A 54231-nucleotide genomic window follows, 5' to 3' on the forward strand; every position below is an offset into this window, starting at 1 on the left:
GTTGGTGATGACGCCCTCGAACGGCTTCTTGGTGTCGTAGGAGCGGACCCCGTCCTCGTAGGAGAACTTGATCTCGTCCTCGCCGGAGCCGTAGAGGATCGCGTCTTTCGTCTTCTTCGGCAGATCCTTCCACTTGGTGTCGAGCGTGAACTTGTAGTGCTTGCCGAGCGCGGTCAGCGTCTGCACGTAATAGGGCGACGACGACTTGGCCCAGGGCGCGATCGCGCCCTTGCGCAGCGTCAGGTCCTTTTCGGGGATGACGAGGTCCTCGTCGACATGCTGCTCGACGCCGAGGCCGCCGCAGGCCGGGCAGGCGCCATAGGGATTGTTGAACGAGAACAGGCGCGGCTCGATCTCGGGGATGGTGAAGCCGGAGACCGGGCAGGCGAACTTTTCCGAGAACAGGATCCGTTCGGGGCCGCTCTTGTCGTGGATCTTCGCAGTCTTCTTTTTCTCTTTCTCTTCCGCAGGCGCGGCCGCCGGCGCGTCGGCGAACTCGACCACGGCGAGGCCCTCGGCGAGCTTCAGCGCGGTCTCGAAGCTTTCGGCGAGGCGCTGGCCGATATCGGCGCGCACCACGATGCGGTCGACGACGACGTCGATGTCGTGCGGGAACTTCTTGTCCAGCGTCGGCGCTTCCGCGAGCTCATGGAAGGTGCCGTCGATCTTGACGCGCTGGAAGCCTTTCTTGAGCCATTCGGCAAGCTCCTTCCGGTACTCGCCCTTGCGGCCGCGCACGACCGGCGCGAGCAGATAGAGGCGGGTCCCTTCGGGCAGCGCCAGCACGCGGTCGACCATCTGCGAGACGGTCTGGCTCTCGATCGGCAGGCCCGTGGCCGGCGAATAGGGCACGCCGACGCGGGCCCAGAGCAGGCGCATGTAGTCGTAGATCTCGGTGACGGTGCCGACGGTGGAGCGCGGGTTCTTCGACGTCGTCTTCTGCTCGATCGATATCGCCGGCGAAAGGCCATCGATCTGGTCGACGTCGGGCTTCTGCATCATCTCCAGGAACTGGCGCGCATAGGCCGACAGCGATTCGACGTAGCGGCGCTGGCCCTCGGCATAGATGGTGTCGAAGGCGAGCGAGGATTTGCCGGAACCGGAGAGGCCGGTGAACACCACCAGCTTGTCGCGGGGGATCTCGACGTCGATGTTCTTGAGGTTGTGCTCGCGCGCGCCACGGATCGAAATTGCGCGAAGGCTGGAGCCCGCGTTCTGTTGTTGGCGCTTCGCCTTGATCACTTCGTCCATCCCGCTGGTCCTTAAGGAATCCAAAGACGCGCGATCGCGCCAATGTTGAAGGCGCGCTTCGCCCGGAACCGGGAACGGCGCCGATGGGTATGGCAGCGAACGTAGGAAGAACGGCGGCGGATTTCCAGTGCGACTTGCGAATCGTCAACGGATTGTTGGCGCGCTGGCGGCATCTGGCAGCAGGCGGGCGCGGAACTGCGCTGGAGCGTGGTGCCAAACAAAAAGGCCGGCGCGAGGCCGGCCTTTCGTGACGATGTGGCGTCCCTTACGGAGATCAGTACCTGGCGACCACCGGGCCGCCAAAGGTGTAGTTGAGGCGCACCGTACCCATGTCGACGTCCTGCTTGATCCGGTCGATGCGGTCATTGACGCCGAGGATCGTGAACGAGTTGTTGCGCTTGCCCATGAACAGATGGTCGTACTCGATCGCCACGGACCAGTTCGGTGCGAAACCGAATTCGATGCCGGTGCCGACCGCGCCGCCCCAGCGCGTCTCGCTCGCGCTGTCGAGCACCACGCCGCCCACCAGGCCGTTGTACTAGGCGTGGGTGACGGCCGCGCCGCCCTTGACGTACCAGAGCACGTTGTTCCAGGCATAGCCGACCTGGCCGGTGAACAGGCCAAGCGCGTCGATCTTGGTCTCGTTGACCAGCGGCGCAAGAAACAGGCTCGTATTCGAGCCCTTCAGGTTAGCCCAGTCGCCTTGGGCTTCGAGACCGAACACCCAGTTCGCCGACTGCCAGCGATAGCCGATCTGGCCACCAACCACGCCGCCGGTCGCGTTGTGACAGCCTTCAGCCGTGTCCGGACCCGGCACGCCGAAGATATTGTTGACGTCCCAACAATTCCGGCTCGAGGCGCCGCCGCCGTTGATGCCAAGGTAGAAGCCGCTCCAATTGTACACCGCGATTGGAGCGACCGGAGCCTTGGTGTAGGGGCGGGCCGCCAAATCGGCCGCCGAGGCAGGTGCCAACGCGCTGAGTGCGAATAAACTGGCCGAAGCCAGCAGAAGCTTCTTCATACCCGTTCCCCAGTTCCGTTTTCTCTCTTGCCTTCCGGAATCGGAAGGGCAGCGGACCCCAATGACCCAACTGATGTCACATACACCATTGAAGCTAAAGGTTGTGTCACCCGGCGGCCACATCCATCGGAAAACGCGAGCAGACGGACGGCTGCAACAAAAAGAAAGGCCGGCACGAGGCCGGCCTTTCGTAACGCAGGAGCGTCGGAGACGAAGCTCAGTACTTCGCGACGATCGGGCCGCCGAAGTGATAGTTCACGCCGACCTGCACGGTGTGGAAGTTGATCGTGCCGGACGCCAGCGGTGCGCCAAGGTTGGAGAAGTAGTCTTCGCTGCCGAAGCTGCGATAGAGGTACTCGCCCTTGACCGACCACTGCGGAGCAAAGAACGCCTCGACGCCGGCGCCGACGGTCCAGCCGGAGTGCCACTTGCTGTCGGAGACGCTCACGCCGAGCGCGCTGAGGGTGACCTTGTTGTCGATCCAGGCGTAACCACCGGTGCCGTACAGCAGGACGTTGTTGACGGCCCAGCCGATGCGGCCGCGCACGGTGCCCATGGCGTCGGTCTTCGAGCTCAGCGTGGCGGTGGCGACGCCGAAGCCGGGGACGACGGTCGAGCCGGTGACCGAAGCGCTGACGTCAGCCCAGGCGCCGTCGGCCTCGAGACCGAACACGACGTTGCCGGTCTGCCAGTTGTAGCCGGCGGTACCGCCGACGAAGCCGCCGTTCATCTTCGGATCGGTCGAGGACTCTTCCCAAGCGCCGCCGCCGACGACACCGAGATAGAAGCCGGTCCAGTTGTAAACAGCGGCCGGAGCGATCGGAGCCTTGGTGTAAGGGCGAGCCGCGAGGTCGGCGGCCGAGGCCGGAGCAGCAAGAGCGAACAAACAGGCCGAAGCCAACAAAACCTTCTTCATCTTCAACTAAATCCCAGTCCCAGTTTCTGTTGTTCCCTTCCATGACAGGAAGGGCAGCGGACTCAACGGCCCAACTGAGGCTGTGCTTACACCACCGAAGCCGCAAGTTGTGTCTCCGAAAAGCCACAACGACGCAAAAGGTAATGGTTATTGACCCGTTGCCCCCGGGGGGAGGGCAGGTCGGGCCCAAAACTGAAAGGCCGGCGCGAGGCCGGCCTTTGATCTCCAACAATATCAGCGAGATATCAGTACCTTGCGATCGACGGGCCGCCCCAGCGATAGTTCAACCGGATGAGACCGATATCGACGTCCTGGCCGATGCGATTTGAGGCAGTGAAAGCACCGAGCGGAGCAGCGACGAAATTGCCGGATCCGGTGAAGTCGATTGTGCGGTGGCCGAGGAAGATGTGATCGTACTCGAAGCCGACCGACCAGTTCGGCGCGAATCCGAACTCGACGCCCACGCCCACCGTGCCGCCCCAACGGGTCTCGTTGGCCCGGTCGAACTCGAGGCCGGTCGCCACATCATAGGTCCGATAGCGATCGCCGACGACGGCGGCGCCGCCCTTTACGTAGAGCAATACGTTGTTCCAGGCGTAACCGATCTGCCCGGTGATCAAACCGAAAGAGTCGATCTTGGACTGGTTGCGAAGGCCGGACACCGCGCTGATGTTGTCGCCGGTAAAGTCGGCCCAGTTGCCCTGGCCCTCGAAACCGAACACCCAGTTCGACGACTGCCAGCGGTAGCCGATCTGGCCACCGACGGTGCCGCCGGTCGCATTGTGACAGCCCTCGCCGACCAGAACGCCGGTCGCCGGGGTCACGAAGTCCCAGCACTTGTGGCTTGTGCCGCCACCGCCGTTGATGCCGATGTAGAAGCCGCTCCAGTCGTAAATGGCGGCAATCGGCGCTGGAGCCTTGGTGTAGGGACGGGCGGCAAGATCGGCCGCGCTTGCGGGGGCCGCCAGCCCCAACGCCATTGCACTAATTGCACCAAAAAGAATCTTATTCATTGCAGTCTCCCCAGTTTCGCCCGCTTCTCGAAGTCCCCGAAGCGGGCTGATCAGGCGCGACGCCCATATGAAGGCAACGATAGCCCAAGGAAAGGGCAAAGTCCGTCGCCGAAATGCCACACTCGCTCACCGATCGAAGTAGTTGCAACTTGATGAATGTTAAGCGGTTTTCCTCCTTTTCGGGAACCCGGAGAAGTTCCATATGGGTTCCGCGCCATCGGCGTGTGACCAATATCTGTTCAGTGCTTTTGGCGCGAAGAACAAATCTGGAACATGGCCGGGCGGGATGCTATATGTGGGGATAACCCCGGGGGTGGCGGGCTGATCGGTGTCCGCAAGCGTATAGGGTCGCGTCAACGGGGCGCAGAGGAACGCGGGCAGCGGGATTCGCCCTTTTGAAATTCAGTGGCATTCGGAGTGGAGAGCGGCGATGGCGGGAAGCGTCAACAAGGTCATTCTGGTTGGAAATCTCGGCAAGGATCCTGAAATCCGCCGCACCCAGGACGGGCGGCCGATCGCGAATTTGAGCATTGCCACCTCCGAGACATGGCGTGACAAGGCGACCGGCGAGCGCAAGGAGAAGACCGAGTGGCACCGCGTCGTGATCTTCAATGAAGGGCTGTGCAAGGTTGCCGAACAGTATCTGAAGAAGGGCGCGAAGGTTTACATCGAGGGCGCGCTGCAGACCCGCAAATGGACCGACCAAAGCGGCGTCGAGAAGTACTCGACCGAGGTCGTGCTCCAGGGCTTCAACTCGACGCTGACGATGCTCGATGGCCGCGGTGGCGGCGGAGGAGGCGGCAGCTTCGGCGACGAGCCGGGCGGCGATTTCGGCTCCTCCGGTCCCGTCAGCAGCGCACCGCGCCGTCCCGTCGCCGCCGGCGGCGGCCGCAACAGCGACATGGACGACGATATCCCGTTCTGAGGACGAGGTCCTCTACGGGGTGGAAGGAGACGGCGCGGGGCGGGACAGGAAGCGGCCCGCGCGGCTCTCGAGCATCCGGATCAAGACGGGATCCATGAATTCATAGTCGTCTGGAATGTCGAGGCAGATGACCCGCTTGCCATTGAGGCTGGCGCGGAATTTCCGGTTCAGCTTGTTCCGGTGGGTCTTCTCCATCACGAAGATGATGTCGGCCCATTCGACCTGTTCGGTCGACAGCACAACATCCGCGTCGTTCGAGAGGCCAGCCGAGTCGGCCTCGATGCCTGGCCAGGTCGAAAAGACTTGCTCGGCAGTCGGACTGCGGAGGCGATTGGCGCTGCAGACGAAGAGGACGTTGGTCACTTTGACCGCTCCAGGGGAGTGACCGGATTATTCCGATCGAGCAGGGCTAGTCTAGATACACGCCTTTTGGTAGACGGCTCAGTCTTCGACATCTTCGGGCGATGGCCGGGAGGGCGCTTCTCTCGCCGGGTTACTGGCTCGCGTAGAGCGACAGGATTTCCAACCAATGGTCGGGTCAAGCTCGGGTTTCCGGGCTTGCTTCATGTGTTGCCTCAGGTCTTTGACGGGCTTCGATGTGAATGATATTAACTTTATGTTAATGATATTCACATGGCCCGTTCGCGCCGGCGGACGACAGGATGCACCCTATGAGCTTGGCGCCGCTGCTTGAGGCTGCCCCTGCGATCCCGCTGCATGCCTTCGCCGCCATGGCGGCGTTCATCCTCGGGATCGTTCAGCTCGCAGCTCCCAAAGGCAGGCTGCCCCACCGGGCGCTGGGCTGGGTCTGGGTCGTGCTGATGCTCGTCGTGGCGCTCAGCTCGTTCTGGATCCACCAGATCCGCCTGCTCGGTCCGTGGGGCCCGATCCATCTGCTCTCGATCTTCGCGCTGGCGATGCTCGTCGTGGGCGTGATGGCCGCGCGAACCCACAATGTTCGCCGCCACAAGATCACGATGGTTTCGATCTTCTTCGGCGCGCTGGCGATTGCCGGGCTGTTCACCCTCATGCCCGGGCGGATCATGCATGCGGTGATTTTCGGGCCGTAGCGAGGGGTGGAACCGGGGTCTCCGGCGCGATGCTGCCGGTGCCCGGAACGGGGCGCGGGAACAACCGCCGGTCAACCCGGTAAGTCCATGAAAAAACGAAGGGAAAAAGCGCTTCGCGAAAGCCCTCAAGGGTGGTTATCGGGGGGGCGATGCGCTATATGATTCCCAGACAAAATCTCACCGGATTCCCCTTTGGCTGACGACGACAACAAGCCCGGCGACCAGCCGGCGCAACCCTCGGACATTCGCCCCGTCTCCATCTTCGAGGAGATGAAGAAGTCGTATCTCGACTACGCCATGAGCGTGATCGTGGCGCGCGCGCTGCCCGATGCCCGGGACGGCCTGAAGCCGGTGCACCGCCGCATCCTGTTCTCGATGAACGAGCAGGGGCACACGCCCGACAAGAAGTACGTCAAGTCCGCCCGCGTGGTCGGCGACGTCATCGGTAAGTATCACCCCCACGGCGACCAGTCGATCTACGACGCCATGGTCCGCATGGCGCAGGACTTCTCGATGCGCGTGCCGCTGATCGACGGCCAGGGCAATTTCGGTTCGGTCGACGGCGATCCTCCGGCGGCCTATCGTTACACCGAGGCGCGCCTGACCAAGGCGGCGCTGGCCCTGCTGGCCGACATCGACAAGGACACCGTCGACTTCCAGCCGAACTACGACAACAACGAGACCGAGCCGTCGGTCTTGCCGGCGAAGTTCCCGAACCTGCTCGTCAACGGCGCGGGCGGCATCGCGGTCGGCATGGCCACCAACATCCCGCCGCACAATCTCGGCGAGGTCATCGACGCCTGCGTCGCGCTGATCGACAATCCTGCGCTCACCATTGACGAACTCATCAACATCGTGCCGGGACCTGATTTCCCCACCGGCGGCGTCATTCTCGGACGTGCGGGCATCCGCGCCGCCTATCACCTCGGACGCGGCTCGATCGTCATGCGCGGCAAGGTCGCGATCGAGACCATCCGCAAGGAGCGCGAGGCGCTCATCATCACCGAGATTCCCTACCAGGTGAACAAGGCGACGATGGTCGAGCGCATCGCCGAGCTGGTGAAGGAAAAGAAGATCGAGGGCATCGGCGACCTGCGCGATGAATCCGACCGCGAAGGTTACCGCGTCGTCATCGAGTTGAAGCGCGACGCCGTGCCGGATGTGGTGCTGAACCAGCTGTATCGATTCACGCCGCTGCAGACGAGCTTCGGCGTCAACATGGTGGCGCTCGACAGCGGCCGTCCGCGGATCATGCATCTGAAGGACTTGCTGGCGATCTTCGTCGACTTCCGTGAGCGGGTCGTCACGCGGCGCACCAAGTACCTGCTCGCCAAGGCGCGCGATCGGGCGCATATCCTGGTCGGTCTCGCGATCGCGGTCGCCAATATCGACGAGATGATCCGCGTCATCCGGAGCTCGCCCGACCCGACCACCGCCCGCGACACCCTGATGTCGCGCGACTGGCCGGCCCGGGACGTCGAGGACATGCTGACGCTGATCGACGATCCGCGTCACCGCATGAGTGCGGATGGCACGATCCGGCTGTCGATGGAACAAGCGAGAGCTATTCTCGATCTGCGCCTTCAGCGCCTCACCGCACTCGGCCGTGACGAAATCCGCGACGAGCTCGACAAGCTCGCCAGCGAGATCGCCGATTATCTCGACATCCTGCGCTCGCGCGAGCGCGTGCTTGATATCATCAAGACCGAGCTTGCCGAGGTGAAGGCGGAGTTCGCCACGCCACGCCGCACCGTGATCATGGAGCAGGAAGGCGAGGTCGAGGACGAGGACCTGATCCAGCGCGAGGACATGGTCGTCACCGTCTCCCACGCCGGCTACGTCAAGCGCGTGCCGCTGTCGGCCTACCGCGCGCAGCGCCGCGGCGGCAAGGGCCGTTCCGGCATGCAGACCCGCGACGAGGATTTTGTCAGCCGGCTCTTTGTCGCCTCGACCCATACTCCGGTGCTGTTCTTCTCCTCGCGCGGCCAGGTCTACAAGGAAAAGGTCTGGCGGCTGCCGATGGCCGCGCCGAACGCGCGCGGCAAGGCGATGATCAACATCCTGCCGCTGGAGCAGGGCGAGCGCATCACCACCATCATGCCGCTGCCGGAGGATGAATCGACCTGGGGCAATCTCGACGTGATGTTCGCCACCACCGGCGGTAACGTCCGGCGCAACAAGCTGTCCGATTTCGTCGACGTCCGCCGCTCCGGCATCATCGCGATGAAGCTCGACGACAACGAGGCGATCGTCGACGTGCAGATCTGCACCGAGCGCGACGACGTGCTCCTGACGGCTGCCGGCGGCCAGTGCATCCGCTTCCCCGTCACCGACGTGCGTGTGTTCACCGGACGAACCTCGATGGGCGTGCGTGGAATCGCGCTTGCCGAGGGCGACAAGGTGATCTCGCTGGCGATCCTGCGCCATGTCGAGACCGCGTCCGACGAGCGCTCGGCGTACCTGAAGATGCGCCGAGCGGTGGCCGGCGAAGCCGCAGCGGAAGAGGTTCCGGCCGATGCCGAGGCCGAGGAGACGTCCGGCAGCTTCCAGCTCTCCCAGGAGCGTTATGCCGAGATGTCGGCGCAGGAGCAGGTCGTGCTGACCGTCTCCGTCAACGGCTACGGCAAGCGGACCTCGTCCTACGAGTACCGCACCACCGGCCGCGGCGGCAAAGGCATCGTCGCCATGAGCGTCAACAACCGCAACGGCAACCTCGTGGCTTCCTTCCCGGTGGAGGATGCCGACCAGATCATGCTGGTTACCGACAAGGGCCAGCTGATCCGTTGCCCGGTCGAAGGCATCCGCATCGCCGGCCGCTCGACCCAGGGCGTGATTGTGTTCGACACCGCCGAGGACGAGCATGTGGTGTCGGTCGAGCACATCACGGAAGAGGCGGAAAGCGGGAACGGGGCGAACGGGGAGTAACGTTCAGCCCGGTAGCCCGGACTGCGCGGCGCTGGATCCGGGCTGCGAACCGCTTAGCTGACACGAAATCGTCAGACCCCGACTACGGGGTCCGATCGGCAGTCACGAGGCGCGCCTCGCGGACATTGGTCTTCGTGCCGGCAGTGCGCAGGCAGGAGGCCTCGAAGTTCGGCCAGGCCTGCTGCGAGCAGTCCTTTCCAATGTTGCGGATGTCGAGCCGGTCGCTCTTGGCCAGTGGCTGCGGCACGCTGGCTTCGACGGTAGGGGCAAAGCCGGGCAGGAGGGTGAGGCCCGCGGCAACACATGCAGAGAGTGCGATCGCTGAAAGGGTCTTGATCATTGACGGTCCCCTGTGATGCGGCCGCTCACGCCCGGTGTGCGGCCCGTCATTCGTTGACCGGATTAGTAACCATGGCCAGTTTCCGGACGTCTTCGCCGATGCGGGAAATGGTTTCGTTCTCGGTCCGTTTTGTTTCGTGGCTGCCCGGGGACGAAACAAACCAGCCTTTGCCGAGACGTCCGGCGAGACAATTCCGGGCGACGTGCCTGGAAGCGGGCAAGGAACCTGCCCGGCTTGCCGGGCCGGGCCGGGCGCGGTAGGAGGGAGCCATGCCGCGCATCGCCTTCTATCCCGGTTCCTTCGATCCCATCACCAACGGCCACCTGGACGTGGTCCGGCACAGCGCTTCGCTGTGCGACAGGCTTGTGGTCGCGATCGGGGTGCATCCGGGCAAGAAGCCGCTGTTCTCGACCGAGGAGCGGCTGAAGATGCTCCGTGACGTCTGCGGGCCCGTGGCAGCCCAGGCTGGCTGCGTGCTCGAGGCTGTGACCTTCGACGATCTGTCGGTCACCTCGGCGCGCAAGCACGGTGCGACGATCATGATCCGGGGCCTCCGCGACGGCACCGACCTCGATTACGAGATGCAGCTCGCCGGCATGAACGAGGCGATGGCGCCCGAGGTGCATACGGTCTTCCTGCCGGCCTCTCCCATGGTCCGCCCGATCACCGCCACTTTGGTGCGCCAGATCGCCGGCATGGGCGGGGATGTCTCGGCCTTCGTCCCGCCGCAGGTCGCGGCACAGCTCAAGGCCAAATTCGCCGGATAACGGCCCGCTTCCTTTCTCATCCTGACCGGAGTTGTCATGCTACGAATTCTCGCAGTTCTTGCCGCGGTTCTGTTCGCGGTGCCGGCGGTGGCGCAGCAATTGCCGGCGAACCTCGACAAGGCCAACGCCATCGTCATCGACAGCACCAAGGGCCGCATCGTCATAAAGCTCAGGACCGACATCGCGCCGCAGCATGCCGAGCGCATCAAGCAGCTCGCGCGCGAGGGTTTCTACAACAACGTGCCGTTCCACCGCGTCATGGACGGCTTCATGGCGCAGACGGGCGACGGCCAGAATTTCAACGGCACCGGCGGCTCGAAATACCCGAACCTGAAGCAGGAATTCTCCAAGGTGCATTTCGCCCGCGGCATCGTAGGCATGGCCCGCCGCGGCGACAGCGTCGACAGCGCCAACTCGCAGTTCTTCATCATGTTCGCCGATGGCGGCAGCCTCGATGGCCAGTACACCGTGATCGGTGAGGTCGTGCAGGGCATGGACGTCGTCGACAAGCTGAAGAAGGCGCCCCCGGGCTCGCCAGGCGGCTCCGTCACCGATCCCGACAAGATGGTGAAGGTTCAGGTCGCCTCCGACATCAAATAGGAGCGACCATGGCGCGCCGCGGTGGCAAGCTGCTGCTGGTTGCCGCGATGCTGCTGCTCGGCGTCTCCAGCGCGGCCGCGGAGGACGCGCAGGTCAACACCATCCAGGACATTTTCCGGCACTTGCTGACCTGCTGGAGACCGCCGTCGCCGGCCAAGGCCCGCCCACTCGACATCACCGTCGTGGTGAGCTTTAACCGGGCCGGAAACATCCTGGGCCATCCGAGGATTACCTATGAATCCGCGGAGGCCTCCGACAATGACCGGCTGCAATACCGGATCGCGGTGATGGAGGCGTTGCAACGCTGCACGCCGATGCCATTTACCGAGGCAATGGCCGGCGCCGCCGCGGGACGTCCGTTCGCGATCCTGTTCCGCAATCGGAAGACTTCACCCCCAACACAAGAGAGACGAGCATGAGCGTCACCGAAAACACCCTGATCCTCGAGACCACGCAGGGCCCCGTCACCATCGAGATGCGGCCAGATCTCGCGCCCGGCCACGTCGCGCGCATCAAGGAGCTCGTGCGCGAGGGCTTCTATGACGGCATCGTGTTCCACCGCGTGATCGAGGGCTTCATGGCGCAGACCGGCTGCCCGCACGGCACCGGCACCGGCGGCTCCGGCAAGAAGCTGAAGGCCGAGTTCAACAAGGAGCCGCACGTGCGCGGCACCGCCTCGATGGCGCGCGCCGCCAACCCCGATTCCGGCGACAGCCAGTTCTTCATCTGCTTCGACGACGCCCGCTTCCTCGACAACCAGTACACGGTCTGGGGCAAGGTCACCGAGGGCATGGAGAACGTCGACAAGATCAAGCGCGGCGAGCCGGTGCAGAACCCCGACAAGATCGTCAAGGCGCGGATGGCCGTGGACAACGAATAAGTACGCGACCCTCATCCTGAGGAGCGCGGAACGCGCGTCTCGAAGGATGAAGGGCCCCGCTGCTGCAGTTCGGCCTTCATGGTTCGAGACGGTGCGACGCGCCTCCTCACCATGAGGGTTTGACTGTGTGGCGCCGAGCCTGACATGCGCACTGATCTCTTCGATTTCGACCTGCCCGCCGAGCGCATTGCCTTGCGCCCGGCGAGCCCGCGCGACTCCGCCAAGATGCTGGTGGTGGAGAACGGCGCGTTGCGTGACCAGACCGTCGCCGACCTGCCGCAATGGCTGAGGCCTGGCGACCAGCTCGTCGTCAACGATACCAAGGTGATCGCGGCGCAATTGAAGGGCCGCCGCATCGGCCGCGAGACCGAGCCGAAGATCGAGGCGACGCTGATCAAGCGGCTCGACGGCTCGCGCTGGCAGGCGCTGGTGAAGCCGGCGAAGAAGCTCGCAGCCGGCGACCGCATCCGTTTCGGCAATGAGGGCAAGGTGTGCCTGCTCGGCCATCTCGACGCCGAGGTCGAGGCCAAGGGCACCGAGGGCGAGGTGACGCTGTCGTTCTCGTTTCATGGCCCGGCGCTCGACCAGGCGATCGCCGATCTCGGCAGCCCGCCGCTGCCGCCCTACATCGCTTCCAAACGCACGCCTGACGACCAGGATCTTGCCGACTACCAGACGATGTTCGCGGCGAACGAAGGTGCCGTCGCTGCGCCCACCGCCGGGCTGCATTTCACGCCGGCGCTGGAGCAGGCGCTGCGCGCGCGCGGCATCGGCATCAACCGCGTCACGCTGCATGTCGGGGCAGGGACGTTCCTGCCGGTGAAGGTGGATGACACCGAAGCCCACAAGATGCACACCGAGTGGGGCACGATCTCGGCCGAGACGGCGGATCGCCTCAACGCGGCGCGAAAAAATGGCGGCCGCATCATCGCCGTCGGCACCACGTCATTGCGCCTGCTCGAGAGCGCGGTGCGCGAGGACGGCACGATCCAGCCGTTCGCGGCGGAGACCTCGATCTTCATCACGCCCGGCTATCGCTTCCGCGCCGTCGATATTCTGATGACGAATTTTCATCTGCCGAAGTCGACGCTGTTCATGCTGGTGTCGGCCTTCTCCGGGCTCGCGACGATGAAGCAGGCCTATGCGCACGCGATCGCGCAGGGCTATCGGTTCTATTCGTATGGCGATGCGTGCCTGTTGTTTCGGGCAGTGCGGTAGGGTCGGCAAAGCGAAGCGTGCCCACCATCCTTCTTGAGTACGGAACGGAAGTGGTGGGCACGGCGCTTGCGCGCCTTTGCCCACCCTACAGGACCTCCTACGCGATCACCCGCTGCGGCAAGAGCTCCGCGATCTGCACCGCATTCAGCGCCGCGCCCTTGAGCAGCTGATCGGCCGCCACGAACATCGAGATCGAATGCCCGGAGGGGTCGCTGAGGTCCTTGCGGATGCGGCCGACCAGGACGTCGTCCTGGCCCGAGGCGTCGATCGGCATCGGGAAGTAGTTCCGGGCGCGATCGTCGACGACCTTCACGCCTGGCGCCTGCGCCATGATGGCGCGGACTTGGTCCTCGGTGATCGGCCTCTCGCATTCGAAGGTGATGGCCTCGCAATGTGCGCGCAGCACCGGCACGCGGACGCAGGTCACGCCGACTGCGATGGTGTCGTCCTCGAAGATCTTGCGGGTTTCCTTGATGACCTTGGTCTCTTCGTCGTTGTAGCCGGTGTCGGGATCGACGGCGGTGTTGTGGTTGAAGAGATTGAAGGCGTAGGGGTGCGGCATCACCCTGGGCGTATAAACCTGCCCGTTGAGGTTGGCGCGGGTGGATTCGACGAGTTCCTCCATCGCGGCGGCACCTGCGCCGGAGGCTGCCTGGTAGGTCGAGATGATGACGCGCTTGATGCGGTTCTGCTGGTGGATCGGCCACAGCGGCACCAGTGCGGTGATCGCGGCGCAGTTGGGGTTGGCGATGATGCCCTTGTGGTCGCGGATACGGCTGGCGTTGATCTCGGGGATCACCAGCGGCACGTTCGGGTCCATGCGGAAGGCGGAGGAGTTGTCGACCACCACCGCGCCGGCCTTGACCGCGATCGGCGCGAACTTCCTGGAGATGCCGCCGCCGGCGGAGAACAGGGCGATGTCGATGCCCTCGAAGGCGCGTTCGGTCAGCTCCTCGATGACGACGTTCTGGCCGCGGAACGACACCGTCTTGCCGGCCGAGCGGGCACTGGCGAGCGCCTTGAGCCTGCCGACGCGAAAGCCGCGCTTGTCCATGGTGGCGATGAATTCGGCGCCCACCGCGCCGGTGACGCCGACAATCGCGACGACGGGATCGTTACTCACTTTGTCCTCCATTGCTTTTGAAATCCAGACAACAAAAAAGCCCCGGACCATCGAGGGCGGGGCTTCGGTAGAGCTGATGCGTTTTCGTCGACGACTACGCGCGCACGCCTCCCCGGGCCCCTGAGGCCGTGGTGGTTTTGGTCGTGCGTTTGGTGGTCGTGAACATGGCGGCGACTTATGCGGGAGAGTCTTGCGGCCGTCAATGACTTTTCGCCCCGGTCAGTACCGGGGGAAATCTGTCGCTATCGGGCTCGGGCGCCCGGCGGCTCCAGGATGACCTCCTTGAGGTCGTCGCCGCTGATCACGACTATCGCAAAATTGAGCCGGCCGCGTTCGCGCACGAGGCCGCCACTGATGGCCTTGCCCGAGGCTGCGCGCTCGGCGACGCGCACGGCATCGGCAAGGCGGTGCCTGATCGCACCGAGCGCTGCGAGGTTGCTGCGATCCTCGTTGTCGAGCTCGGTGAGGGGCAGGGCGGCCTCGCCACCGACGAGCTCGCCGGTCGCGGCATTGATGGTGTGGCGCCAGATCCGGTCGTTGTGCAGGGTCTTCACCCGGTAGACCGGGACGCCTGAAGCGCCGTCGAAACTCACGTCGGCGGTGGTGGCGCCGGCATGGCGGGCTTCCGCGATCGCCATGGCCTGGCTGATCGTGATCGACGAGCTGCGGAAGCGTTCGATCTCGCGGGTGACTGCCTGGCGGTCTGCTTCGGCATCACCATCTGTGTCGTTGTGGAGCGCGGTCGGCGTGTCCGCGGTTACGATCGCCCGCGACGGCGCGGCGAGGAGCAGCGCGGGCAAGGCGATCGCAAGCAGTTGCAAGGTCCGTCGTCTGGCTGTCGTCATGCTCGAAACCTTCGGCCTGCGAGTGTGCCGGATGAACGTAAAGAATTCGCGGCCGGCCCTGGGCAAGGCCGGCCGCGGAACGCCACGGCAGGCTGTACCTGCCGTGACGATCGAAGCGGTCCGGACCTCTTTGGGGCTGGTGAAAAAGCGGCCCGTACCAACTTATAACGAAACAATACCGTATCGTTTTGTTTTGGTCAATGCCGTTGCGACGGCCCCTCTGGGGAAAGAGCGTGAGTTCACGGAATCGTCAGCGGGAGGAACGGCGGCGCGCCGGGCTCTTTGCGGCGTCCCGGACCCGGTCGGCAGGACCCAGGGCACCGGCAAGGAACAGTTTGATCGCGATGCGCATGCGCTTCTCGGCCGATTTCGGCTCGAGCGCCGTTCCGAACGTTGCCATGCGGTGGGTGTGTCCGACGACGACATCGAGGAACACCTCGGCTGCGATGGTGGTGTCTTCGACATCGAGCGCCCCTTGCGCCACCAGATGATCGAAGAAGCGCGCGGTGGTGGCTACGGCCTTGAGCCAGCCTTCCTCCTTGCCGAGCTTGGCGACGTCAGGGAAGTTGATGGCCTGCGACGTCATCATGCGGCTGAAGGCGACGGCATCGGGACCGCAGGTGAATGAGAGCATCTCGCGCCCGATCTCGACCAGCCGCTGCTCGACCGAGATGTCGGCGGCGCTGCTCAGCTGGGTCTCTGCCGCGGCCGACAGCGGCGCGAGCCAGCGCGCGATCTCTCGCCTCAGTACGGCCGCGAACAGCCCGCGCTTGTCGCCATAGCGCGAATAGACCGTGGGCTTGCTCACCCGGGCCGCTTCCGCGACCGCGTCGAGCGAGGTCGCATCGAAGCCGCGGTCAAGGAACAGGCGGGTGGCGACTTCAATCAGCCGCTGATCGCGCTCGATCGCAGCGGTTTTCGTCGGCCGGCCGCCGCGGGATTTCGGGATCTCGCGCCGTGGTGCTGCCGGTTTTGTCCTGGTCGCAGTCAATCCCATGCCCAATGATTCCTGCGCGTTTCTGACAGTCGTCTTTGCTCTATAACGCGCAGCAGCCGGGGCGTCATCGCGAATCTGGCCGAATTGGCCGTATCGTCAACGGTCTCGACACGGCCTCGTTCCGTCACGCGGATTCACGGAAGCGTCGATGTCCAGGCCTGGCCGGATGCAGCCTTCTCGTATCCGTACTGATATAGCGCCCGCATATAGGTGGTATCGAACCCTTCGGACGGCGGGGCGGGGTAGTCGCGCGCGATGTAGGAGAGATGGAAGCCCAGTCGGTTGCGCTTGGCGAAATCGTATGTCGAGAAGATGATCGAGCGCGTCTGCGATTGGGTGATTGCCGACAGGCTGCGTGAGGCAACGTCGATGGTGCCGTTGGAGACGAGCTCGAAGTTGCGCTCGATCTTCTTGTTGACGAGGATGTAGATGTCCATCCTCGCACTGCCCGGCATGCGGCCGCTCTGGAACAGCAGGGCTTCCGGCAATGTCAGCACCGGGGCCGTCACGCCGCCGTCGACGTGCATCTCCTGAAACTTGCGGCCCTGGCCTTCGGCATCGATCATGATCGGCGGAAACACCAGGGGAATGCTGGCCGAGGCCGCCATCACGTCGCGAAACAGCTTCAGGGCCTCGGGCGTTCCGACCGCGGCGATCTTGCCCATGTCCCAGATCGCAGTGCGCTGGGTATCGAGGTCGGTCGTCACAACCAGCAACGTCCGGCCCTTGGCATGCTCGCGCGCGACCTGGGCCATGATCTCGGGTCCGACATAGCGCGCGACCAGCTCGCGCAGCCGCGTGTTGCCGAACAGGCCGGATCCGAACAGCACGCGCATGATGCTGGGATCGTTCAGGAGGCTCTCCGCGATGCCGCTGGTGTAGACCTCCTTCAGCGTGTCGTCATATTGCGGGCCGAGGAACGCAAACGGCGCGATCAGGCCGCCGGTGCTGACGCCCGAGACGACGGTGAAGGTGGGGCGGGTTCGGGCCGCGGTCCAGCCGTTGAGCACGCCGACGCCATAGGCGCCGTCAGCACCGCCGCCGGACAGCGCCAGATAGGATCGCGTCGCGGTGCTGTTGGCCTTCTCGAAGCTGAATTTCGTGACGGGATCGTCGGCGTAGCGCCGGAGGCCGTCGATATCGAGCACGCGCGACGTGCTGGCTTCAGCGGCCGTATAGGGCGTGCGGGGCAGGGAGGTGCAGGCGCCGAGCGCCAGGCTGCACACCAGGACCAGCGATCCGGTCAGGCGGACAATTGTCTGCCCGATCCGGTCACACGAGGAGACGGATGCGTCGGTCGAATATGAAGGGGTGGGCATTGTCGGTGGCCGGCGATCACGCATGTACGACCGCCGGCAAATTCGCCGCGGCATCCCGTCCAGTCCCCACGATAAAACTACACGGTATCGTTTTGTTTGGCAAGGGCGGAGGGCGCTGATCCCTCGGGCGAATTGCTGTCCCGGTCTGGAGCACAAATCGGCGGGAGCCCGGTCTGGCGGGTTGATCGGCCAGCCCCGACACGCAATAAGCACCGCCATGAATCCGCACAATGATCTTCCCAATCACTTTGAAGTGCTCGCCGCCGATGGGGCCGCGCGCACCGGGCGGCTGACCACGCCGCATGGCGTTGTGCGGACGCCGGCCTTCATGCCGGTCGGCACCGCCGGTGCCATGAAGGGGATGCATTGGCGCGAGGTGCGCGATGCCGGCGCCGACATCGTGCTGGGCAACACCTACCACCTGATGCTGCGTCCGAGCGCCGAGCGGATCGCCGCGCTCGGTGGATTGCAGCGGTTCACCGGCTGGAATGGACCGATGCTGACGGATTCCGGCGGCTTCCAGGTGATGTCGCTGGCGGATTTGCGCAAGGTCAGCGAGAACGCCGTCACCTTCCGCTCGCATATCGACGGCGCCAAGGTCGAACTGTCGCCGGAGCGCTCGATCGAGGTGCAGCGTTTGCTCGGCTCCGACATCGCCATGCAGATGGACGAATGCGTGCGGCTTCCGGCCGAGCGCGCCGACATCGAGCGCGCGATGCAATTGTCGCTGCGCTGGGCCGAGAGAAGCAAGCGCGCCTTCGAGAGCGCCCCCGACGGTTACATGCTGTTCGGTATCGTGCAGGGCGGCGACATCCCCCAACTGCGTCACGCGAGCGCCGAAGGTCTCGTTGCGATCGGCTTCCATGGCTATGCGATCGGCGGTCTTGCGGTTGGCGAACCGCAGGCAGTGATGCTGGCGATGATCGACGAGACCGCACCATTGCTGCCGAGAGAACGCCCGCGCTACCTGATGGGCGTCGGCACGCCGGACGACATCCTCGAAGCCGTGAAGCGCGGCATCGACATGTTCGATTGCGTGATGCCGACGCGCAATGGCCGGCATGGCGTCGCCTTCACGCGCTTCGGCCAGGTGAATCTGCGCAATGCGCGCCACGCCGACGATCCACGTCCGCTCGACGAAGAGAGCTCATGGCCTGCGGCGCGCAACTACGCGCGTGCCTATCTGCACCATCTCGTCAAGGCGGGCGAGACGCTGGGCGCGATGCTGCTGTCCGAGATCAATATCGCTTACTACCAGTTCCTGATGCAGGGCATCAGAGGCGCGATCGCGCAGGGAAATTTCGACGAGTTCTATCAGCGCACGCGCGAGGACTGGGCGAGGGGCGACATCGCCCCGCGCTAGATCAGTTGCAAGTCAAGTTCAGTTGCAAGTGAAGCGTTGCTTCAGGGCGTGCTTGGTCACGAAGCCATAGCCGCAATTTTCGCAGGTCCAGAGATAAGTGATCACTCGGTCCGAGACGTAGGCGGATGCTTCGGCGGCGACCATGGAGTCGGCGCAGACAGGACAGGTGGGCAACTCGCTGCAACGCGGATCGCGGTTCAGCGTGACGGTCGACGACAACACTTCAGCAACTGCTGGCATCGTGGTGACCTCCCTGCTTGAGATGTGAGCCTAACATAAGCAGAAGCGGTTGACGAGGTCGCAACACAAATGCGTAGGTTTTCTGATTTTATTTTACCGCTCACGTGATTTTGCGATGCAGCGTATTTAACATGTGCCGCATTGTCGCTTGCGTGTCGCCACAAGCTGTCTGTAACTGCGCATGGTCGCTATGGCAGTGCAGATCGTGCCACAGGGAGTTCATCATGGACGCATCTTCCGATACGGGTGCAGCGCACCAAGCCGGCCGCGGCCGGATCTATGACTCGATCGTCGACGCCTTCGGCAACACGCCCATCGTGCGCTTGCGCCGGCTGCCTGGCATGCACGGCGTAAACGCGACCATTTTGGCAAAACTTGAATATTTCAATCCTGCAGCAAGCGTGAAGGACCGCATCGGCGCGGCCATGATCATCGCGATGGAGAAGGCGGGCATCGTCAAGCCCGACACCGTGCTGATCGAGCCGACCTCCGGCAATACCGGTATTGCGCTTGCATTCGTGGCGGCTTCGCGCGGCTACCGGCTCAAGCTGGTGATGCCGGAGTCGATGTCGATCGAGCGGCGCAAGATGCTGGCTTTTCTCGGCGCCGAACTGGTGCTGACGCCGGCGGCGCAAGGCATGAAGGGGGCGATCGCCGCCGCCGAGGAGCTGGTGAAGACGACGCCGAACTCGGTGATGCCGCAGCAGTTCAAGAACCTCGCTAATCCCGAGGTGCACCGCCGCACCACCGCGGAGGAAATCTGGAACGACACCGGCGGCAACATCGATTTCTTCGTGGCCGGCGTCGGCACCGGCGGAACGATCACCGGCGTCGGCCAGGTGCTCAAGCCACGCAAGGCCTCGCTGCGGGTGGTTGCGGTCGAACCGGAGGAGAGCCCGGTGCTGTCCGGCGGACAGCACACGCCGCACAAGATCCAGGGGATCGGCGCCGGCTTTGTTCCTGACATCCTCGACCGTTCCGTGATCGACGAGATCGTGAAGATCAACTCGACGACCGCGATCGAGACCTCGCGCGCGCTGGCCCGGCACGAAGGCATCCCGGGCGGTATCTCCTCGGGCGCGGCGATCGCGGCCGCGCTGCAGATCGGCAAGCGTCCGGAAGCGGCGGGAAAAACCATCCTGGCGATCGTGCCGTCTTTCTCCGAGCGCTATCTCTCGACGGCGCTGTTCGAAGGAATCTAGCAGATGGCGGATCAACCGAGGCGACCGCGCACGCTTGGCGATGCCAGGACCGAAGCGGAGGCGGCATTCAAGAAGGTGACCGCCAAGGTCGCCGCGGCGCCGCCGAAACAAAGCGCCGTTCCCGGCATCAAGGAGCAGGTCACCCTGCGCATCGACCAGGATGTGCTGGAGTTCTTTCAGGAGGGCGGTCCCGGCTGGCAGGACCGCATCAACGAGGCGCTGCGGAAAGCTGCGGGGAAGTAGGCACCAACTCGACACCACTGCGAGGACGACCAAAGAAAAAAGCCCGGCGTGAGCCGGGCTTTTGTGTTGTCGATCTCGCCTCGGCTCAGCGGCGGAACATGCCGCCCATCATGCCGCCGACGACACCGCCGACGAAGGCCGCACCTGCGGCGTCGCCGGGGCTGCTGCGTGGTTGCGGAGCCGGCGCGCCGCTGGGAGGCGGAGCGCTGGCGCGCCGGGCCGGCTTCTGGCTGGTGTCGCTGGCGGTCGCCGGGGCAGCGACGATCTCCGCGAGCAGGGCCTTGTGCTGGTTCTTGTTGAGATAACCCGACGAGGGATAGCCGCGCGCGGTCTGCCAGCGCTTGAGCACGGACCGCGTCTCGTCGTTGAATATGCCGGTCTGCTTGGTGTCGAACCCTAGTGCCGTCAGTCGACGCTGCACGTCGCGGCGCTTGTTCTTGTCGAGGCCGATCTGGTCCTCGGTGACCTGCGTGGCCTCGTCGGTGAAGGTTGCGGGATCGACGCCGGCGTTGAGCGTGCGGGTCGCGGTCGAGGCACCGCTCTTGATCGCCGCGAGGCGCGCCAGCGCCAGCGCCTTGAACTGGCCGTTCGGGTAGGCGGTGAGATAGGCGTTGAGCTCTTCGGGCTTGTTGGACTCCTTGACCGAGCGCCAGTATTCGAGCTCGACACCATCCCCGGCCGCCGCCGGCACGATACCGGCCGCGGTCGGCGCCGCATTGGCGACCTGGGTCGTCGGCGCCTGGTTGAGATAGACGGAGCCCGTCAGGTTGGTGTGGCCCCAGGGCAGCTGGCCTTTGCGGGTCTCTTCATTGACCTGGGCGCGCACCGACGTCATCGCCTGCTGGATCTCGACGCCGGGCTTGGTGATGTTGTCGATCAGCGCGCGGGTGAACGGGCTGTTGTTGCCCTCCTGGCCGTCGAGCGCGGTCTGGCCTGGGCCGGTGGCGAACGCGATCAGGGTGCCTTCGCCGGACTTCATCTCGGCGAGACCGCTCTGGACGTTGACGCTGCGGGTCGCCGCGTTCGACTTGATCTTGGCGGCGAACGGATTGTCGCGGCAGGCATCGAGGAAGACGAGCTTGACCTTGGCATCGCCCATGGTCTGCTCGAGCGTCAGGTCGATGTTGATGGCGGCCCCTAGCTTGACGTCCATCTCCGATTTGATGTCGGCATCGACCGGGAGAAGATAGTTGGTGCCGCTGACGGCGATGCCGTGGCCGGCATAATAGAACAGCGCGATGTCGGAGCCCTGCGCCTTGCGGCCGAAATCGAGCAGCTTCTCCGTCATCTGGTCGCGGCTGAGATTGGAGCCTTCGATGACCTCGAAGCCGACATTGCGCAGCGTGGCTGCCATCGCCTTGGCGTCGATCGGCGGGTTCGGCAATTGCGCGACATTCTTGTAGGAGCCGTTGCCGACGACGAAGGCGACGCGGCGGTCAGCCTTGGCGGCACTGACCGACAACGCCATGCACATGAGCGAAGCGAGGAGGGTGAGATAGCGCATTCTGAAATCCCCAGAATCGAATTGCAGGCAGCAACAAATTGGCAACGAACCTACACGAAGTGCCCGACTCCGCGCCACCAAAACGGCAGTCCGCTGCGTTCAACCCGCTGCTGTGTGGCCGAATGTGCACGGTGGAATCGTTTCCCAACGTGATCCAAATCACACGGCCACTTGGATTTGTCGCGTCAGGCGAAACGAGGTTCACTGCGCGCCGGCGGGAACCGGCGAGACGGGCTTCAGATTGAGGAGATTGCCGAAAAGGATCAATGCCGCGCCGACCACCGTCCAGGCGTCGAGCCGCTCGGAATACAGCAGCCAGCCCGCCGCTGCGGTCAACGGAACCCGCAGGAAGTCCATCGGGACCACGATCGTCGCGTCGGCGTAGCGCATCGCGCTGGCGAGGCAATAGTGTGAAAATGTGCCGCAGACGGCGATCACGCCGACCCAGGCCCAGACATGTGTCGATGGCCAGGTCCAGACGAACAATGTCGGAACGAAGCCTGCGGCCGATTGCACCACCAGCATCCAGAACAGGATCGAGAGCGCGCTTTCGGTGCGGGTCAACGATTTGACCAGCGCCATCGACACGCCAAATCCCATGGCGGCGCCGAGCGCGATGAGCTGGCCCGGATTGATCTCCCCGGTCGCGGGCCGGACGATGACGATCACCCCGACGAGTCCGAGCACGATGGCGGCGATCTTCCATGGCGTCATCCGCTCGGACAGGAAGCTTGCCGCGAGGATCGCCGTCCAGATCGGCATTGTGAACTCGATCGCCACCACCTGGCCGATCGGAATCAGCGTCAGCGCGAAGAACCAGCCTAGCTGGGCGACATAGTGCACCAGGTTGCGCCCGACATGCTGCGGCAGGCGCGATGTCTTGAGCACCTTCAAGCCGCCGGCGCGGTAGATGATCGGCGAGAGCAACACGAAGCCGACCAGCGACCTCACTTCCATGATCTGAAAAACATTGAGTTCGCGCGTCGTCTCGCGTCCGGCAACCGCCATGACCAGCATCAGCGACAGCCAGCCGGCCATCCACAGTGCAGCCATCGTTCTGGACGGTGTCGCGCTCATTGGGGCAGGATGCCGGAGGAAGGAAACACGAAGGGACGGCCGGTATCGGCGACGTCGCCAGCGTTTGCAACGGCCAAATCAGCGGATGCAGCGATGCAGGGTGCGTGGTAGGCATCTCCGGACAACGAGAAGATCGGGAGAGCGTCGCTCATGCATATCTTGCAGCCGGCCGAGTGGAAAAAACCGCGCGGCTTTTCACATGGGGTCGTGGTCGAGGGGCCAGGGCGCTGGGTGGTTCTGGCCGGCCAGACCGGCGGCGATGAGGCCGGCAATTACGCGCCCGACATGGCAGCGCAGGTCGCGACTGCGCTGAAACGGATCATCAAGCTCCTGGGCGAGGCCGGCGCCGGCCCCGAGCACATCGTCCGCCTGACCTGGTACCTGACCAGCCGCAACGAGTATGAGGCGGCTGGTGCTGGCATCGGTGCGGCCTGGAAGGAAACGCTCGGACGAAATTTCCCGCCCTCGACGCTGCTCTATATCGGCGGCCTCGTGGACGACCGCGCCAAGGTCGAGATCGAGGTCACGGCGTTCGTGCCGGGCGCATAAAAAAGACCCGGCGAGACCGCCGGGCCGATTGTGATAATTGTGGTCCGCCTTAGCGCGACATCGAGATGTTGGCGCCGCGGAACTGGCTGTCCGCGCGTATCGCGACGGTCTGCTTGTTGCCGTGCGTCCTCAGCGCGATGTTGGCGTTGAAGCCGGCGGCAGAAGCGACCACCTCGAAGTTTCCGCCGCCACCGCGGCCCTGGAGCGAGCCCGAGATGTTGCGGCTGGCCTCGCTCCAGCTTCCCGTAATGGCATTTCCCGCCGACTGAACGTTGGCGGAGAGAATGAACTTGTAGGCGTCGCTGGCGCAGGTCAGCGTCATTTCCATTGTGGGGCCGACCGGTGCGTATTTGGCCCGGCAACGGATGCGTTCCGTCGATCCGTCATCGAGGCTGACCGTGCCGCCGCCGCTCCAGCTTCCCGCCATCGGAGCGAATGGACCGGATTGCGCCTTGCTTTGGGAATTGGCGGCTGCGGCCGTAAACAAAACGGCGGCCGCAACCAACAGCCGCCGATTCCGGGCACGAACCTGCGTTGGTTTATTGGCGCGATGCTTCCCAGCGCCCGCTGCAAGGTATGCCTGCTGATGCTCCATTCCACTTCCCCGATCCGGCGTTGCCGTTGAGTTGACCGTTCGCATATGCACCATTGATCGAAACTTTCACAAGTCCCTCGCGGCCGATGGTGCCGGAAACGTTAGCGCCGGGCGCGGTGATCTTGCCATCGGCAACCGTCAGCATGGAACTCGCGGTCGGCTCGCACGAGCCGCTCTTGGTCACGATCGTGACGTGCCAATTGCCGTCATAGGGGCTCTGGGCGAAAGCGGGGGCGGCGAGGGTGCCTGCGAAAACTGAAGCGGCACAGAACACCGCAATGCGACCAAAACGCATAAATCCCATCCTTGAATTTGTCTGATATGCTGACGCTTATTCGGACGAAATGTGACGGAAATTTGTTGCGACGCCAAATCGAAAATTGTTCCTGTTGGTACAATGGTTTATTTGAGATTCCGACTCCGATTTTCGAAGCAGAATCAACGCGGGCTCACATTAAGGGTAAACGTCAGGACAGACTCGGCGCGGAGGTCGCGAACTGTTCGTCCTGGACCTTGGCAGGCAGCGCCTTGTGGACCTTGGCGTAGTCGATCACATCGGCCAGCAGCTTGAGCCCGAGCGGCGCCAGCGCGCGCTCCCAAAGCTCCCGTGCGGTCTCGCCCTTCTTGACAAAGCACCAGTCCTGGGCGGCGATGGCGCCAGCATCCATGCGGTCGGCGAGATGATAGATCGTGCCGCCGGCAATCGGATCGCCTTCCTTGATGGTCCATTCCACGGCAGCCTTGCCGCGATGGCGCGGCAGCAGCGAGGGGTGATATCCGATCCCGCCGAGCTTGGCGGCGGCAAGCGCGTCCTTGCCGATCCGGGCGTGGCTGTGGGCCGTGATGATCAGATCGGTGTCGGGGGCGATCTCGGCAGCCACCACGAGCTTCGGATTGGCCTGGACCACGACCTCGATTCCGGCGGCCCTCGCCGTCGCGGCGAGGCGATCCTCGGCATCGGCTACCACGACCCGGACGACCGAGACGCTATGCTCCCGGAGCATGTTCAGGGTGGTCACGCCGAAATGGCGGGAGCCGACGAGGGTAATGCGCATGGGTATCCGATCCGTTTCGCAACTGCGTCATTCCCCGATAACACGTCAGCACGCCCTGTCACCACCCGCGCAATGTTTGCGTGGGTTATCAACAATGCGCCGGGCGCCAGCCGCCGGCGAACCTATTTCTGCGTCACGGACAGCGTTGCCGCGCCGCCACGGTCGGACGATAAGCGACCGCCAAGGGGTTCCTGTGTCTCGTTTTTAACAGAGATGCCCCCGATTGGCTGGTAACATGCACCGACCGGGGCTGGCGACATTTCAACCCGCATTCATTTTCGAACCCGGCTTTGGCCGCTGGCGTGATCGCCGGCGGCCTTTTCTCGTGCCACGCATCACGAAATCATCCGACGGTAACACGATCTCAACCAGCTTGGCGTATCGACGAAGCCGTCGCGGATTTGTATTGCGTACCGCGACACCGAAAACGCCCCCCCGGCGTGGGCGCGCCGCCGGGCCTTTTCACGGGACAGATTTCATGCCGAGCGCAATCGAGCAGATCGTCGACGCCTATGTGCGTCTGAAGAACCGCCGCGGACTCGACGAGCTGATGATGCACAGGCAGCGGCTCGCGGTCGATCTGAAGAGCAGGTCTGGCTATGATTTCAGCCTGCCGATCGGCCAGATCGACGAGGAGATCGCGATCATCGAGGCGGGGCTCAGCCGGCTCAAGGCGGAGAACTCCACGGCGACCTAGAGGTCTGCGGCGCGCCGGGCATGTCTGCGCGCTGACGAATGGCGGGTCTAAAATTTCTGTAGCTCAGTCGCGACGGCCGCCGTCGATGACCGTGAACAGCGGCCGCGCCGGGGTCGGCTCGACCAGCAGCTCCTCCACCAGCGCGGTTGCCGCGTCGACATATTTGCGCGTCGGCTTGTCGAGCGGGCGCCTGGCCTCGTCGTCGAGCGCGACCTTCGCGGCCTCGACCAGCTTGCGCATGCGTGCCGCATGGTCGTCGCCGGCCGTCAGCGTCGCGCGCGCCAGCGAGCGCAGCACGAACAGCTCGCCCTCGAGGCGGAGCAGACGGTCGTTGAGCCTGGTCAGGACGGCGTTGAGGTCGGCCATGATTGGGGTTTGGCGCGGAGGATCCATCCTGATCTAGCGGCGACCGGTGAACGGACTGCAAACGGCGGCAGTGCAATTGGGCAGATCCTGCGACGCCGCGGACGGCTTACCAGCCGACGCCCGCCCAGCGCCTCCCGAACACCGGCGGTCTCGTCTTCACGGCCTGCCAGCCGAAGAAATGATGCTTGCCGGACCACGTGTGCACGACGCCGCTACAGATGCCGCACTTGAAACTGCCGGTATGGGCCTCGCTGTGCTCCTCCCTGGTCGCGGTGTAGTTCATGCCGCAACCCGCACAGGTGAACTCTTCAATCGTCCAGATGCTGTTGGCCATTGCACAGAATGCGTTTCGGTGACCTCGATCCACGATAGCCGCCAGCGTTTGCAGCGGCGTAAACCGGCGCGGCGAAATCCGGTTAACGGGCGTTAGCCAAGCCGGGCTGGGGCGCGGGCCGGGATGGTGCGTCATCGTCGCGCAATGCCGGATGGCCCGATGGGGGCCTGATCGAGGCGCGGTCAGTTCCAGTCGTCTTGACGCCGGATGCGTTGCTGGCAATAACGGCCGGTCCGTGCAAGCGCCGGAAGTTGCGTTCATGCCGCAAGGAAAGCCGTGCCCGTGAAAAGTCTCCGTCAGCTGCTGACGGGAGAGGACGTCATCCAGCTCGTGATCCGGCTTGGCCTGCTCGCCCTGCTGATCATCTGGACCTTCCTGATCATCCGCCCGTTCGTGCCGATCCTGGCCTGGAGCGGCGTGCTCGCGGTCGCGTTCTATCCGGCGTTCAGCTGGGTCGCCAAGATCCTCGGCGGCCGGCCCAAGACTGCAGCAGCGATCCTGACCCTGATCACGCTCGGCATCGTCATTGGTCCGGCCACCTGGCTCGGCATCAGCGCGGTGGACGGCGTGCGCGAGCTGGCGCATCAGCTCGGCACCGGCGACCTTGCGCTCCAGTCGGCGCCGGAGCAGCTCAAATCGTGGCCCCTCGTCGGGCCCTGGCTCTACGAGCTCTGGGACCAGGCCTACAACAACGTCCGGGCGGTGGTGCGCGAGGTGGCGCCGTATCTCCAGCCGCTGGCAGGCCCGCTGCTCTCGCTCGCCGGAGATGCCGGTGTCGGCACGCTCCAGTTTCTGGTCTCGGTGTTCGTGGCCGGATTCCTGTTTCCGCACGGGCCGAGGCTGGTCGCGGCCGGCCGCGGCTTCCTGTTTCGCATCGTGCCCGAGCAGACCGAGCATTTCCTGGGGCTTGCGGGTGCGACCATTCGCGCCGTGGCGCAGGGCGTGATCGGCGTCGCGATCGTGCAGGCGCTGCTCGCCGGCATCGGCTTCAAGCTCGCCGAGGTGCCCAGTGCGGGCCTTCTCGCCTTCATCGTGCTGCTGCTCTCAATCGTGCAGATCGGTGCCTTCCTCGTGCTGCTGCCGGTGATCATCTGGATCTGGACCGCCAAGGACGTCACCACGGCGTTGCTGCTCACCGTGTTTTTCGTCCTCGTCGGCTTCATCGACACCATGCTGAAGCCGCTCGTCATGGGGCGGGGACTGACCACTCCGACCATCGTGATCTTCGTCGGCGTGATCGGCGGCACGCTGGCCCACGGCATCGTCGGACTGTTCATCGGGCCGATCATCCTATCGGTGGCCTGGGAGATCATGATGGCCTGGATCAGGACCGAGGATCAGGCGGAGGCGGGCGAGGGCTGATCTCGCGGCCCCGAACGTGCATTCCTCCGGCCGTGCCGCGCCAGGATCCGATGGCTCGTGGCCTGTGATCAAAGCATGCCGCGAACTTGTCTGTTCGACTAGACAAGTTACGATTGGGTCGATTCTGTTTTTGATGACGGCAGCAATGGCGAAATCTTCCAAGCTGGTTGCCGCCAGGCGCGGCAAGGTATTGTTGGTCAGGCGCCGGTCGGATGGCCTCTGGATGTTTCCGGGCGGCCGCAAGCGTCCGCGCGAGTCGGAGAAGGACTGCCTGCGGCGGGAGATCAAGGAGGAGCTTCCAAAGCTGAAGCTCGGCAGGATCACCCTCTGGAAGGAAGTGAAGACGAGGAACAAGCGCTCGGGCCGCAAGATGAATGACGCGATCTTCATCGCCAAGTCCGCCAAGGGCAGGCTGGCGATCGGCGACAAGAAGGAGATCGACCGCGCCGCCTGGCAGAAGCCCCGCGGCATCCGCCTGACGCCGACCTCGCGCTACATCCGCGACCGCCTGTTTCCGCGAAAGCGGCGGCGGAGCTGAGCTGGTCCTCTCACCCTGCGCGGCAAATGACCGCGGACCTTTGCGCGCATCGCGCCAAGGCGCCGGTTGGAACGGACAGCCGTTATTGCTTGGCCGCCATCGCTTCCAGGCAATGGTTGAGAAAGGCGGTGCGATCCCTGGGCAGCACCTTCTCGAGATCGGCCTTCAGCGCGCATTCACGCTGGCGCAACTGCTCGGCGCGGCGCTTCTCGGCTGCCTCGCGGTACTCGGGAGCAACCTTGTTGGGATCGACCAGCGTCTGTGCGTGGGCGGCCGTCGCAAGCAGTGCGATGGCGCCGATGAAAATGAATGACCTCAAATGAGCCTCCGTAAAAGCGGGCATCCTAACGCGTGGCGCGTGCGCGCTCAAACCGAGAGATGAGGTACTCCGTTCCGGCATGATTGGACCCCGGAGGTTGGGCGTGGATCATTGGAACGACTCTGCGTAGCGTGCGTCGAATCTAGGCTCACGGCCCATCCCCAAGCCCCAACGCCCCCCGGGCCGCGAGAAAACCTTAAAGGTTGGCGATCTCAGGGCCTCTCGCGCTGAGGTCGTTTGCTCGACGCAGAGCATGTGAACCAGTTCACAAGCGCGCGGCGAAACCGCTGCTATGAAGACGTCATTGCTTAACCTATTGATGTTGACCGAAACGCCCCAGTGTGGCTCCAAGCGCTGGGGCTTTTTCGTGGCTGCATGCGCACACGACGTCTTCGATCGTCGCAATGCTTGCATCGAGCGATGCCGATCGCGGGCCGCATGAGTTCCGCGCTGCAGGCCTAGCAAAACAGCCAGATTGTCGGGATCGCGGCGCCGCCCTTGAACGTTGCGACGAGGGGTGCGTTCGCGGGGCAAATCCCATATGCATGGCGGCGAGTTGCCGATTCGAGATGAGGGCGGCTCGCATTCTGTTGGCTACAACGCAAGACCAGAAACGGGTTCAAGTGAGGCTTTCGAAAAAGACGAGGGTGGCCAAGAAGGCGCCGAAGAAGAGCAAAGGATCGCAGCGCGCCACGATCTCGTCTTCGTCGCCCCTCGGCATGATGGCTCTTCACCTGCTTGCACAATGGAAGCAGTCCGGACGCAGCGGGATCGTCTTCCTTGCCGAGAGCGAGAACAGGGCGGAGCGGCTGGGCAGCGTCATTCACGCGCTCGACCCGTCCTGCGAGGTGCTGGTGTTTCCGCGATTGAACACCTTGCCGTTCGACCAGCTCGAGCCTTCGCACGAGCTCGCGGGGCGCAGAGCCTCGGTGCTGAGCCGCCTCGCAAAATCCAGGAAGCCGTTGTTTCTCGTGTCGACCGCGGAAGCGGTGATGGAGCGCCTGCCGCCGCCGGCGAGCCTGTCGCGCCTGAGCCTGAGCCTGAAAGTGGGCGGTCCGTTCTCGGAGCGGGACCTCGAGACCCGCCTCCAGGCCCTCGGATACGATCTCGACGACGAGCCGGACTATCCGGGCGGCGCGCTGTTCCACGGGCAGACCTTCGAGATATTTCCCGCGGGCGCGCTGGGGCCGTTCCGGATCGAGCATTCGGAGCGCGCGATCAGGCGGATCGTGGCCTTCGACCCGAACGAGCACAGGATCATCTTCGAGACCAAAGAGCTGCTCGTCGATCCCATGTCGGAGCGGCTCGGCCTTGCCGGCAAACGCGGCAAGCGCGCGAGCCTGTTCGATTATTGTGGGGGCGCCAAATGGATCGCGGACGCCGGCGTCCCGTTGCATGCCGACGCCTGGCTGGACACGATCGAGGAGGCCGCAGGCCGATCGGAGCGGGAGCGTGAATATCTCGCACGGCGCGACTGGAAGCAGCTCTCCAAGAGCATGAAGGTGCTGCCGCGGACTGCGCCCTTCCAGCACGTCCCGGAGTTTTCGAAGCTGACGTCCTCCAGGAAGGCGCTGCGTGGCTTCATCGAGGAGACACGCCGGGCCGGATCGCGACTGATGCTCGTCGCCGCGCACGAGGACGATCTGCGCGTGATGGAGCGGATGAGCGGCGTCAAGGCGGAGCGCTGCGACGACTGGGACGAGGCGGCGCGCGGGCGGGGCGGCGAGGCGACGCTGCTGGCCGATCTCGATGCCGGCTTCGTCGTGCCGGGGAAGAAGCCTCTGGTCGTGGTGACGGCGTCGGACGTGCTCGGCAGCCGCGCGCATCATCCGCAACCGATGGCGCGCGCCTGGAGTGCGGCCTTCGACCACGCCGATGTGCCCGAGCAGGGCACGGTGGTCGTCCACCTCCAGCGCGGCCTTGCCGTGCTCGACGGCTTGCAGACCGTCAACACCGGTGGCGGCGCCATGCGCGAGATGATCCGCCTGAAGTTCGCAGGCGACAATGCGGTTCTGGTGCCGCCGGCCGATCTCGCCTTGATGTGGCCTTACGCGACCGAGCTCGGCAAGCTCGCGCTCGACAAGGCCGATGGCAGCACATGGTGGGCCCGCCGCGGTGAGGCCGAGCGCGAGATCCAGGCCGCGGGCAAGGTGCTGGCCAAGCACATCAGCCAGCGCCGGCGGCGGCGCGCAGAAAAGCTGGTGCCGCCGGGATCGGCCTACGAGAAGTTCGTTGCGCGCTTCCCTTACTTCACGACGATCGACCAGGCCCAGGCCATCAGCGACGTGCTGGACGATCTTGCATCCGGTCATCCCATGGACCGGGTGATCTGCGGCGACGTCGGCTTTGGCAAGACCGAGGTGGCGCTTCGCGCGGCGGCCGCGGTGGTGCTGTCGGGCAAGCAGGTGGCGGTCGCGGTGCCGACGACGGTGCTGGCGAGGCAGCACGTCGCGACGTTCCAGAAGCGCTTTGCGCCGTTCGGCATCGAGGTGGGAAACCTGTCGCGGGCAACGTCCGGCGCGCAGCTGCGGGAGACCCGGGAGGGCCTGCGCAGCGGCCGGATCAAGGTCGTGATCGGCACGCAGGCGCTCACCGGCAAGGACGTCAAATTCGACGATCTCGGCCTCGTCATCATCGACGAGGAGCAGCATTTCGGCGCAGCCGAGAAGACCAGGCTCGCCGGCCTCGCCAAGAACGTCCACGTGCTGATGATGAGCGCGACGCCGATCCCGCGGACGCTCGCCGCCGGGCTTGCCGGCTTCCGCGACCTCAGCGTGATCGCCTCGCCGCCGGTGCACCGGCTGCCGGTCGCAACCCGGATTGCGCCGCTGTCCGATGCCGCCATCGCCTCCGCGCTGCTGCGCGAGCAGCGCCGCCACGGGCAGAGTTTCCTGATCTGTCCACGCATCCACGATCTCGATCCGATGCTGGCGCGGGTGCAGGCGGTGGCGCCGGACCTGCGCATCGTCTGTCTGCACGGCAAGCTGCCCGCCGACGAGATCGACGACCGGATGATGAGCTTCGTCGAGGGCGGTGCCGACGTCCTGCTCGCGACCAACATCGTCGAGAGCGGCCTCGACATTCCCCGCGCCAACACCATCGTGGTGTGCTGGCCGGAAAAGTTCGGCCTTGCCCAGCTGCACCAGCTGCGCGGACGCGTCGGCCGCAGCGGCATCCGCGCCTTCGCCCATCTCTTGACCGAGACGGAGTCGGGACAATCCGAGAAGCGGCTGGCCGTGCTCGAGGAGTTCAGCCGGCCGGGCGCCGGCTTCGCCATCAGCGAGCGCGACCTCGATCTCAGGGGCGCGGGCGATTTGTTCTCGGAGCAGCAGTCCGGCCACGTCCAGGTGTTCGGGCCCGTGCTCTACAGCCACCTCCTGAAGATGGCCTCGGAGAAGGCCGACGAGGAGCGCGCCGCGGTGTGGGTGCCCGACCTGAACCTGCCGGTCGGGGACATGCTGCCCGAGACCTATGTGCAGTCCGAGCCCGTGCGGCTCGAGCTCTATGCGCGCGCCGCAAGATGCAATGGCGAGGACGACCTCGAAGACCTCGAAGAGGAGACCTCCCGCCGCTTCGGACCCTTGCCCAAGGTGGCGCGCGATTTCTTCGCCGCAGCCAGGCTCAGGATCGAGTGCAAGCGCAGAGGCATCATCCGCCTCGACGTCGGTCCCGAGGCTGTGGCTGCGACGTTCCTGCCGGGGCGCTTGCGCAAATCGAGAGGCAAGTCGCTGCAACGCGACGGCGATCGGGTGGTCCATCACAGTGCGACGCGCGATGCGCCGTTCGAGCGGGTCGAGGCGCTGTTCGAGGTGCTCGACGAGGGGTGAGCTGTAAAAAAACGCGAAAACAACCCCATGCACAGTAGCCAAGTGCTTCTGCGGCAACGCTTTCCGCATCAGGCGCCAAAATCCCGTTTGACCTGTCGGGCAAAACAGTGGCATGATGCCAAATTCGGAAAATCCGTCGGGAGGAGGTCGACGCTGCGGGGCGCGTGCTCGGCGCTCCAGGGCGAGTGCGCAGCGCACAGATCCGTAATCGGCCGGGGGCGTCGGGCCCGCCAGCCGGCCAGGCCGCTAACGTGGAATTAATCCGAAAAGCCCACAATTTTAGACAGTTGGAGATGGGTGCTGCGTACAGGAGCCGTCACGAGGACGTTCCGGCGACGGCGTCCTGTTGCTCGCTCATTGGGGTCAACGCAGATGACCACGTCCCTGGAAACGCCAAGCTTCGCCGAAGAACTCGACGCGGTGGCCCTTGCAGCCGCCGCAGCCGCGCACGATCCCGCGGCCCCGGAAGCTCCAGTGCCGCACACGCGGCCCGGCCGGAAAACGGTGCTGCTCCTGGCGGTGTGTGCGCTGGCCATCAACGGCGCGGCGGCCGTCTATACGTCGCCGTCCGGCTTGCCGTCGCTGAATGTCGGCAGCCTGGCCGAGCTGCTTCCGCGCCAGGACGCACCCGCGCCGAAACCGGATCCGGTCGTCGCTGCCCTGAAGGACATTCAATCCGCCCAGCAGCAGCACACGGCTTCGCTGCAGGCGAACAACCACGCCTTGCAGCAGAATGCGGCCCTGCTGCAGCAGGATTCACTGGTGCTGCTCTCCCTGCGGCAGAGCATCACGGACGAACGGGTCGATGTGAAGAAGATATCCTCGCAGCTGTCCACGCTGATCGCGAAGGTCGACTCGCTGCAAAACGTGATGATGTCGGACGTCACGTCCTCGATCCGGCGCGCGAACGCTCGCTATGGATTGTCCGCAGCGATGCGCAAACGGCTGGTCCGGCCGTCGAAGCCGGCAGGGCCTGTTTCGGTGGGAGGAGCTCCGCTGACCGTGCCGGCTGCAGCCCCGGAGAGCTGAAGACAGGTCAACGATCGTCCGACCCGCCGGTTCACAGCAAGCATTCTGTGAGGACCGCGGTCTCAATCAGTTGGGCCCGCAGCATTTCTTGTATTTCTTGCCTGAGCCGCATGGGCACGGTTCGTTGCGACCGACCTTTGTCCCCCGGGGCAGTGAAGGCCGTTGGGCCGATATCCTGAATCGGCTGGTAGTTGGCAAGACGCCATTCGTTGAGGATGACGACCCAGTCGGCGATCTTGTCAGGTGCTGCGGTCAGGATGGGATCGTCGAGCTCAACCTCCTTGTCTCCCCGGGCGATCTCGGCGAGCAGCAGCATTCCGCTCATCGCCGCCGCCGTATCAGCATCGGCGTCGAGCAGCTCTTTCCAGGCTGCCGGGCGTAGCGCGACGGCCTTCTCGAAGCCCCCGATCCAAAGCTCCCAGAGCACGTCGTCATTACGGGTGTCGACGCAGAACAACAGACCGTAGCGCGCGGGGCGTTCCATCAGCGTGCGCGCGACGTTTTTGTAGTGCTCCATGACGAGCCTGAGAACCCGATTGGCATGATCACGATTCTCGAAGACCGCGCCTGGTCTGCGCTGTCCTCATGCCAGAGGACAGGGAGCCAATCGCTGGGCATGATCAGCTCCGGGCAGGTCAGCAAGCCGGCGATGAAGCCATCAAGCTCATCGAGCAGCATGGTGCCCTCGCCGAGGGCGAGCAGTTCTTCGTCAAACTGCTTGCTCCTGAAACGAGACTCGACCAGCGGGATCAACAAGCTCCTTGGCCTTCTTGAGGGCGGCGGCGAGTGACAGCTGCTTGAGGCTGACGCCGCCCGCCGTGTCGAAACCGTTGATTTCAAACATGCCGCTCCTCCGATTTTAGTGAATCATACACGTTTCTGGCGGGTTGTCAGCGGGCTTTTGGGGGCTCGCTTGGAACGGTCCAGACGTGCTTCTCAGGAATTCGTGACTTGTTCCAGCGATGTCCGCACCCCAGTTAGATAATGTGCGATCAGATGTGCGGAGGACAAAATGCGCGGATTATTGGTGATGTTCCTCGCGGTGGCTTCGCTGAGCCAGGCCCACGCAGAGGCGAAGGTGAACGCTCAGGATGCCTCGTGCAGCTATACGCTGGCGACTGGGGATACGTACCAGATACCAGCGGGCCAGAATCTTTGCTGGCGCGTCCCACCGCCCTCTTACAAGGAGTATACGCTCCTGCGTTGTGATCCACCGTTTCAGGAGCTCAGCCGGGTCCAACATGGCGATGGACGCTGCAACAAGTATGAGGAACGCCAGTAACTGGTGCTGGATGCGCGCCTTCGATGGCGGCTCTCACCGCGAGGCCTCACTTCAAGGCGTGGTCGATCTTGTGCCCCAGGTGCCCGGTGTCGTGATCGCGACGCAGCTGGCTCAGCGACGTCTCGTTCAGCTGGGCCAGGACCTCGCTGAGTTGCGCCGCATCGGGATAGCCGGCCGCAAAACCCTTTCCGTAGATCTTGCGCAATGTGCCGACCAGCGTGTTGCCGTGCTTCTTGCTGATCTGGCCATCCTTGTCCCGATGGCGGCCATCCAGGCCCGGTTCCTTCATGTGTCTCTCCCGTGCGGCGTCTGAAGCGCCTGGAGAGAGCGTGCGCCCAAACGAGTCGACTGGCAATGGGAGCGCGCGTCACCGATTGCCGGTGCCGGCGCAAGAGCCCACGCTTGTCTCGCCTGCTTGTGAAGGCGCGGTCGATTGTGGTGAACCGATAGGAGCAACACATAGGGACCGGTTGCTCGATTGGAGCCGATGCGATGCGCTCTCTTTTCGCCTTGTGTTTCATGGGTCTGTCGCTCGTGCTGTGCACCGCCGCAGACGCAGCAACGGTGCATCGCCCTCGCGCACGCCCTCTTGCGGTGGACCGGCCACGCACGAATGCGACGCCACCTGCGCGCTTCGCGGTCCCCGGCTGGAGTGACGAAGCAACACGGCGCTGGCTCGACAATGCCTCGTCGAATGTCGGCCGCGGCGGATAGCGGCGACGGGCGCGGGCGATCGCTCGGAACTAAAGCATGATCCGGAAAAGTGCGCAGCGGTTTTCCCTCGCGACAAACGCGGGACGCGTTTGCGCGGAGATCATGCTTGAACAACAACCTCAAGCGCGATGACGATTCATCCTGATCGCAGCGCGCTTTAGGCGGCCTGCTCCTCAAACGAGGTGTAGACGCGGCCGCCGGGATCGACGACCCGAACGTCCCAGCATCCGTCCTGAACAAGCTCCTTGGCCTTCTTGAGGGCGGCGGCGAGTGACGGCCGCTTGAGTTTGACGATGCCCGCCGTGTCGAAACCGTTGATTTCAAACATGCTGTCCCTCCGGTTTTGGAGAAGCGTACACGTTTCCGGCGGGGTGTCTTCCGATTTTTGGGGTGGGAGGGCTTTGGGAACAGCAGCCAAGTGCCAAGCAGGAGCGGTAAGCGCGATAGTTGCGTGCACTGTCACCGCAACTGAACGCGTTCGGATGATGACATCAGTGCAGCTTGCAGAGGCGCAGAGCCCTCGCTGTGCGGCATCGATCGCATCGGGGACGAGGGATTTTCCTTTGGGAGACGAGAGGTCGGACGGCCAGCCTCATCTCGCCCGGCACTCCCGGCGCTCTGATCCGCAATTGAATCGGCAGCCGGGAGCATTTGGGGGCTGGAACCCGAGCGGTGCCACATTCGCATCCGGGCGGCAATGCGTAGAACATCGCACTCCGGTAGTTATACGGAATCCATTTTCGGAACGGGGTGTTCTATAGAAAGAACACCGGCGCGATTTAAGTACTTGGTTCTATTTCTGCCGGGAATGCCGCAGTGGGGGCTGGAACCGCGCTGCGGCTTTTCCCATTTGTTCGTTGGTTCACGTGATCGGTCGCCGTGAGGGCAATCGGCGGCTTACCTCTCCCAAACTCCGGCCGAACATCGGCGCCGCGCCGACCGCACGCTCTGCAGACGAACCGCCGCTCGAGATATGCCGTCAGGCTTGCGGTCAGTATGAGAGCCAAGCGTTGGCTGCACCAATAGTCGGCGCAACAAGCGAGGCCCGCCGCGCACGCCCATCTGACGAAGGTAATCTTTCGAGGTAGTATCCTTTGCAATCAAGGCGGCTTGCGGTGGCGACCATCTAGGCCCGGCTTCCTTCCATGTGTCTCTCCCGTGCGGCGTCTTGAGCGCCTTGAGAAAGCCTGCGCCCGAACGCGTCGACGGGCACTGGCATCGCGTACTCGCGTGACGATTGGCAGCTCCGCCGCAAGAGCCCGCGTTTCTCTCGTCTGCTTGTGAAGCCGCGATCGATTGCGGCGAACCGATCGGGGCAACACGATTGCCCGATTGGAGCTGATATGATGCGCTCTTCCTTTGGCCGCGTAGCCAAGAACGTCATCGGGCGTCTGCACTTGGAGTAAATAAGAACTGGTGGGCTGTCTTTCGCTGCGCAGATCATCGCAAAATGCCCAGATGGATAACCTCGCCTTTGAGCTGAGAAGTGTCCACAAATTTGCCTGTGACAATCTCGCGGAATGCTCCCCGCAGTTGACGATCCAAATTGGCAGTGCGGTCCGGCTTTAGATCGATTTGCTTCGCCATTCTTATCTCTTTTAGGCTTGCTTCGGACTGAGGATTACTTCGAGCGACTGAGCCAGGTCTCGCAGCGGCTGCACGTTAGCTTGGCTAAAGCGCCCCACCTTGCTGCTCGTCGCAACTAATACTCCAACGGCACGACCATCGTTAACGTCCGGGATACATATAGAGGCGATCCCACGATAGCGGACCCGATCATAATCTCGCAATAGGTCTCCCTTGCCCTGAAAGACGTCTTGCGATGCCGCATCATCAGTGAGCAGTTGTATTCTTATAGACGTAATGTGTATCCACCAGTTTTTCTTAAGGCGTCCAAAGCTCAGAGATTTGTTTGCTAACAACGACTTGGTTGGTGAGCGCGCTGGGGCTCGAACCCAGGACCCCGTGATTAAAAGTCTCATTCAGGCCACCCCAGCTTGCTTATTGATTTTGCTACGTGAATTGCGAAAAGTGGTGCCAAGCCATTGAATTGACTATGGACTTGATTGGACTTGTCCGGAAAGTGTGAGACACTAGTTGACACTGAGCGCACAGATTTTGCTGACACGGCGTTGACATAGTGCTGACACCGGAGGATGGGACATGGCGCGATCGAAGGGGCTTACCGATGCGGCAATCAGGGACATCGCGGTGCCGGCGGCCGGGAATAGGATCACCCGTGACGGCCTCGTGCCAGGGTTTGGCGTGCGCGTCACCGCGGCTGGTGCGCGATCGTTCGTCCTGACCTATCGCACAAAGGCGGGCCGCTCGCGCCGGTTCACGATCGGCAGTTGCGCCAACTGGAAAGCCGCCGCCGCCCGGCAGGAGGCCAGAGAGCTGCTCCGCCGGATCGACGTCGGAGAAGATCCGGTTGCCGACATCGAGGCCGACCGCTCAATGAAGACGGTTGGGGATCTGTGCACCAAATTCGTCGAGGAGTCGAAGGAAGCCAACGCACCGAGCACGGCTGCCGCCTATGAGGCGCAGATCAACAATTGGGTGCTGCCAATCCTCAAGGCCGGGACGCGCGTCGTCGACGTCGAGCACGAAGACATCCAACGGCTGCACCGCAAGGTCACGAAGGAAGCCGGACCCTACGCGGCAAATCGCGTGCTCTCGCTGGTGAGCCGCATGTGGAATCGGGCGATCGCGTGGAACGGCGCAAGGGGCGACCGAGGATGGACCGCGGTCAACGTTGCGAAGGGCGTGGAGCGGCACGCCGAGCACGGGCGCGAGAGATACGTCGATCCGACGACCGAGCTCGGCGGGCTCCTAAAGGCGCTGGCCGAGCACGAGGACAAGCAGGCGGCCGACATCATCCGGCTCATCCTGCTCACGGGATGCCGCAAGGGCGAGGCGCTGGGGTGCCGCTGGGATCAACTACAGTTTAGCCGTAGCCCCAGCGGGGCAGCGGAGGGCACCTGGATCAAGCCAGGACATGCCACCAAGCAGAGGAGGCTGCACCGTACACCGCTCTCCGCGCCCGCTCTGGCGCTCCTGGAGGGCATCCGCGCCAAGGCCGAGGCCGAGGCGAAGAAGAAAGGCGCCGAGCTGTCGCCATGGGTATTCCCCGGTCGTGTCGGCGCCGGTGCTCAGCCGCGGCATTCGATCAAGAATGCGTGGGCCGAGATCCGCAAGGCAGCCGGCCTCGACGATCTTCGTATTCACGATCTGCGCCACAGCTTCGCAAGCGTGCTCGCGTCTAGCGGCAGCTCGCTGGCGATTATTGGTCGGCTGCTAGGACACACCAATCCGTCGACGACGGCACGCTACAGTCATTTGTTCGACGACCCGCTGAGGGCCGCGGCCGATCGCGTGGGTGCTATCGTCGACGGCGGCAAGTCGGCAGAGATCACCGACATCAAGGGCAGGGCGTAAAGGCGCGTTCCAGATACGTTCATCACTTGGCCGATGTTTTTTTCGGAGAATGACATTGCAACCGTTGGCGATGTCCATATATTTGCAATCGCTTGTCCCGAGAGGGGCAGGCCTCTTCTAGCTGAAGGCGCCTTCGATTCGTCCGGTGAGGACGAAAGCCGAACACCGACCCCGCAAAGGGGCGGACACCGAGACCGGATCTCGGGCTGAGACCCCCGCTTGGGGGCAGCGGCATCGTTCGAAGGGCCAACGGTGCACCGGAGTCCAGCAGTGGCACCGGGGAAAGGAAACAGGTTTTAACCTGGGTCTCGCCCCGAGCCTTGATGCGCGCATTGGCGAGTCCCCTATCCCGGAGGACGTTCGCCACCATGGCCGACGACGCACCATCAATTCTTGCCGGCTACATCACCGAAGCCGCCTTCGCCGCCAGCGCCGAAGTCACAACCAGAACCATATCCAGATATCGAAATCAGCCGGACGGACTGCCGTTCCTGAAATTGGGCGGCCGGGTCCTCATTCCCGTTGAGGACGCTCGGGAGTGGTTGCGGGCTCGCGTGGTGCATCCGAACGTACGGCGCGCGTGATGACCGGCAAAGTCAACGACATCCCCGACAACGCGAAATCGATGTACCACGGCCGGCGCCATCTCGGATGGATTGTTCGGCGAGGCCGGTCCTTTGAGGCCGTCCAGCCCGACCGAACAAGTCTCGGCGTGTTCGCCACCGAGTTGTTAGCGCGCAATCAATTATGGACCGGCGGGGACGTCGAACCGTGAGGCCCGAATCCGAAATCTTGCAGCGCGACGACGGTTGGTACGAGGTCGGCTTGCACCAGCCGATTGGACCATTCGAGACGCGGCAATTCGCCGTGGCTATCGCCGCGCATGAGGCCGCGCGCCGCGCGTGGTTGTCGAAGAATTCCAGACACCGAACGGAGACGGAGGGAGCATGACCAACATCATCAAGTTTCCACACTTCGACGCCGCCGCATTCGAGGAATCGGAAAAGCGCCACAAGCGCCGCGAGGCGGCGGCACTGGCGATCAATCGCACCGTGCGCCGACACGTGCTGAAGGGCGTCACCTTGGCCGAGATGGTTGCCGAGCTGCGTCTGGAGGCCGAGACGATCGAGGCGGTCGGCATCGCCGACCTGCCGAGCGATATCGGGGGAGCAGCAGTCTAACCCAAAAAAGAACCGGCGGAGTGGAGGCCCCGGCCGGTTCAAAAAGGTATTATATGCGAGTCAGTACAAAACCACAAACCACCGCCGACATCAAGACCGATCGTGCGCTGATAGCGCGCGGGCGCCTCAAAGAAGCTCGGCAATGGTTTGAGCATTGCGGATGGAAGACGCTTCCCAGGAACGACCGGCTGATGCCGATCCTGCGATGGGGCGCCGACCATGCCCACATGGCCGATCCAAGCGATCCGCGCCGATCCGTCCGCCGCTGGTGCAGGAAGTGGGCGCCATGGCTGGACGAGCCCGCCATAGATCAAATCATCCGCTACACCAAGACATCAAACAAACGTTGGGCGGCGGATCAGTGCGCGGCCGTTCTCAACATCACCGTGCGCGACCGCCAAAAGCTCTCATTCCGCTTCATAGGCGCTTGCGATGACCCGAGCTATGCATTCCGGTTGAACATCTCGCGTGCCAAGGCGGCCGCAAAGTCGCGACGGCGCCGGGCCAAGAATTCGACGGGGCGGAAGCGCGGCCGCCCGAAGTCTACGGAGGCGCGGCCGTGGGAGTTGTTGGGCATCAGTCGAGCCACCTATTTTCGCCGGAAATCGCTTGGAAACGAGGCGAAATCGCCGAAAAATGAGACCGAAAATGCGTCACGGCATATAATAGATAATAGGGAGCGTGACGGAATTTCAGTCTCACGAGTTCAGGTCCGTGCCAGACCCGATCTTGTGAAGCCGACGAGGGGCGCTATCGCGCCGGCCTTCGGCCCGACCGTCGCCCTTGCGGGCGCCGTTCTCGTCAGACCGCGCCTGCGGATGCACCTGAATTATTTCGAGGGGAAGAAGGGCGGGACCGGAGAGACCTCGACCACGACAACCACGATGGACGCGGGGTGATGATGCCGGGGCCAGCTCTCGTGGACATCTCTAGCGCCAATGCCACCGCGCACAGGACCCGTCAAGGACGGCCATTCGGCCGCCGCCTCCGGCGGTCTTCGATCCTTGACCGCTCCTGCGCACGGCGGCGTGCCTGGAGGCGTCGGGACGAAGGACGTCCCGGCCAATCGACCGCGCCTCCTGCGGGTCGAACAAAGGACTGGCCTCTCTTCCCATGCACGGCTCGATCCGTGCCCCATGCCTCCGACCACGGACATCGGCTCGAACATGTAGAAGCCAGGGCAGACGGCACACGCCACGGCGCCACGCAGATCCCGCACCGCCCAAAGCCTCGACCTGCCGGCAAGCCCGCTGGTGATAGTTCGCGGTCGCGGACACGGTTTCGCGCCCGCGACCTAAACCAACGCGCCACGGGCCGCCACTGCCGCAGCGATAGGGCATCCGCGCAAACTTTTGTAGGAACCCTGTTTTTGACTGGCCGGGCGCGAGCGCGACGCTTCCGGCATTTCAGCATATTTGGGATTTCGGAAAACACGGTTTGTTTGTCGGAGAGAAGCCTGTGATGTACGGCAGAAGGCATAGGAATATGTTCCCTTTCGCCCCCAAGGCGCTGCGCCGGGCGATCCTGAGAATGCTCGATTCCGGCCGTTCCATGAACGCGTACGAGGTTGCGGGTTGCTGTTTCTCGTTCCGGCCGCGATGCAACCCCGGCTGGCGCATGCCGCGCGAGGCTGAGGTTGTCTCGGTCAGGCGCGCGCTCCGGTATCTCATTGCTGCCGGCAAGGTCAGGACATGCGGCAAGTCCCGCCGATTCCCGCACAAGCGCAGATGCTTCAATTACGAACTGGTGCGATGACCGACGACGATCTCCGCAACGCCATTGCGATTCACCAGAACGCAGCCGCGCTCCTGGAGGCCGAGTTGATCGCCCGCGAGCGCGCCAGAGCGACGGCGCGGGATGACGACTCACTCATAACACCAGGGGAAGCGACAAGGATTTGCGGGCGCGATGAAACCACCGTGAGAAAGGATTGCGCGAACAATCAGACGCATCTTGGTGGTTTCGCGGTGAAGCTGGGCGGCCGGTGGCGCATATATCGCGGCAAGTACGCCAAGCACATCGAGCAGCACGGGCTGTCGCGTTTTAGACGCTGACGCGCGCGCGTTTGCGCCTTTCCTGCGTGGCAAGGGTGAGTGCGCTTGGGCAGTATGCTTCTGCCGGTGCGGTTGTCCCGTCAGCCAGCGGTGCCGGCCCTAACTGGGTTGTTGCGGACCTGGGGCGGCACGGAAAAGGTCTTCCCAGAACGATTCCGTGTCGCCTCTTCTGTTTTCAGAATGGGAAGGGTGACATGGCGCAAGAGAACAGACGTTGTGGCGATTGCCGATTTTCCGAGAGGATGATCACCGGATCTGGCGCCAGTTACGACTACCAGCGCCAATGTCGTCGCAGCGCCCCCACCGCGTATTCCAATGGCGGAGCCGGGCATTGGCCTCGCGTTCTCCTCGATGACTGGTGTTTCGAATTCGAAGCCGCGCGCGGAGGAAGCCCGCAACCGGGTCAGCGTGTCGCCACCGCCAAGAACATCCCCAGCGCCACCGCCGCGAACGTTGCCGCAGACTGGAGCGATGTGATCGCCCAACTCAACAGCAGCAACCGGAAAGATTGAAGGCAAGAAAAATGGAGAACGTCATGTCCAACTCATCCGGCGCCAAAGCCGATCTAGCGACCGTCGAGGCCGCGCTGTCGACGCTGGACGAGGCCAAGCCGACCGCGATCCGCAACGCGGCAGCGTTCACGGAGTGGCGCGTCAAGCACGATGCGCTCGATGCCGAGCGGGAGCGGCTTAACGAGCTGATCGTTACGCTGGAGCACGAGGAGCGCGAGGCCAAGGCCGCGGCGGATGCCGTCGCGCTGCGCGAGCGTTACGATGAATGCAGGGCCGCAAATCAGAAGTTGGCAGCCCGCATCAGGAGCGATCTGAAAAAGGCCAACGCGATCCTGGTCGCGCTCCTACGAGACGCCGCCCAAGCCGATATCGCCACCGGCGCTGTCAATGCTCAGTTGCCAGATGGCCTTGAGCCGCTTGTTCCGCCGGAAACGATCGCGCGGACTCGTGCCGGGCTCCCTCGCCAGGATCTGACGAGCAAGCGCACGTGGTTGTGGACGACGGAAGGCGGCATGCTGATCGGCGATCAAGACAGCGTGAGAGACTACGGCGGCGGCCGCGGTCGTATCGGGCAGGGCTCATACACGACGCTATGCCACCTCGCGCTGTACGACGAAGTCGAATTTCATCCGGAGGAGCCGGCCCAGCGACCGCACTCGCTGTGGCAGATGCGGTTGGTTGGCGCGAGCGGCCCGCATTACGAGTACGACGGGACGCGCTGCAATCACCCGCACGATGTTCTGGCAGAATTGGCCAGGGGCGAGATCGCCGCGGAGCCGCGCGAGCGCCCGATCGAAATCGAATTGCGTCCAGTGCCGACGCTGGACGAGGCCAAGCACGAAAGCATCAAGTCGCCGCCGGCTGGCACAGTCATCTCCTAGAAGCTGCCGGCGTCCCGGCGCCGCATGGTTTTTCATCGGACCATGCGGCGCCATCAATTCAAAGGGTAACGGGTAAATGTCGAAAATCATTGAGGCTCGCGCGATTCTGAGCGCGAGTGACAAAACCGGCGACACCTTCGACAAACTCGCCTCGAAATTCCGGAACGTTGAGAAAACCGCCAAGGCGCTGGAGGGAGTCAGGTTCTCCGGCATGGGCGATGACCTGGAGAAGCAACTGCGGCGCCTGCGGGTCGCGGAGAAGGACATCGCGGCCATCTCGAAGGAGTACGGCAATTTCTACGAGAAGGTGTTCGCGGGGCCTCGGGATCGTCGCCCGTCGATCATGTTCGATCCGAATTCGCAGCACAACAGAATGTTGCGCCAGTGGCGAACGCAAGTCGTCGGTCACTATCAAGCCATCGCCGACGCGCAAGACGATGCCACGAAATCAGGCCGCAGATTCTTCGCCACTGCAGGCGCCGCAGCGCTGCGTTGGGGCTTGCTTGCTGGTGGTGTCGGCTCGACGGCATACTTGGCCAACCGCGCCGCGAGATTCACGTTTGACAAAACGAAGGAGCTAAGCCGCGAGTCCACCAAGCAACGGCAGGCCGGTCTCACGCAGGCGCAATCCGACGCAATCAGCGAGGAAGCCGACCGGCAGTCGGCGCTGTACCCCTCCGTATCGCGGACGGAATTCCGAGCTGCGGGCCGAGAGGCAACCATGCAGCTCGGCAATGCCGAAGCCGGACTTGCGATGATGCCGACACTCGGCAGATTTATGACATCCGGCAAGGTGCTCTGGGGATCGGATCGGATCGATGAGCAGATGCGCAAGGCTCTGCAAGTCATCGACGCGCGCCAGATCACTGACCCAGCCCGCGCATCGAATTTGCTGGACGCATTGCTGCGGGCCTCGCAGGTTGAGGGCGGTGCCGACTACTCGGCAGCGGATCTCCGTTCTGCCATTCGCTACGGCCGCGACATGACGCGCGGACAAAGCGATCGGTTCATTGCATCGGTGCTGCCTTCGCTGGGCGTCGACATGGGGTTCACCCAGGCCGGCACCGGACTCGCCTCGATGCATAGCGCGCTGATCGGCGGCCGGCAGAAGAAGGAAGCCGATGCGTTCCAGCGCGCGGTTGGCTTGCGGAATGACACCGGCCTCGTCGGTCAGGGCGTTTTCGCTCGCGATGTTGACAAATGGTTCGATGATTACTTCATCCCGGCTCTGAAAAAGGCGAATGTCGACACCACGGACCCGGCGGCCGTCGCGGCATTCAACGCGAAGTTCTTCTCCAATCGTACTGCGGCGGACGTAGCCGGCAACCTGGTGAGCGGCCAGGCGCAGCGCATGCGCCGCCGCGAGCAGCAGGAGCGCGCAACCGGCATGTCCGGAGCGGAGAACCTGCATCGTCAGGATGTCGGAGTCGCGCTCGAAGCCGTCAGCACGCAACTGGCGAATCTCGCTTCGAACGCGAAGCTGGCGGAGTCGTCGATCGGCACATTGAACAGCATCATGGGCGCACTCCAGAAATTCGAATCGACTGGAGCCGCGGCCGCCATGGCCGAGGGCGTGCGCAACAACGTCCAAGATATCCTAAACTCAATCGAGGACTGGACCGCACTGTTCGGGCGGATCAATAGCGCTTTCGACAGGTTCAAGGCCGACCCGTTCGGCATGCTGCCGTCGAGCGAGAACCGGAATCCTCGGTCCGGCTACAAGCCCGATGATGCGCAATGGCCGTCGTCGGCCGCTCCGATTCCATTCTTGGCGTCGACCGGCAACGCGACATATGTCCCGGCAGAAGGGCGCTGGGTCTCGGGCAACCCGCGCACCGGCGGCAATCGGATGCTCGCTCCGCCGTCATTTCCGGCGCCGGGCGTGACCGATACGATGACCTACGGCACCGGCGCAGGACAGGTCACGGCGCAGGTCACCGGCGAGGTGCACGGCACAGGAAAGTTTGACATCAACGTCAACGCCGGCTCGTCGCTGATCGAGGTAGTGCGCCGCGCTGAAGCCGTCATCGCCCTCGCGGGCCACATTTCCAGCAACGGTCCCGGCTCGACCGGCAAGAGCAGTCCGGATGCCGCGGCGCCGTCCAATCCTCGCCCGGACTCCACTTGGAACATGGCGCCATGACCCGACGACGCAGCACGGCAGAACGGCTGCAGGAGCTGGAGCGTCTGGTCGACAGCGCTACGCAGAGGGGCCTGATCTGCGAGGCTATGCTGGCGATGTCTTTGGGGATGTTGCTGCGCCATGTGTCGACGGATCTCCGCTCGGAGATGCTGCGCGAATTGCGCGCGTGTACCTATTTCGATGCAACTGGACCATGTCAGCGGCAGGCCGAGAACAGCGTGCTGGAGGCGGAAGAGAAATTTGATCTGCTCCTCGACACGATCGAGCACATAGCACGAGCGCCACAACAATGAAGATCGGAACGTTGAGAATGTTCGACGAGGTGCGCGGCTATGGGTTCATCAGGCCCGACGAAGGCGACTCTGATTTCTTCGTTCACATAAAAGCCTTCCAGAAGATAGGCGTCATTCCGGAGATAGGGATGCGCCTTCAATTTGAGCAATGGCCGACAAAAGACGGGCGCCTGAGGGCAGGGCGGTTGCTTCCAGAGCACGGAGAGTAGACAAAATGCGCTTTGGTGTTGGTGTCCGCTTTCCCGTCCCAAACGCGGTCGCGCTGGTCGGCAAGGCGTTCGTGCGCAGCCGCATGACGGCCGCCTCGATCGGTAAGACGCCGCTAGCAGGCAAGATCGCCTCTCGCCTCACATTCCGCTCGGCGCTCGGCAGCGTCCCCATCATCACGTCGACCTCGTTTACGATCGGCTCCAATTTAGGTTTCGATGCATTCATTGCGCATGTCGACGCCACCAACAGCCCGACGTCATATGCAATCACAGCCGGAAATCCATCGGGCTATTTCGCGTTGTACAATACGGGCAACCTTCGCACGGGCCTATCTGCGGCGCCGCCTGATGGCGTCTACAACCTGACGGTCACCGCGTCGAACAGCTACGGCATGAGTCCAGCGAAATCCATCGGCGTGTCGGTCGGCACGGCGCCGGTCGTTGTGGGAACGACGTTCAATCTGTCACTTCCCGCCACGTCTGGCGCGCACGTCGGCACGGTCACGGCAACCGGCGGCACGCCCACCGCATGGTCCATCACTGCGGGCAACTCCGCCGGGTACTTCGCAATCGACAATTCCGGCCTGATCACCGTCACGTCGGCCGGCGCCTCTGGCCTGACCGCTCAGACCTACGGCCTCACGGTCCAGGCGACCAACGCGCTCGGCAGCAACACTGGCAGCGTTAGCATCGTCGCCTCGGCTGTTGCGAGCCCTGGAGATGGATCTGCGAACGCTCCCACCGGAGCGGCACAATTCCCGAGCCTCTTGAACGCAATGGCCGCGCGTCCTCCGTGGAGTGTGGCCGGCGTAGACTACCGCACAGGCATCAACACCGGAGTCACGCTGAAAGATCCCGCGACCATTTCCATCGCGGGTGTCGACGTGGACACCGGCTCGCGAATCGTCACGATTCTCGGCGACAACGTGGTGATTGATGCCTACGACTTCTCGATGGGAGGCGGCTGGTATTTGAACATTGGCAGCGCGACCCTGAACGGCGGCGTTAATGCCATCATCACAAACTGCAAATTCCGCATCAACACGCTCTGGATTCGAAACCAGCCAGGCGCCGGCAATCCCGGCTCGACGATCCGATATTGCGAATTCGACGGCGGCTTCACGAGCGCGGACTCGAACGCACCGGAATTCCTGATCGACTACAGGGCAAACGGCGATCACATCTTTGAGTACAACTGGATTCACAACGTGGCGTGCGACGTCTTCAGCATCGCCGGCTACTACAACGACGGCCAACTTTCGAAGTGGACCTGTCGCTTCAACGTCGTGAACGACACGGGCTACAACTCGGCTCTAGGATGGCATCCGGATTGGGTGCAAACCTACGGCGGCGCCATCACGGAAATTGATTTCAGCTACAACACCTTCGCCGAGATCAGCGGCGGCGGCGCGGTGCAGGGCGTCTGCGGAGACCCGAATGGTCCGTGGTACGGCGGCGCGATTCACCACAACACGTTCTATTGCGGCGATAGCGTCCACATCAACTTCTACGTTACGCCGTACACGCCGGGCAGCCAGTTGATCGACGTTCACGATAACTACGCGCGACTCAAGGCCGGAAGCTTCGGAGGGACGGGCGTTGTGTTCAATTACCCGGCATCCGAAACGGACGGCAATTGGCACGACAACGTCAACATGTCGACCGGCTCAACCTTTGGCTCGTGGAGTTCCGGCGGCACGCCGCCGTGACCCTGACAGGAACTCTCAATCCCACCACCCCACCAAAACCGGGGGCAACTCACCCCCCGGTTAAGATCAGGAGGCTTTTGGAATGGCACTAGCACTGGACGGCTCGGTCCACGCGGTCGGTTCGGGCGCATCGCTCGCGGTCGGCACGCTCACGACATCGAACGCAAATGTTGTCGTGATGATCGCGATTCAAGTCAATGGCGACTCCGTCGCGAGCGTGACCGACACCGGCTCGCACACTTGGCAACACCGTGCCTCGGCCGGTGACGCGCCGTTTACCGTCGAATTGTGGTGGACCACCTCTCTTGCCGCGTTCAACAACGCCATCACGGTAAGTCTCGGCGCGGGCGATAGCAGTTTCCTCACAGCTACCGCATGGGGCATCAGCGGAGCTGACGCGACGACTCCGTTCGATGCCAACGCGGCGCTGCCCGACACCGGAAACACCGGCGCGCGATCCATCACCACGTCAGATGCCAACGATTTCCTGATCCACTGCGCCCGGCTGAACAATCAGAACGGCACGCCGGCCACCGGCTGGACCGAGATCCAGGACAACACGGACTATTTCCTGGTCCAGTACAAGATCGTTAGCGCCACGCAGAGCGCGCTTAGCGTCGATACGGGCGGTGAGACGAACAACGGATCGATTGCCGACGCTGTCCAACAGGCCGGCGCGCTCGTCGACAACCTGATGCCTCAGATCTGGATGTGATTTGGCGGGGGCAGTCTTTCGCCCCTGCCACCCCCCTTGGGCGACGGCGGATGTAACCGCGCCCTGGGGCCCGCTCCACACCCCTTATTTTGTAGCGTCTGCGAAGGCCCGATCGACACTCGGGCTAGGTGGGTAGCCGCCGCATCAAACGGCACCCAGGGAGGAGGGTAGTCATGTCAAAGCGTCGCAGCCGATTGGAGGACGACGATGATTGCTGCAAATCTGGGCCTATCCCGGCTTCGGTTCACGCGTGGGCGCGCGAGCCTTGGCCGGGCAAGCTACAAGCGGTTCTCGACGCATTGGAGATCGAGGCGCTCGACGATGGCTCGCGGCTGTACCTTCAAAGACAGCTCCATATCGGCAGTTTGTTCGACCAAGATCGCACGGGGCATCTCGTTATGACGCTACGGTGCATCACCGAATCCGAGGGCAATGATGGCGCGCTCACGGAGCGGTATATCAGGGCCGTCTCTGGCGCGATCGGGCCATATGCCGATCGCGGCCTCGCCCTTATCGAGGCATTTGACCAAATCTCATTGGTCGGCATCTTTGAGCAGATGCGCGCGCTGGAATACTTCTACGAGAAGGAGGCCACGGACGCGCTGGAGCGGATCTTGCGGCACAAGCTGCGCCGTGCCCTTGATCCAACAGCGCCAGAGCTAGCGCCGCCGCCAACGAAGCAAGAGCGCCTTGCCGCGGCCAAGGCGCGTGCCGCCGCGGCAAGGCTTGCGACCGTCGAGCGCAATATCGACATCGGCCGGCAGATGGCCGCGCTTCGTGACATGACTCCATGCAACAAAAAGTTTGGCCGATTGCGCGCCAAGCAATTCGACTTCCCGCAACGGGAATCCGCGGAAATGCTGAGGGTGGCGCGGATGTACGGCGATCGGCCCGAGTTCTATCGCATCACAACTTGGCCTGTGCTGGTGGAGCTATCGGCACCTGGGACGCCACCGGCGCTGCGCCGCAAGGCCGAGGCAAGGATAGCGGCAGGCGAGCGCGTCACCGGCGCAGAGATCATCCGTGCTCGCTGATTTTGAGCGCAGGCTCCGCCGTCTGGACCGGCGAGGGCATCAGGACCTCCAGCGGCCCCGGCCTCACGACATTCTTCTCTACCCGGGCCCGGGGCCGTCCTATCGCATTATCGTCTACTCGCTGCCGGCGCAGGAGCCACCCCGCGCAGGCCTTACCAACCGGCCCTGTGCAAAAGTGAACATAACAAATTTCCGGGCCGGACTAGGCTGGCTGTGCTTGGTCCCAAGCCAGGCAACCTCCAACGGCTCCGGCATTTAGGGTTGTGCCGGGGCCGTTTTCCTTTTTGCCCTTGGTGCGGTGGTCCATGTTTAACGATGCACTCTTCGATGAGTTGAGGCAGCTGGAGCGCAATGTCGTCGAAGCTGAGCGGCGGCTGGCCGAGCAGGAGGCGATGATCGTCGAACTGAAACGGCAACACCAGGATATCAGCAGCGCGGAGGCCGAATTGGAAACAATGCGCGCGAACCAGCGGCAGCGTCAGCAGGACCGACAGCGGCTTCTATCGTTGCTGCAACGCTAAGGGACGTTCTGCAGTGAGGCTCCACGCGGCATCTCGGCCGCGGTCGGATGGCTGTTGTTAGCGCTGGTCGGTGCCGTCCTGGCCGCGGCTTCGCTGTGCACGCGGCGATGCCGGCCGTCTCTCGCGAGCGGCGCTTCTCGGAGCAGCGTTTACTCTGGCGGCCTGTCTTATTGCGATTAAGATTGACTTTATACTCCGAGTTAATGATATTTAATATGAAAATAAGCCAAATTAAATGACGCCCGTGCCTGAGCTTGGAGCCTGAAACGCCGGGCATTTTTCTCAGCGACGCATCTCAGGGACACCCGGGTGGCAATGGACCGAGATCAGCTTGACGCGATGTCCATCGATGAGTTGTGGGCGCTGCACACCGACGTGGACCAGGTCCTAGCGGTGAAGCTGACCGCAGCAAAGCGCGACCTTGAGGAGCGGCTTGATCAGCTCGGCTGGAGAGCAGAGTGGAAGGAACCCGGGAAAAAGCACTGAGTAACGACAGAGCCTCCGGCGCGAGTGTTATAAATAGTGATTAATTGTAATTAACTTAATTTATGCTTTTTGGGTCGCTACGTGATTTAATTGTTGCCTCATTATACAGAAGCGCGGCGCGGCCTTCCTATTCTATTTCCCCTGCGCCCGCTCGGAAGGGTCCGGCCATGACTGGTCTCCATCATTTCCAAAATTCCCCAGGGTCAATGCGATCGGCCGCTCCCTTCGAATGGGCCAACTTGCCCGAGGCGGGCAATCGCGGCGGTCGAGCGGACGCCGCGGCCGCTGTTCTTCGGCTCCGCTTCGAAGCGCTCGCTGCTCAGATTGCCGAGTTGGAAGCGCTTCGTGGACGCGTTCTTGAGGCTGAGCAGAAGATCGCCTCTTAAGCTGAACAAGGCAGGCTGCCCTCAATTGCGAGTTCCTCTGCCGAACGAAGGCTCTTGCGCTTCAACTAGTGATCAAGCGGCAGCAACAACACTGACCTTTTGAGCCGTAGCGTGGCTTGGTGATTCGTTTCTTACGTGGGGATGCAGCAAGGGGAGGCGAGATATGGTCAAGCGAGTTCGGATTACCGCAGGTGATCTGACAGATCACGACATCGGAACAAACGACGTTTTGGTCGGCGCTGCGGACGTGATCAACTTGCTATATGGGGATGCCGGTGGAAGCCTGCTCGATCACGCTATTGGAGGAAATGACACTTTTACCGGCGGCACGAACTCGACGAACTTTTTCGTTGGCGATGCGCGTCGAGACATGTCCGATCACGCGAGAGGTGGTGCCGACACATTCAGCGGTGGGGCGGACTCGATCAACACGTTGATCGGTGACGCGGGCGGAAACATGTCCGATCACGCCACCGGTGGCGATGACACCTTTTCGGGTGGCGACAGCCACTTCCAACAGCCTCCTTCCACGAACATCGCCTACGGTGATGCCTACGACAGTATGTCTGGCCACGCTCGGGGCGGTAACGACACTTACATGTCTGGGATTTTGGCCACCAATACGTTTTATGGCGACGCTGGCGGCAACATGGCCGACCACGCCAGCGGCGGCCAAGACACATTCATTACCGGTCCTGCCCTGAGTGGGTATAGCGGGACCCCGACCACATTCTTCGGCGACGCCGGCGAAAGCATGTCTGGGTACGCAAAAGGAGGCGACGACACGCTAACAACGAACGGCCATAGCAACACCATCCATTATTATGGCGATGCCGGCGGAAACATGTCCGACCGGGCCCAGGGCGGCAACGACGCATTTACAACCAGCGGCATTGAAGACAACTACTTCTTTTACGGCGACGCCGGCGGCAATTTGTCGGGCCATGTTAAAGGTGGGGACGACATCTTGAGGTTTGTCGCAATTCCCCACTTCATGAACGACTTTAGCTATTTCTGCGGCGACGCCGGCGGCGATATGCTGGAATTCGCGCATGGTGGCAACGATACGATGGACAGTGCCGCAAACGATATCGGTGAGGCTACGTTCTTTGGTGACGCCGGCGGGAATATGCGGGATCATTCAGTCGGCGGCGATGACAAATTCGTAGGTGGCCCGAGGGCGTTTTTATGCGTGGCTTATGGTGATGCACTGACAATGTCCGGCGATGCGTCTGGTGGCAACGATACGCTTATAGCGGGCAGTGTTCTTTCTGGTGGTTACAGCACCTTAGTTGGCGATGCGCAGACTATGACCGACAGAGCCCACGGCGGCAATGACAGGCTGATCAGCGGCACCGGAAACGACGACATGTGGGGCGACGCTCAGGTAATGCTCGGCCGCGCGAAAGGAGGAAACGACTACTTCGCCTTCAATTTCAGCAGCGGTCACGACAAGATCGAGGATTTTGGTCAGGGGCTCTCAAATCTGGGAACCGACCACATCGATGTTTCGGCACTCGGAATCGTGAACTTCAGCGATCTGACCATCTCAGCATTCGATCCAACGACGCACGAGAGCACGATCACATTCAATGCAGGTAATGATGTCGTGGTGCACAGCGAGGAAGCGCTCAGGCCACAGGATTTCATTTTCGCGCCGCATGACCTCTTAATCTAAAGGGGAAACAGGCTCGCCTTGATTCAAGATCGAGGGCGCGCCGGGGCCTGGCGAAGGCCCAGGAGTGAGCATCCCGCTGTTCCTGATTTAACGTTTTTCTGAGACAGCGGCGTGTTTCAGCGCCCTGGATCGATCCCCCAGCAGTCGGTCCCGATCCTGCAGGTGCAGAGCTTCATCTCATTCCCACGGCGCCCAGTTCGTCCATTAAGGAACTGGTTACAAGTCAATGTCATCATTGTGTATTACGCCGCCATTTGCGGCGAGCATTCTGAGAACGGCTTAATACTTCGACACGCCCGGTTGGCGGTCTCTTTCAGGAGAGGCCCAATGTTTAAGGGCTTAACGGCGGCAGTTGTGGCGCTGATTAGTACAGCGCAACTGGATCGATACCTAACCAACGGGCGGTACACCGACGCGGCCACAGATGTGCTGCGGCAAATCAGGTTCGCGTTTGGATTTTGAGGCGCCCATGGACAATTTGAGGCCGGTGACGGAGGGCATCTCCTGGACTGATCTCGACGCCGAGGAGCAACGAGCCATTGCGATACTGGGAGCCGGACTGTCTATCGAGCTGTGTGATCCCGTTGCTCTCCTGAAATTGAAGTGGCTAGGGCTGATCGTTGGGTCCCATTTGACGGCCACTGCGCACGAGTTTCGGAGGCGCGTTGTTTTAGACGAACTCAGAGCGCGGGATTGAATCGTGTAATCAATATCGGCGCGCTTAAAAATCAGCTTGGTAGTAGTGTTGAATAAGGCGGGGAGTGAAGGTGGCGAGTGCAATTGAGCTGATCGTGGAGGGTTATGTTTCCCTAAGGGACCAAGCCGCGCTTGATGAGCTTCGGACGCAGCGCCGCAAACTTATCGCAGATCTCAATGCTTGTACCGGGATCGACTGCACAAGTACGATCCAACAGATCGAGAAAGATATCATCGTGATCGAGGCTGGGCTGGCGCACCTGGATGGTGCGGCGAAGACCTAACCAAGCTGCGAACGTAATAGCCCTGTCCATGAACGGCTGACCTGATTTCGTCGCTGACCTTGAGAACTCGTTTCCTGCTCCTGCGCCACTTATGTACAGAGTAAAGCACTGGTACGGGCGAGCCTGAACTTAGAACGAGCAAGTCGCGCTTGTGATTGCGATAGACATCGAACATCTTTCGCCCCGCTGATCATATTGAACTAAGAATGAAATACGCTTCCATCATTTCATTCGACTAGCTTAGTGTCTCGAATGGCTGTGAGGGTTGTAAATCTGCAACGCCTGCGGCTTTTGCTTCCCGCGTTCCGGATTTGGAACGAACTAAATTGTAGGCCTGAACCATCGCCAAGCAGATTATCTTATTCTTGTAACCTGAACCTTTTCGCCATCATCCACGTTGACGATTTCATCGTCGCAAACAATTACATCAGATACAGCCAACCAAAGCGACGACGTGGGCGTATCTGTCGGGTCTACCTTCCACATACTGCCGTCCTCTAGCTTC

61 protein-coding genes and 2 pseudogenes (2 of these 63 cut by a window edge) are annotated in these 54231 nt (G+C 63.0%); 35 read left to right on the top strand and 28 right to left on the bottom strand.

The features are described from left to right. The 4 genes and pseudogenes from uvrA to XH96_RS19385 form a co-directional block, all read right to left on the bottom strand. Nucleotides 1-1251, bottom strand: partial view of an excinuclease ABC subunit UvrA gene (gene uvrA, locus XH96_RS19365; protein ID WP_194393836.1) — the 5' portion only. 1734 nt of this gene lie to the left of the window's left edge; 1251 of the gene's 2985 nt are visible here — the first part of the coding sequence; the start codon lies at nucleotides 1249-1251; its stop codon lies beyond the left edge, outside the window. Nucleotides 1252-1525: 274 nt separating this feature from the next. Continuing rightward, a pseudogene (locus XH96_RS19375) lies at nucleotides 1526-2272 on the bottom strand (outer membrane protein). 217 nt (nucleotides 2273-2489) lie between these two features. Then, on the bottom strand, nucleotides 2490-3188 hold the full coding sequence (locus XH96_RS19380; protein ID WP_194393838.1) for an outer membrane protein: 699 nt from the start codon (nucleotides 3186-3188) through the stop codon (nucleotides 2490-2492). Between the two features lie 245 nt (nucleotides 3189-3433). After that, nucleotides 3434-4201 (bottom strand): outer membrane protein, encoded by a 768-nt coding sequence (locus XH96_RS19385; RefSeq protein ID WP_194393839.1) that lies wholly within the window; start codon nucleotides 4199-4201, stop codon nucleotides 3434-3436. Between the two features lie 430 nt (nucleotides 4202-4631). Here XH96_RS19385 and XH96_RS19390 point away from each other — a divergent pair, with 430 nt between their 5' ends. Beyond that, the gene (locus XH96_RS19390; protein WP_061881761.1) at nucleotides 4632-5126 is read left to right on the top strand and encodes a single-stranded DNA-binding protein; all 495 of its coding nucleotides are present in this window, start codon (nucleotides 4632-4634) and stop codon (nucleotides 5124-5126) included. Nucleotides 5127-5138: 12 nt separating this feature from the next. Here the strand turns inward: XH96_RS19390 and XH96_RS19395 are convergent, their stop codons facing one another. Then, nucleotides 5139-5489 carry a low molecular weight protein tyrosine phosphatase family protein gene (locus tag XH96_RS19395; protein WP_194393840.1) on the bottom strand — a complete coding sequence of 117 codons (351 nt, stop codon included), beginning with the start codon at nucleotides 5487-5489 and terminating at the stop codon, nucleotides 5139-5141. 308 nt (nucleotides 5490-5797) lie between these two features. Here XH96_RS19395 and XH96_RS19400 point away from each other — a divergent pair, with 308 nt between their 5' ends. Next, nucleotides 5798-6196, top strand: a complete 399-nt coding sequence (locus tag XH96_RS19400) for a DUF2306 domain-containing protein (RefSeq protein WP_194393841.1) — start codon at nucleotides 5798-5800, stop codon at nucleotides 6194-6196. Nucleotides 6197-6388: 192 nt separating this feature from the next. After that, entirely contained in the window at nucleotides 6389-9121 is a 2733-nt protein-coding gene (gene gyrA, locus XH96_RS19405) for a DNA gyrase subunit A (RefSeq protein WP_194393842.1), read from the top strand. An 82-nt stretch (nucleotides 9122-9203) separates the two neighbouring features. On the opposite strand, the gene XH96_RS19410 is transcribed toward gyrA, so the two are convergent. Next, a complete protein-coding gene (locus XH96_RS19410) occupies nucleotides 9204-9461 on the bottom strand; it encodes a hypothetical protein (RefSeq protein WP_194393843.1) in 258 nt (85 codons plus the stop codon). A 269-nt stretch (nucleotides 9462-9730) separates the two neighbouring features. Between XH96_RS19410 and coaD the strand changes: the two genes are divergently transcribed. The 5 genes from coaD to queA all read left to right on the top strand — a co-directional run bounded on the left by coaD (nucleotide 9731) and on the right by queA (nucleotide 12926). After that, nucleotides 9731-10228 carry a pantetheine-phosphate adenylyltransferase gene (gene coaD, locus XH96_RS19415; protein WP_194393844.1) on the top strand — a complete coding sequence of 166 codons (498 nt, stop codon included), beginning with the start codon at nucleotides 9731-9733 and terminating at the stop codon, nucleotides 10226-10228. A 36-nt stretch (nucleotides 10229-10264) separates the two neighbouring features. Then, the gene (locus XH96_RS19420) at nucleotides 10265-10828 is read left to right on the top strand and encodes a peptidylprolyl isomerase (protein ID WP_194393845.1); all 564 of its coding nucleotides are present in this window, start codon (nucleotides 10265-10267) and stop codon (nucleotides 10826-10828) included. Nucleotides 10829-10836: 8 nt separating this feature from the next. After that, a complete protein-coding gene (locus tag XH96_RS19425; RefSeq protein ID WP_194393846.1) occupies nucleotides 10837-11247 on the top strand; it encodes a hypothetical protein in 411 nt (136 codons plus the stop codon). After that, the gene (locus XH96_RS19430; RefSeq protein ID WP_194393847.1) at nucleotides 11244-11708 is read left to right on the top strand and encodes a peptidylprolyl isomerase; all 465 of its coding nucleotides are present in this window, start codon (nucleotides 11244-11246) and stop codon (nucleotides 11706-11708) included. Before XH96_RS19425 ends, XH96_RS19430 begins: the two co-directional genes overlap by 4 nt. A 144-nt stretch (nucleotides 11709-11852) precedes the next feature. Next, nucleotides 11853-12926: a tRNA preQ1(34) S-adenosylmethionine ribosyltransferase-isomerase QueA gene (gene queA / locus XH96_RS19435; RefSeq protein ID WP_194393848.1), complete on the top strand. Its 1074-nt coding sequence runs from the start codon at nucleotides 11853-11855 to the stop codon at nucleotides 12924-12926. Nucleotides 12927-13023: 97 nt separating this feature from the next. On the opposite strand, the gene XH96_RS19440 is transcribed toward queA, so the two are convergent. The 4 genes from XH96_RS19440 to XH96_RS19455 form a co-directional block, all read right to left on the bottom strand. Next, nucleotides 13024-14061 carry an aspartate-semialdehyde dehydrogenase gene (locus XH96_RS19440; protein ID WP_194393849.1) on the bottom strand — a complete coding sequence of 346 codons (1038 nt, stop codon included), beginning with the start codon at nucleotides 14059-14061 and terminating at the stop codon, nucleotides 13024-13026. A gap of 230 nt (nucleotides 14062-14291) precedes the next feature. Further along, complete coding sequence (locus XH96_RS19445) at nucleotides 14292-14894, bottom strand: PepSY domain-containing protein (protein ID WP_194393850.1); 603 nt, start codon at nucleotides 14892-14894, stop codon at nucleotides 14292-14294. A 250-nt stretch (nucleotides 14895-15144) separates the two neighbouring features. Then, a complete protein-coding gene (locus tag XH96_RS19450) occupies nucleotides 15145-15891 on the bottom strand; it encodes a TetR/AcrR family transcriptional regulator (protein ID WP_194393851.1) in 747 nt (248 codons plus the stop codon). Between the two features lie 134 nt (nucleotides 15892-16025). Beyond that, a complete protein-coding gene (locus tag XH96_RS19455) occupies nucleotides 16026-17210 on the bottom strand; it encodes a patatin-like phospholipase family protein (protein WP_246790132.1) in 1185 nt (394 codons plus the stop codon). 217 nt (nucleotides 17211-17427) lie between these two features. Between XH96_RS19455 and tgt the strand changes: the two genes are divergently transcribed. Next, nucleotides 17428-18573, top strand: a complete 1146-nt coding sequence (tgt, locus tag XH96_RS19460) for a tRNA guanosine(34) transglycosylase Tgt (protein WP_194393853.1) — start codon at nucleotides 17428-17430, stop codon at nucleotides 18571-18573. A gap of 18 nt (nucleotides 18574-18591) precedes the next feature. Here the strand turns inward: tgt and XH96_RS19465 are convergent, their stop codons facing one another. After that, nucleotides 18592-18813 carry a hypothetical protein gene (locus XH96_RS19465; RefSeq protein WP_194393854.1) on the bottom strand — a complete coding sequence of 74 codons (222 nt, stop codon included), beginning with the start codon at nucleotides 18811-18813 and terminating at the stop codon, nucleotides 18592-18594. A gap of 224 nt (nucleotides 18814-19037) precedes the next feature. Here XH96_RS19465 and cysK point away from each other — a divergent pair, with 224 nt between their 5' ends. Continuing rightward, the gene (gene cysK, locus XH96_RS19470) at nucleotides 19038-20015 is read left to right on the top strand and encodes a cysteine synthase A (protein ID WP_194393855.1); all 978 of its coding nucleotides are present in this window, start codon (nucleotides 19038-19040) and stop codon (nucleotides 20013-20015) included. A gap of 3 nt (nucleotides 20016-20018) precedes the next feature. Beyond that, entirely contained in the window at nucleotides 20019-20258 is a 240-nt protein-coding gene (locus XH96_RS19475; RefSeq protein WP_035678505.1) for a BrnA antitoxin family protein, read from the top strand. Between the two features lie 85 nt (nucleotides 20259-20343). On the opposite strand, the gene XH96_RS19480 is transcribed toward XH96_RS19475, so the two are convergent. After that, nucleotides 20344-21762, bottom strand: a complete 1419-nt coding sequence (locus XH96_RS19480; RefSeq protein WP_194393856.1) for a caspase family protein — start codon at nucleotides 21760-21762, stop codon at nucleotides 20344-20346. A 201-nt stretch (nucleotides 21763-21963) separates the two neighbouring features. Continuing rightward, nucleotides 21964-22839 (bottom strand): DMT family transporter, encoded by an 876-nt coding sequence (locus tag XH96_RS19485; protein WP_194393857.1) that lies wholly within the window; start codon nucleotides 22837-22839, stop codon nucleotides 21964-21966. 150 nt (nucleotides 22840-22989) lie between these two features. Between XH96_RS19485 and XH96_RS19490 the strand changes: the two genes are divergently transcribed. Further along, nucleotides 22990-23388: a RidA family protein gene (locus XH96_RS19490; protein WP_061881743.1), complete on the top strand. Its 399-nt coding sequence runs from the start codon at nucleotides 22990-22992 to the stop codon at nucleotides 23386-23388. 49 nt (nucleotides 23389-23437) lie between these two features. Here the strand turns inward: XH96_RS19490 and XH96_RS19495 are convergent, their stop codons facing one another. From XH96_RS19495 to XH96_RS19505, 3 genes are all read right to left on the bottom strand, one after another. Continuing rightward, the gene (locus XH96_RS19495; RefSeq protein ID WP_194393858.1) at nucleotides 23438-23983 is read right to left on the bottom strand and encodes a hypothetical protein; all 546 of its coding nucleotides are present in this window, start codon (nucleotides 23981-23983) and stop codon (nucleotides 23438-23440) included. Further along, nucleotides 23928-24278, bottom strand: a complete 351-nt coding sequence (locus XH96_RS19500; protein WP_035678507.1) for a hypothetical protein — start codon at nucleotides 24276-24278, stop codon at nucleotides 23928-23930. The genes XH96_RS19495 and XH96_RS19500 overlap by 56 nt, the downstream gene beginning before the upstream one ends. 172 nt (nucleotides 24279-24450) lie before the next feature. Next, nucleotides 24451-25038, bottom strand: coding sequence for a formyltransferase family protein (locus XH96_RS19505; protein WP_194393859.1), 588 nt, complete (start codon nucleotides 25036-25038; stop codon nucleotides 24451-24453). 478 nt (nucleotides 25039-25516) lie between these two features. Between XH96_RS19505 and XH96_RS19510 the strand changes: the two genes are divergently transcribed. Then, complete coding sequence (locus XH96_RS19510; RefSeq protein WP_028180534.1) at nucleotides 25517-25735, top strand: hypothetical protein; 219 nt, start codon at nucleotides 25517-25519, stop codon at nucleotides 25733-25735. 63 nt (nucleotides 25736-25798) lie between these two features. Here XH96_RS19510 and XH96_RS19515 read toward each other — a convergent pair whose 3' ends face one another. Together XH96_RS19515 and XH96_RS19520 are read right to left on the bottom strand one after the other, a co-directional pair. Further along, nucleotides 25799-26101, bottom strand: coding sequence for a hypothetical protein (locus tag XH96_RS19515; RefSeq protein WP_028136298.1), 303 nt, complete (start codon nucleotides 26099-26101; stop codon nucleotides 25799-25801). Between the two features lie 106 nt (nucleotides 26102-26207). Beyond that, complete coding sequence (locus XH96_RS19520; protein WP_194393860.1) at nucleotides 26208-26435, bottom strand: hypothetical protein; 228 nt, start codon at nucleotides 26433-26435, stop codon at nucleotides 26208-26210. 276 nt (nucleotides 26436-26711) lie between these two features. Between XH96_RS19520 and XH96_RS19525 the strand changes: the two genes are divergently transcribed. Together XH96_RS19525 and XH96_RS19530 are read left to right on the top strand one after the other, a co-directional pair. Further along, a complete protein-coding gene (locus XH96_RS19525; RefSeq protein ID WP_035678837.1) occupies nucleotides 26712-27797 on the top strand; it encodes an AI-2E family transporter in 1086 nt (361 codons plus the stop codon). A 145-nt stretch (nucleotides 27798-27942) separates the two neighbouring features. Then, nucleotides 27943-28335 (top strand): NUDIX hydrolase, encoded by a 393-nt coding sequence (locus tag XH96_RS19530; RefSeq protein WP_028182320.1) that lies wholly within the window; start codon nucleotides 27943-27945, stop codon nucleotides 28333-28335. Nucleotides 28336-28417: 82 nt separating this feature from the next. Here XH96_RS19530 and XH96_RS19535 read toward each other — a convergent pair whose 3' ends face one another. Continuing rightward, entirely contained in the window at nucleotides 28418-28654 is a 237-nt protein-coding gene (locus XH96_RS19535; protein WP_061881737.1) for a hypothetical protein, read from the bottom strand. Nucleotides 28655-29373: 719 nt separating this feature from the next. Between XH96_RS19535 and XH96_RS19540 the strand changes: the two genes are divergently transcribed. Beyond that, the gene (locus tag XH96_RS19540; protein ID WP_194394181.1) at nucleotides 29374-32481 is read left to right on the top strand and encodes a DEAD/DEAH box helicase; all 3108 of its coding nucleotides are present in this window, start codon (nucleotides 29374-29376) and stop codon (nucleotides 32479-32481) included. 372 nt (nucleotides 32482-32853) lie between these two features. Next, a complete protein-coding gene (locus XH96_RS19545) occupies nucleotides 32854-33510 on the top strand; it encodes a hypothetical protein (RefSeq protein WP_194393861.1) in 657 nt (218 codons plus the stop codon). Between the two features lie 66 nt (nucleotides 33511-33576). On the opposite strand, the gene XH96_RS39855 is transcribed toward XH96_RS19545, so the two are convergent. The 7 genes and pseudogenes from XH96_RS39855 to XH96_RS19565 form a co-directional block, all read right to left on the bottom strand. After that, complete coding sequence (locus XH96_RS39855; RefSeq protein ID WP_371740172.1) at nucleotides 33577-33708, bottom strand: SEC-C metal-binding domain-containing protein; 132 nt, start codon at nucleotides 33706-33708, stop codon at nucleotides 33577-33579. Between the two features lie 70 nt (nucleotides 33709-33778). Further along, nucleotides 33779-34027: pseudogene (locus tag XH96_RS39860) on the bottom strand (UPF0149 family protein); the annotation flags it as partial. Beyond that, nucleotides 33994-34263, bottom strand: a complete 270-nt coding sequence (locus XH96_RS39180) for a UPF0149 family protein (protein WP_246790134.1) — start codon at nucleotides 34261-34263, stop codon at nucleotides 33994-33996. The gene XH96_RS39180 and the pseudogene XH96_RS39860, both read right to left, overlap by 34 nt. Beyond that, nucleotides 34220-34354 (bottom strand): hypothetical protein, encoded by a 135-nt coding sequence (locus tag XH96_RS39645; protein ID WP_256439366.1) that lies wholly within the window; start codon nucleotides 34352-34354, stop codon nucleotides 34220-34222. Before XH96_RS39645 ends, XH96_RS39180 begins: the two co-directional genes overlap by 44 nt. Before the next feature lie 484 nt (nucleotides 34355-34838). After that, complete coding sequence (locus XH96_RS19555; RefSeq protein ID WP_194393862.1) at nucleotides 34839-35081, bottom strand: hypothetical protein; 243 nt, start codon at nucleotides 35079-35081, stop codon at nucleotides 34839-34841. 582 nt (nucleotides 35082-35663) lie between these two features. Then, entirely contained in the window at nucleotides 35664-35834 is a 171-nt protein-coding gene (locus XH96_RS19560) for a hypothetical protein (protein ID WP_194393863.1), read from the bottom strand. 1112 nt (nucleotides 35835-36946) lie between these two features. Then, a complete protein-coding gene (locus XH96_RS19565) occupies nucleotides 36947-37093 on the bottom strand; it encodes a hypothetical protein (protein ID WP_194393864.1) in 147 nt (48 codons plus the stop codon). A 576-nt stretch (nucleotides 37094-37669) separates the two neighbouring features. Here XH96_RS19565 and XH96_RS19570 point away from each other — a divergent pair. The 18 genes from XH96_RS19570 (at nucleotide 37670) to XH96_RS19655 (ending at nucleotide 53726) form a co-directional block, all read left to right on the top strand. After that, complete coding sequence (locus XH96_RS19570; protein WP_194393865.1) at nucleotides 37670-38944, top strand: site-specific integrase; 1275 nt, start codon at nucleotides 37670-37672, stop codon at nucleotides 38942-38944. Between the two features lie 368 nt (nucleotides 38945-39312). Then, the gene (locus XH96_RS19575) at nucleotides 39313-39528 is read left to right on the top strand and encodes a hypothetical protein (protein WP_194393866.1); all 216 of its coding nucleotides are present in this window, start codon (nucleotides 39313-39315) and stop codon (nucleotides 39526-39528) included. Continuing rightward, on the top strand, nucleotides 39528-39719 hold the full coding sequence (locus tag XH96_RS19580) for a hypothetical protein (protein WP_194393867.1): 192 nt from the start codon (nucleotides 39528-39530) through the stop codon (nucleotides 39717-39719). The genes XH96_RS19575 and XH96_RS19580 overlap by 1 nt, the downstream gene beginning before the upstream one ends. A 172-nt stretch (nucleotides 39720-39891) precedes the next feature. Beyond that, nucleotides 39892-40125 (top strand): hypothetical protein, encoded by a 234-nt coding sequence (locus XH96_RS19585; protein WP_194393868.1) that lies wholly within the window; start codon nucleotides 39892-39894, stop codon nucleotides 40123-40125. A 53-nt stretch (nucleotides 40126-40178) separates the two neighbouring features. After that, nucleotides 40179-41024, top strand: a complete 846-nt coding sequence (locus XH96_RS19590) for a hypothetical protein (protein ID WP_194393869.1) — start codon at nucleotides 40179-40181, stop codon at nucleotides 41022-41024. 852 nt (nucleotides 41025-41876) lie between these two features. Next, nucleotides 41877-42179, top strand: coding sequence for a hypothetical protein (locus XH96_RS19595; protein ID WP_194393870.1), 303 nt, complete (start codon nucleotides 41877-41879; stop codon nucleotides 42177-42179). Between the two features lie 194 nt (nucleotides 42180-42373). After that, nucleotides 42374-42691 (top strand): hypothetical protein, encoded by a 318-nt coding sequence (locus XH96_RS19600; protein WP_194393871.1) that lies wholly within the window; start codon nucleotides 42374-42376, stop codon nucleotides 42689-42691. Nucleotides 42692-42714: 23 nt separating this feature from the next. Beyond that, nucleotides 42715-43572, top strand: coding sequence for a hypothetical protein (locus XH96_RS19605; protein ID WP_194393872.1), 858 nt, complete (start codon nucleotides 42715-42717; stop codon nucleotides 43570-43572). Between the two features lie 76 nt (nucleotides 43573-43648). Beyond that, a complete protein-coding gene (locus XH96_RS19610) occupies nucleotides 43649-45715 on the top strand; it encodes a hypothetical protein (RefSeq protein WP_194393873.1) in 2067 nt (688 codons plus the stop codon). Further along, the gene (locus tag XH96_RS19615) at nucleotides 45712-46008 is read left to right on the top strand and encodes a hypothetical protein (RefSeq protein WP_194393874.1); all 297 of its coding nucleotides are present in this window, start codon (nucleotides 45712-45714) and stop codon (nucleotides 46006-46008) included. Before XH96_RS19610 ends, XH96_RS19615 begins: the two co-directional genes overlap by 4 nt. A gap of 17 nt (nucleotides 46009-46025) precedes the next feature. Then, a complete protein-coding gene (locus XH96_RS19620; RefSeq protein ID WP_194393875.1) occupies nucleotides 46026-46217 on the top strand; it encodes a cold shock domain-containing protein in 192 nt (63 codons plus the stop codon). Between the two features lie 5 nt (nucleotides 46218-46222). Continuing rightward, nucleotides 46223-47926, top strand: a complete 1704-nt coding sequence (locus tag XH96_RS19625; protein ID WP_194393876.1) for a cadherin repeat domain-containing protein — start codon at nucleotides 46223-46225, stop codon at nucleotides 47924-47926. Nucleotides 47927-48008: 82 nt separating this feature from the next. Next, nucleotides 48009-48641 carry a hypothetical protein gene (locus XH96_RS19630; RefSeq protein ID WP_035715023.1) on the top strand — a complete coding sequence of 211 codons (633 nt, stop codon included), beginning with the start codon at nucleotides 48009-48011 and terminating at the stop codon, nucleotides 48639-48641. Between the two features lie 173 nt (nucleotides 48642-48814). Continuing rightward, nucleotides 48815-49675, top strand: coding sequence for a hypothetical protein (locus tag XH96_RS19635; RefSeq protein WP_194393877.1), 861 nt, complete (start codon nucleotides 48815-48817; stop codon nucleotides 49673-49675). A 305-nt stretch (nucleotides 49676-49980) separates the two neighbouring features. Then, nucleotides 49981-50196 (top strand): hypothetical protein, encoded by a 216-nt coding sequence (locus tag XH96_RS19640; RefSeq protein WP_194393878.1) that lies wholly within the window; start codon nucleotides 49981-49983, stop codon nucleotides 50194-50196. A gap of 315 nt (nucleotides 50197-50511) precedes the next feature. Then, complete coding sequence (locus XH96_RS19645) at nucleotides 50512-50682, top strand: hypothetical protein (protein ID WP_194393879.1); 171 nt, start codon at nucleotides 50512-50514, stop codon at nucleotides 50680-50682. Nucleotides 50683-51231: 549 nt separating this feature from the next. After that, complete coding sequence (locus tag XH96_RS19650) at nucleotides 51232-52746, top strand: calcium-binding protein (protein WP_246790135.1); 1515 nt, start codon at nucleotides 51232-51234, stop codon at nucleotides 52744-52746. Nucleotides 52747-53513: 767 nt separating this feature from the next. Next, complete coding sequence (locus XH96_RS19655) at nucleotides 53514-53726, top strand: hypothetical protein (RefSeq protein WP_035715055.1); 213 nt, start codon at nucleotides 53514-53516, stop codon at nucleotides 53724-53726. On the opposite strand, the gene XH96_RS39185 is transcribed toward XH96_RS19655, so the two are convergent. Together XH96_RS39185 and XH96_RS19660 are read right to left on the bottom strand one after the other, a co-directional pair. Further along, complete coding sequence (locus tag XH96_RS39185) at nucleotides 53674-53901, bottom strand: hypothetical protein (RefSeq protein ID WP_050991162.1); 228 nt, start codon at nucleotides 53899-53901, stop codon at nucleotides 53674-53676. The genes XH96_RS19655 and XH96_RS39185 overlap by 53 nt on opposite strands. A gap of 179 nt (nucleotides 53902-54080) precedes the next feature. Next, on the bottom strand, nucleotides 54081-54231 hold the 3' portion of the coding sequence (locus XH96_RS19660; protein WP_194393880.1) for a hypothetical protein. The gene runs 122 nt beyond the window's last position; 151 of the gene's 273 nt are visible here — the last part of the coding sequence; the start codon falls outside the window, past its right edge; the stop codon is at nucleotides 54081-54083.

It is taken from the genome of Bradyrhizobium sp. CCBAU 51765 (assembly GCF_015291725.1).
In the GTDB taxonomy this organism is placed as follows: Bacteria; Pseudomonadota; Alphaproteobacteria; order Rhizobiales; family Xanthobacteraceae; genus Bradyrhizobium; species Bradyrhizobium liaoningense.

Coding starts and splice junctions, on each gene's coding strand:
- XH96_RS19380 (WP_194393838.1), bottom strand. CDS start 3,188: ATGAAGAAGGTTTTGTTGGCTTCGGCCTGTTTGTTCGCTCTTGCTGCT.
- XH96_RS19385 (WP_194393839.1), bottom strand. CDS start 4,201: ATGAATAAGATTCTTTTTGGTGCAATTAGTGCAATGGCGTTGGGGCTG.
- XH96_RS19390 (WP_061881761.1), top strand. CDS start 4,632: ATGGCGGGAAGCGTCAACAAGGTCATTCTGGTTGGAAATCTCGGCAAG.
- XH96_RS19400 (WP_194393841.1), top strand. CDS start 5,798: ATGAGCTTGGCGCCGCTGCTTGAGGCTGCCCCTGCGATCCCGCTGCAT.
- XH96_RS19410 (WP_194393843.1), bottom strand. CDS start 9,461: ATGATCAAGACCCTTTCAGCGATCGCACTCTCTGCATGTGTTGCCGCG.
- coaD (WP_194393844.1), top strand. CDS start 9,731: ATGCCGCGCATCGCCTTCTATCCCGGTTCCTTCGATCCCATCACCAAC.
- XH96_RS19420 (WP_194393845.1), top strand. CDS start 10,265: ATGCTACGAATTCTCGCAGTTCTTGCCGCGGTTCTGTTCGCGGTGCCG.
- XH96_RS19425 (WP_194393846.1), top strand. CDS start 10,837: ATGGCGCGCCGCGGTGGCAAGCTGCTGCTGGTTGCCGCGATGCTGCTG.
- XH96_RS19430 (WP_194393847.1), top strand. CDS start 11,244: ATGAGCGTCACCGAAAACACCCTGATCCTCGAGACCACGCAGGGCCCC.
- queA (WP_194393848.1), top strand. CDS start 11,853: ATGCGCACTGATCTCTTCGATTTCGACCTGCCCGCCGAGCGCATTGCC.
- XH96_RS19440 (WP_194393849.1), bottom strand. CDS start 14,061: ATGGAGGACAAAGTGAGTAACGATCCCGTCGTCGCGATTGTCGGCGTC.
- XH96_RS19445 (WP_194393850.1), bottom strand. CDS start 14,894: ATGACGACAGCCAGACGACGGACCTTGCAACTGCTTGCGATCGCCTTG.
- XH96_RS19450 (WP_194393851.1), bottom strand. CDS start 15,891: ATGGGATTGACTGCGACCAGGACAAAACCGGCAGCACCACGGCGCGAG.
- XH96_RS19455 (WP_246790132.1), bottom strand. CDS start 17,210: ATGCCCACCCCTTCATATTCGACCGACGCATCCGTCTCCTCGTGTGAC.
- tgt (WP_194393853.1), top strand. CDS start 17,428: ATGAATCCGCACAATGATCTTCCCAATCACTTTGAAGTGCTCGCCGCC.
- XH96_RS19465 (WP_194393854.1), bottom strand. CDS start 18,813: ATGCCAGCAGTTGCTGAAGTGTTGTCGTCGACCGTCACGCTGAACCGC.
- cysK (WP_194393855.1), top strand. CDS start 19,038: ATGGACGCATCTTCCGATACGGGTGCAGCGCACCAAGCCGGCCGCGGC.
- XH96_RS19475 (WP_035678505.1), top strand. CDS start 20,019: ATGGCGGATCAACCGAGGCGACCGCGCACGCTTGGCGATGCCAGGACC.
- XH96_RS19480 (WP_194393856.1), bottom strand. CDS start 21,762: ATGCGCTATCTCACCCTCCTCGCTTCGCTCATGTGCATGGCGTTGTCG.
- XH96_RS19485 (WP_194393857.1), bottom strand. CDS start 22,839: ATGAGCGCGACACCGTCCAGAACGATGGCTGCACTGTGGATGGCCGGC.
- XH96_RS19490 (WP_061881743.1), top strand. CDS start 22,990: ATGCATATCTTGCAGCCGGCCGAGTGGAAAAAACCGCGCGGCTTTTCA.
- XH96_RS19495 (WP_194393858.1), bottom strand. CDS start 23,983: ATGGAGCATCAGCAGGCATACCTTGCAGCGGGCGCTGGGAAGCATCGC.
- XH96_RS19500 (WP_035678507.1), bottom strand. CDS start 24,278: ATGCGTTTTGGTCGCATTGCGGTGTTCTGTGCCGCTTCAGTTTTCGCA.
- XH96_RS19505 (WP_194393859.1), bottom strand. CDS start 25,038: ATGCGCATTACCCTCGTCGGCTCCCGCCATTTCGGCGTGACCACCCTG.
- XH96_RS19510 (WP_028180534.1), top strand. CDS start 25,517: ATGCCGAGCGCAATCGAGCAGATCGTCGACGCCTATGTGCGTCTGAAG.
- XH96_RS19515 (WP_028136298.1), bottom strand. CDS start 26,101: ATGGCCGACCTCAACGCCGTCCTGACCAGGCTCAACGACCGTCTGCTC.
- XH96_RS19520 (WP_194393860.1), bottom strand. CDS start 26,435: ATGGCCAACAGCATCTGGACGATTGAAGAGTTCACCTGTGCGGGTTGC.
- XH96_RS19530 (WP_028182320.1), top strand. CDS start 27,943: ATGGCGAAATCTTCCAAGCTGGTTGCCGCCAGGCGCGGCAAGGTATTG.
- XH96_RS19540 (WP_194394181.1), top strand. CDS start 29,374: ATGATGGCTCTTCACCTGCTTGCACAATGGAAGCAGTCCGGACGCAGC.
- XH96_RS19545 (WP_194393861.1), top strand. CDS start 32,854: ATGACCACGTCCCTGGAAACGCCAAGCTTCGCCGAAGAACTCGACGCG.
- XH96_RS39645 (WP_256439366.1), bottom strand. CDS start 34,354: ATGTTTGAAATCAACGGTTTCGACACGGCGGGCGGCGTCAGCCTCAAG.
- XH96_RS19555 (WP_194393862.1), bottom strand. CDS start 35,081: ATGAAGGAACCGGGCCTGGATGGCCGCCATCGGGACAAGGATGGCCAG.
- XH96_RS19560 (WP_194393863.1), bottom strand. CDS start 35,834: ATGTTTGAAATCAACGGTTTCGACACGGCGGGCATCGTCAAACTCAAG.
- XH96_RS19565 (WP_194393864.1), bottom strand. CDS start 37,093: ATGGCGAAGCAAATCGATCTAAAGCCGGACCGCACTGCCAATTTGGAT.
- XH96_RS19570 (WP_194393865.1), top strand. CDS start 37,670: ATGGCGCGATCGAAGGGGCTTACCGATGCGGCAATCAGGGACATCGCG.
- XH96_RS19575 (WP_194393866.1), top strand. CDS start 39,313: ATGGCCGACGACGCACCATCAATTCTTGCCGGCTACATCACCGAAGCC.
- XH96_RS19580 (WP_194393867.1), top strand. CDS start 39,528: ATGACCGGCAAAGTCAACGACATCCCCGACAACGCGAAATCGATGTAC.
- XH96_RS19585 (WP_194393868.1), top strand. CDS start 39,892: ATGACCAACATCATCAAGTTTCCACACTTCGACGCCGCCGCATTCGAG.
- XH96_RS19590 (WP_194393869.1), top strand. CDS start 40,179: ATGCGAGTCAGTACAAAACCACAAACCACCGCCGACATCAAGACCGAT.
- XH96_RS19595 (WP_194393870.1), top strand. CDS start 41,877: ATGACCGACGACGATCTCCGCAACGCCATTGCGATTCACCAGAACGCA.
- XH96_RS19600 (WP_194393871.1), top strand. CDS start 42,374: ATGGCGCAAGAGAACAGACGTTGTGGCGATTGCCGATTTTCCGAGAGG.
- XH96_RS19605 (WP_194393872.1), top strand. CDS start 42,715: ATGTCCAACTCATCCGGCGCCAAAGCCGATCTAGCGACCGTCGAGGCC.
- XH96_RS19610 (WP_194393873.1), top strand. CDS start 43,649: ATGTCGAAAATCATTGAGGCTCGCGCGATTCTGAGCGCGAGTGACAAA.
- XH96_RS19615 (WP_194393874.1), top strand. CDS start 45,712: ATGACCCGACGACGCAGCACGGCAGAACGGCTGCAGGAGCTGGAGCGT.
- XH96_RS19620 (WP_194393875.1), top strand. CDS start 46,026: ATGTTCGACGAGGTGCGCGGCTATGGGTTCATCAGGCCCGACGAAGGC.
- XH96_RS19625 (WP_194393876.1), top strand. CDS start 46,223: ATGCGCTTTGGTGTTGGTGTCCGCTTTCCCGTCCCAAACGCGGTCGCG.
- XH96_RS19630 (WP_035715023.1), top strand. CDS start 48,009: ATGGCACTAGCACTGGACGGCTCGGTCCACGCGGTCGGTTCGGGCGCA.
- XH96_RS19635 (WP_194393877.1), top strand. CDS start 48,815: ATGTCAAAGCGTCGCAGCCGATTGGAGGACGACGATGATTGCTGCAAA.
- XH96_RS19640 (WP_194393878.1), top strand. CDS start 49,981: ATGTTTAACGATGCACTCTTCGATGAGTTGAGGCAGCTGGAGCGCAAT.
- XH96_RS19645 (WP_194393879.1), top strand. CDS start 50,512: ATGGACCGAGATCAGCTTGACGCGATGTCCATCGATGAGTTGTGGGCG.
- XH96_RS19650 (WP_246790135.1), top strand. CDS start 51,232: ATGGTCAAGCGAGTTCGGATTACCGCAGGTGATCTGACAGATCACGAC.
- XH96_RS39185 (WP_050991162.1), bottom strand. CDS start 53,901: ATGTTCGATGTCTATCGCAATCACAAGCGCGACTTGCTCGTTCTAAGT.